The sequence below is a fragment of the Klebsiella pneumoniae complex sp. WS1778 genome (assembly GCF_049472055.1).
GTDB classification, from domain to species: Bacteria; Pseudomonadota; Gammaproteobacteria; order Enterobacterales; family Enterobacteriaceae; genus Klebsiella; species Klebsiella quasipneumoniae.
In genome coordinates, this window is record NZ_JBKGTJ010000001.1 from 1800010 (window position 1) to 1856001 (window position 55992).

Here is a 55992-nt window from a genome sequence, read left to right on the forward strand (position 1 = left end):
TACCGCGTCGCCGGCTTCCGTCAGGGCTGGATGGTGCTGAATGGCCCGAAAAAACACGCGAAAGGCTATATCGAAGGACTGGAAATGCTGGCCTCGATGCGTCTGTGCGCCAACGTGCCGGCCCAGCATGCTATCCAGACCGCGCTGGGCGGCTACCAGAGTATCAGCGAATTCATCATTCCCGGCGGGCGTCTGTATGAACAACGCAACCGCGCCTGGGAGCTGATCAACGATATTCCGGGCGTCTCCTGCATGAAGCCAAAAGGCGCGCTGTACATGTTCCCGAAAATTGACGCCAAACGCTTCAATATTCACGACGACCAGAAAATGGTGCTCGATTTCCTGCTGCAGGAGAAAGTGCTGCTGGTGCAGGGTACTGCCTTTAACTGGCCGTGGCCGGATCACGTGCGTATTGTGACCCTGCCTCGCGAAGACGACCTGGAGATGGCGATCTCCCGCTTTGGCCGCTTTCTCTCCGGCTACCATCAGCTTTAGTCGTGCTGCCGCCGGCGTTTGCATCCGGCGGCGATCCCTGCGCACAATGGAACCCGATGTTGTCACTGATTAAGGGTCCCTATGAGTCAGAGTCATTTCTTTGCCCACCTCTCCCGTCTGAAACTGATTAACCGCTGGCCGCTGATGCGCAACGTGCGCACCGAAAATGTCTCCGAGCACAGCCTGCAGGTGGCGATGGTCGCCCACGCGCTGGCGGCGATTAAAAACCGCAAATTTGGCGGCCAGGTCAACCCAGAGCGTATCGCCCTGCTGGCGATGTACCACGACGCCTCCGAGGTTTTAACCGGTGATCTCCCTACCCCGGTGAAATATTTTAATTCACAGATTGCTCAGGAATATAAGGCGATTGAGAAAATCGCCCAGCAGAAGCTGGTGGATATGGTGCCTGACGAGCTGCGCGATATTTTCGAACCGCTGATTGACGAGCATCATTACAGTGAGGAAGAGCAGTCGATCGTCAAACAGGCTGACGCCCTCTGCGCCTACCTGAAATGCCTCGAAGAGCTGTCGGCGGGCAACAACGAATTTCTGCTGGCCAAAGGCCGTCTGGAAAAAACGCTGGCGTCGCGGCGCAGCGCGGAGATGGATTACTTTATGCAGGTGTTTGTCCCGAGCTTCCAGCTGTCGCTGGATGAAATCAGCCAGGATTCGCCGCTGTAATTTTTCAGGCCGGGCAGCGGTCGCCCCCTACCCGGCCTGCATATCTTAAAACGGGAAGAGCACCGGGATCAGCAGAACGCAGACCACCATCACCAGCACGGTAAAGGGCACGCCGATTTTGACAAAATCGCTAAATGAGTACTTACCCGGGCCAAGCACCAGAGTATTAACCGGCGAAGAGACCGGGGTCATAAACGCCGCCGAAGCCGCCATCGCCACCACCATGGCAAAGGGATAAGGCGACACACCCATCGACTTCGCCGCCGCCAGGGCAATAGGCGCCATCAGCACCGCGGTGGCCGTGTTAGAGATAAACAGGCCTATCGCCGCGCACATCACAAACAGGCAGCCGAGCATCAGATAAGGCCCCTCGCCTCCGGCGACGTCCATTAGTCCCTTAACCACCAGATCCACCCCACCGGTTTTCTGCAACGCCAGGGCGAACGGCATCATCCCGACAATCAGAATGATGCTCGGCCAGTGGATCGCCTTGTAGGCGCTTTCGGCGTTGATACAGCGGAATTTGCCCATCAGCAGACAGGCGATGATCGCGGCGATGGGGTTGGGGATTTCATCCGTCAGCATCAGGGCCACCATCAGCACCAGACAGAAAATCGCGTGCGGAGCCTGGCTGTGGGCCGGCGAAGCGTCATCAACCTCAACCGGCATATTGAGCACCACGAAATCCCGGCCGCGCTTCGCCAGCAGGGCAATTTGCCGCCAGTTGCCGACCACCAGCAGAATATCGCCGAGCTGCAGCGGCTCATCGACCACGGAACCATCCATCGCCTTGCCATCGCGCTTCATGCCGACGATATTGAGACCAAACCGGGTGCGGAAGGCTATCTCACGCACCGTTTTGCCCATCATCTCTGAATCCGGGATCAGCGCCACCTCCGCCATCCCCACATCCAGCGCCTGATCGGCAAAATACTCCCCGCGCAGCACCATCGGCTCGAGCATTTGCTCGCCGCAGAACTGGCGCAAGTCGACATCGGAGGCAGACATATCGATCAGCAGGACGTCGCGGGCGCGAAATTCCGAGACCCCATTGACGTTAACAATCACCCGACGGAACCGCCGCCAGCGCTCAACGCCGATGACGTTGGCACAGTAGCGCTCACGCAGCTTTAAATCATCCAGCCGCTGACCGATCATCGGCGAACCGGGTCGGATCGCCAGCCGGCGAGCGCGGCCGGTGAGGTGATATTCGCGGATCAAATCGCGAAAGGTACTTCTTTTTCGCCCATCGCGCGCGGAATCGCCATTATCCGTCTTCAGCATAAAGCGCACCGCCAGCATATAGACGATGCCCAGGATCAGCACCACCAGGCCAATCGGCGTGACGCTGAAAAAACTGAAGCCGTGCAGTCCTTCGCGCAGCAGTTCACTGTTGACCACCAGATTGGGCGGCGTCGCCACCAGGGTCATCATCCCGCTGATAAGCCCGGCGAAGCTCAGCGGCATCATCAGCCGCGAGGGTGAGGTATTCATCCGCGCCGAGACGCTGAGGACCACCGGAATGAAAATGGCGACCACGCCGGTGGAGCTCATAAACGCGCCCAACCCGGCGACGGTGAGCATCAGGTAGATCAGCATTTTGGTTTCGCTGTTGCCTGCCACGCTCACCAGCCAGGCGCCCATCTTGGTGGCCACCCCGGTACGCACCAGGCCGTCGCCGATAATAAACAGGGCGGCAATCAGGATCACGTTAGGATCGCTGAACCCGGAAAAAGCTTCGGTCAGCGTCAGCGTGCCGCTGAGGACAAAGGCGACAATGACCATCAGGGCGATAGCATCCATGCGCACCTTACCGGTAGCAAACAGCACAACCGCGATGGCCAGGAGGGATAAAACCCAAATCAATTCACCGTTCACAACGTTTCCTTGTCACAAGTGGGAGTCGACATAGTGGCATAAAAAAGCCCCGACGACGCGGGGCGAAATCATGGGTTTACGCTTTAAGACGCACATTTACCACGCCGTCAGTCTGGCGTTCAACCACCAGATCTTCCAGGCTGCTCAGCACGAGGTCAGCTTCATCCCGACGGGGGGCATCGGCGGGCACGTTGACCGCGATAGTGCGACAGCCGGCCGCCAGTCCGGAGAGGAGCCCCGCCGGCGCATCTTCCACCACCGCGCACTCCCCGGCAGGCAGACCCAGCCGCTCGGCGCCCAGCAGATAGGCGTCCGGCGCCGGCTTGCCATGCTTCACCTGCTCAGCGGTGACAAACACCTCCGGCATCGGCAGGCCCGCCGCGCGGTGACGCGCATGGGCAACCGGAATCGAGCCGGAGGTGACAATCGCCCACGGGATCCCGGCCTCATTGAGCGTATTCAGCAGGGCTAACGCCCCCGGTAGAGCGACGATGCCTTCGATATCAGTGGCTTCCATCTGCTCGAGATAACGGAATTCGGCCTGGATATCCTCCTCGCTGCGACCCGGCATAAAATGGCGAATGGAGGTAATGGCCTGCTTGCCGTGAATAAAACTGAGAATTTCATCATGGTCAATGGCGAAACGATCTCCCCACTTGCACCATGAACGCTCCACCACCGGCAAGGAATCTACCAGCGTCCCGTCTAAATCGAACAGGAAACCTTTACACTGCACGGGCACCTCCCTCAGGCATTGATGATTTGGTTAATTTCGTTACTGCTCAGATGATACTGGCGTGGGCAGGCGTGCCAGACGCTCAGCATCCGCTGATATTTCTCCCACATCGGGGTCTGCGAGTTAAAGCCATGGGTGCCGGCGTCAAAGTGGCTGTAACGGCCTTCAACGTTGACCATAAAGCGCACGTAGCCGAGAAAACGCGCTTCGGTGGCGGCATCAAATCCGAGGAAGGTGACCCGACGCTCGTCGATACCCGCCGCATCTTTCAGGTTGGTCCAGGAGACGTGTAGCGCGTGGTACATCTCCATGATGTCGATTACGGTACGGCAGGTTTCTTCCGTCAGCTGGCCGAACTCGCGGTCCAGTTCACGCATCTGCAGCCCATACCCACGCTCAATGATGGTTTGCAGACGACGGTAGCGCTCCGCATTGTCCGGGTCGAGCATCGTCATCATCTTGTACTGATTGGATAAAATCAGACGCTGCGCATTGGTCATTTCCATGTTGTGACTCCTGTAGCACGGTAGGGCGTGAAATAAAGAAGGCGCATAAATCATGCGCCTTCTTTTATATGCGTTTTCCGTAGTGAATTACAAATCATCAAGGAAAGTTTTATCGAGTTGTTTGAAGGCGCGCTTAAGCGTGTCAGCCAACGCCTGATAATCGGGCTTGCCTTCGACAGGCGCCAGCGCCTGCCCCGCCTCCTGCAGTTTGCCGCGTACTTCGTAGAACCAGTTAAGAATGGAAGGCGGCAGCGGCGTCACTGAACGTTTACCCAACCACCATAACCCCTGCATCGGCAGGCTCAGTGCAAACAGCGCGGTGGCCACGGCGGGCCCCAGCTGGCCGCCCAGCGCTATCTGCCAGCAGAGGGTGAAAATGGCGATCGGCGGCATGATGCGGATGGCGTAGCGGGTGGCACGAATGATGCGGTTTTCAATAAATACCGGCGCGAGGCGCTTGTCGAGAGGCCAGGTCTTCGCGTAGTGCTGCCCGCGGTTGAACAAGCTAAAGAAGCTAACGGGGCGTTTCTCAGGGGTCGACATGGCTTTACCTCAACTTTACATATAAAACTTAAAAAATTCGTGCAAAACACCAACTATGCATGACATCGTTCAAAAGATTTTGGCAAAGGATGCCGCAATCAGGTATCCTGTGCCCGCCTGAAAGGGCGGATAGACTCTTTTGCCAGGCTAGTCAAATTATCGCATATTCTGCCATTGGCTGAAAATTATGCAAAATGGCATAAAATCAAATGTACTTATCTCATCGTGCCTGAAAACAGAACAAGGCATGATGTTAATCATAAATGTCGAGGTCATCCTGCGCTACGCTAATGACACACTGACGTTTTTTTAGCCACGTATCATAAAAAGGTACTTCCATGTCGAGTAAGTTAGTACTGGTTCTGAACTGCGGTAGCTCCTCTCTGAAATTTGCTATCCTTGACGCCGTTAACGGCGACGAATACCTGTCCGGTTTAGCGGAATGCTTCCACCTGCCAGAAGCCCGTATCAAATGGAAAATTGACGGCGGCAAACAAGAAGCCGAATTAGGCGCGGGCGCCGCGCACAGCGAAGCACTGAACTTTATCGTTAACACTATTCTGGCACAAAAACCAGAACTGTCTGCTCAGCTGACCGCAATTGGCCACCGTATCGTCCACGGCGGTGAAAAATACACCAGCTCCGTCGTCATCGACGAGTCCGTGATTCAGGGCATTAAAGACGCGGCGTCCTTCGCACCGCTGCACAACCCGGCACATCTGATCGGCATCGCTGAAGCGCTGAAATCCTTCCCGCACCTGAAAGACAAAAACGTGGCAGTATTCGATACGGCGTTCCACCAGACCATGCCGGAAGAATCCTATCTCTACGCCCTGCCGTACAGCCTGTACAAAGAGCACGGCGTTCGTCGTTACGGCGCACACGGCACCAGCCACTTCTACGTGACTCAGGAAGCCGCTAAGATCCTGAACAAGCCGGTTGAAGAGCTGAACATCATCACCTGCCACCTTGGCAACGGTGGTTCGGTTTCCGCTATTCGTAACGGCAAATGCGTTGACACCTCCATGGGTCTGACCCCGCTGGAAGGCCTGGTGATGGGTACCCGCTCCGGCGATATCGATCCGGCAATCATCTTCCATCTGCACGACACCCTGGGCATGAGCGTTGACGCCATCAACAAAATGCTGACCAAAGAGTCCGGCCTGCTGGGCCTGACCGAAGTCACCAGCGACTGCCGCTACGTGGAAGACAACTACCAGGAAAAAGCCGACGCTAAACGCGCGATGGACGTCTACTGCCACCGCCTGGCGAAATACATCGGCTCCTACACCGCGCTGATGGACGGCCGTCTCGACGCCGTGGTCTTCACCGGTGGCATTGGTGAAAACGCCGCGATGGTGCGTGAGCTGTCGCTGGGCAAACTGGGCGTACTGGGCTTCGAAGTTGACCATGAGCGTAACCTGGCTGCCCGCTTCGGCAAGTCTGGCTTCATCAACAAAGAAGGCACCCGTCCTGCCGTGGTTATCCCGACCAACGAAGAGCTGGTCATCGCGCAAGACGCCAGCCGTCTGACCGCATAATTCCACACCGCCAGCCCTGACCCGCAATACTTCGCGCTGCAGGAAGGCGGCGACACAGCAGATCCCCGGCGCATACGCGACCGGGGTGAGCAAGTAGAGCCAACGCACGTGCAACGTGGAGTATGACGGGTCGCTGGTGGTGCTGTTTTGTATCCCGCCTGATACTGGCGGTAACGAAAGAGGATATACCGTGTCCCGTACTATCATGTTAATTCCTACCGGTACCAGCGTAGGTCTGACCAGCGTCAGCCTCGGTGTGATCCGCGCTATGGAACGCAAAGGCGTTCGTCTGAGCGTCTTTAAACCTATCGCCCAGCCGCGCTCCGGCGGCGATGCCCCGGACCAGACCACCACCATCGTTCGCGCCAGCTCCTCCACCACCACCGCTGCTGAACCGCTGAAGATGAACCACGTTGAATCTCTGCTCTCCAGCAATCAGAAAGATGTGCTGATGGAAGAGATCATCGCCAACTATCACGCGAACACCCAGGACGCGGAAGTGGTGCTGGTGGAAGGCCTGGTGCCGACCCGTAAGCATCAGTTCGCCCAGGCGCTGAACTTTGAAATCGCCAAAACCCTGAACGCGGAAATCGTCTTCGTCATGTCGCAAGGTACCGATACGCCAGAACAGCTGAACGAGCGTATTGAACTGACCCGCAACAGCTTTGGCGGCGCGAAAAACACCAGCATCACCGGCGTTATCATCAACAAACTGAACGCGCCGGTCGACGAGCAGGGCCGTACCCGTCCTGATCTGTCGGAAATTTTCGACGACTCATCCAAAGCGAAAGTCGTGAAGATCGACCCGGCTCAGCTGCAAAAAGGCAGCGCGCTGCCGGTGCTGGGCGCCGTACCGTGGAGCTTCGATCTGATCGCCACCCGCGCGATCGACATGGCCCATCACCTGAATGCGACCATCATCAACGAAGGCGATATCAACACCCGCCGCGTGAAATCCGTGACCTTCTGCGCGCGCAGCATCCCGCACATGCTGGAGCACTTCCGCGCAGGTTCGCTGCTGGTTACTTCCGCAGATCGTCCTGACGTGCTGGTTGCCGCCTGCCTGGCAGCGATGAACGGCGTGGAAATCGGCGCCATCCTGCTGACCGGCGGCTATGAAATGGACGCGCGCATCAGCAAGCTGTGCGAACGCGCCTTCGCCACCGGCCTGCCGGTGTTTATGGTCAACACCAACACCTGGCAGACCTCCCTGAGCCTGCAGAGCTTCAACCTCGAAGTACCGGTTGACGATCACGAGCGCATTGAGAAAGTTCAGGAATACGTTGCCAACTACATCAACGCCGACTGGATCGAATCGCTGACCGCGACCTCCGAGCGCAGCCGTCGTCTCTCTCCGCCAGCCTTCCGCTACCAGCTGACCGAGCTGGCGCGCAAAGCCGGCAAACGCGTCGTTCTGCCGGAAGGCGACGAGCCGCGTACCGTGAAAGCCGCAGCCATCTGCGCCGAACGCGGGATCGCCACCTGTGTGCTGCTGGGCAACCCGGATGAGATTAACCGCGTTGCAGCAGCGCAGGGCGTTGAGCTGGGCGCCGGTATCGAAATCGTCGACCCGGAAGTGGTGCGCGAAAGCTACGTGGCTCGCCTGGTCGAACTGCGTAAGAACAAGGGCATGACCGAAGCCGTCGCCCGCGAGCAGCTGGAAGATAACGTGGTTCTCGGCACCCTGATGCTGGAACAGGACGAAGTCGATGGCCTGGTGTCCGGCGCGGTACACACCACCGCCAACACCATTCGTCCGCCGCTGCAGCTGATCAAAACCGCACCGGGCAGCTCGCTGGTCTCTTCCGTGTTCTTCATGCTGCTGCCGGAACAAGTTTATGTTTACGGCGACTGCGCGATCAACCCGGATCCGACCGCAGAGCAGCTGGCGGAAATCGCGATTCAGTCCGCTGACTCCGCGATTGCCTTCGGCATCGAACCGCGCGTGGCGATGCTCTCCTACTCCACCGGTACTTCCGGCGCGGGTAGCGATGTAGAAAAAGTCCGCGAAGCGACCCGTCTGGCGCAGGAAAAACGTCCTGACCTGATGATCGACGGCCCGCTGCAGTATGACGCCGCGGTGATGGCTGACGTCGCGAAATCCAAAGCGCCGAACTCGCCGGTAGCTGGCCGCGCGACCGTGTTCATCTTCCCGGATCTGAACACCGGTAACACCACTTACAAAGCGGTACAGCGCTCTGCCGACCTGATCTCCATCGGGCCGATGCTGCAGGGTATGCGCAAGCCGGTCAACGATCTGTCTCGTGGCGCGCTGGTTGACGATATCGTCTACACTATCGCACTGACCGCGATCCAGTCAGCTCAGCAGCAGAAGTAATCGCCCGCTGAGAGAAAGCAAAAGGCAGCCAGATGGCTGCCTTTTTTTGTCAGGAGGCGAACAGCAGTTGCTGCCACGCGTTAGCGCGTTTATTCGCGCTCGCTCTCTTCCGCGTCATCATACTCGTTGCCGGCGTTACGGGTCATCCACAGCGCCAGCGCTTTCAGCGAGTCGGGCGTGAACTCATCGCAGCGGGCGGTGATCTCTTCCGGCGTTAACCAGCACACCTCGCTCACCTCCTCTTCCTGCAGGGCAAACGGCCCATGGGAGACGCAGCTGAACAGGCTTCCCCAGACGCGGCAGAATTTATCTTCGTAGTAGAACTGGCCGTGATCGGCAAACGGCACCCCGGCGATGCCTAACTCCTCTTCCGCCTCGCGACGGGCCGACTCCAGCAACTGCTCATCAGCCTGCACGACGCCGCCGGCGGTGGCATCCAGCATGCCCGGATGAAAGTCTTTTGTCTCGGTGCGTCGCTGCACCAGAATTTTCCCCATTCCGTCGTGAACGACGATATAGGTCGCCCGGTGGCGCAGGCACTGCGCGCGCATCTGCTCGCGGCTGGACTGTGCTATCACCTCATTGTTTTCATTAACAATATCGACCCATTCTGTGCTTGCCAAATGATTCTGTTCCGCCATCAGGAAACCTTACTTTAAAAGCGCTCTTGCGGCGCGTCTTTATGATTGAGGGCTAAATTACGGGTAAATTGCGACCTCTGCAATAACCTGATTATCATTGAGTGCTAAAACCTGCAGACGCCCCTCATCCAGTAGCCCATAGCTGGCGGAATATCCCCCTTTTGGGATACTCACTGAGCCTGGATTAAACAGAGAGAACGCCCCGCGTTTTTCAGCAACCGGAATATGAGTATGGCCATACGCCAGGACATCGCCAGCGGCAAGTGGTGGCAAATTGTCCGGGCTATAAAGATGACCGTGGGTCAGAAACAGGCGGTAGCCTTCGCCAAGCACCTGCTGCCAGGGCGCGGTCATGGGAAAACGAAGCAGCATTTGATCCACTTCGCTGTCGCAGTTACCGCGAACCGCAATGATGCGCTCCGCCACGCTGTTCAGCCGCTCGGCCACCTCCGCCGGCGCATAGCCTTCCGGCAGCGCGTTGCGTGGCCCGTGATTAAGCACATCGCCGAGGATGATCAGCCACCTGGCGCTACTTTGCGCGAACCGCTCAAGCACGCGTTCCGTCGCAGGTAGCGAACCATGAATATCGGAGGCAAACATCAGCTTCATAGGTTCCATCTCCACTGGTTACGATGCCTCTATGATAGCGGAAGCGCGGCGGGTTATCAGCCTCCGCGTTTGGCGGAAAGCGCCGCGTAACGCTGGATTGAGGCCCGCTGCCACTGGAAAGTCGCATAATCCGCCAGCGCCTCCGGCACCTCATCGCCATTAAGAACCAGACGATTGAGCATCAGCGCCAGGTCGGCATCGGCAATAGACCATTCGCCGAATAAATTTTGCCCGCCGTGGGCCAGCAGCGTGGTAGCGGTGGCAAACAGTTTTTCCGCCGACCGCTTGCCTGCCTCGCTGAGCGCCGGCATTTTCACCCCGCCAAACACCACGGCGGTGGATCGCTCTTCACGAATGGGCACCAGATCGCTGCGTAGCCAGGCCTGGATCTGCCGGGCGCGGGCCCGCTTTTGCAGATCGTGTGGATAAAGGCGCTCCCACTCAGGCGGCGCGAAACGCTCATCGAGATATTCGGTAATCGCCGAAGACTCGCTCAGCACGAAATCGTCAACCTCCAGCAGCGGTACGCGACGGGTGGCGGTATAGCCCGTCCAGCCGGCCTGCAGATGTTCGCCGCTGCCCAGGTCGATGGTTTTAAGGCTAAAAGGCAGGCTCTTTTCCTGCAGCGCGACATAAACAGACATCACGTACGGTGAGAAAAAATCGGCATCGGACCACAGGGTAATCACAGGCTGGCTCATAACTTCCTCAGGGTTGGTAGACAGGGCAATAAACCAACATAGCCTGTCTTACCGGCGATGTCACTGCTCGCCCGCTGCGTGACTGGCGCCCCGCTCGCGGATTTTCTCCCGGGTCGCGCAGCTTCACCTATACTCGATCAGTTTGCGACCCACGACGGCGGGAAATATTATGATCGATCTCTACTATGCACCCACCCCAAACGGCCACAAAATCACCCTGTTTCTCGAAGAGGCGCAGCTGGCCTATCGGCTAATTCGGGTCGATATTGGCAAAGGGGAGCAGTTTCATCCGCAGTTTCTGGCGATTTCGCCGAATAACAAAATTCCAGCTATCGTCGACCACATGCCTGCCGACGGCGGCGCGCCGTTGAGCGTCTTCGAGTCCGGCGCCATCCTGCTCTATCTGGCGGAAAAAAGCGGCAAGCTGCTGAGCGGGGAGCTGCGGGCGCGCTATACCACCCTGCAGTGGTTGTTCTGGCAGGTCGGCGGCCTGGGGCCGATGCTGGGGCAAAATCAGCATTTTTCCCACTCAGCGCCGCAAACCGTACCCTACGCGATTGAGCGTTTTCAGGTGGAAACCCAGCGACTCTATGGGGTACTGAATCACCGCCTGGGATCCAGCCCGTGGCTGGGCGGGGACCACTACAGCATCGCCGACATCGCCGCCTGGCCCTGGGTGAACTGCCATGTCCGCCAGCGGATCGATCTGGCGAACTATCCGGCGGTGCATAACTGGTATGAGCGCATTAAGCAGCGGCCGGCGACGGTGGAAGCGATGCTAAAAATTCAGCCTTATTAACCCCCTGCTCGCCCGTCGCGCTTTGTTGTATGATTGCAGGACTTAAACCACGGAGGAAGCCTGCAATGTCTCAACCAGACGCCATTATTCGTATTAAGAACCTGCGCCTGCGTACTTTTATTGGTATTAAAGAGGAAGAGATCGCCAACCGCCAGGACGTGGTAGTGAATGTGGCCATTCACTACCCTGCCGATAAAGCGCGCGACAGCGAGGACATTAATGATGCGTTGAACTACCGCACCATTACCAAACGCATCATTAGCCATCTTGAGAATGGTCGTTTCTCGCTGCTGGAAAAATTAACTCAGGATGTGCTGAATATCGCATGCGAACATCACTGGGTCACATATGCTGAAGTGGAGATCGATAAACTTCACGCGCTGCGCTATGCCGACTCGGTATCCATGACCATGAGCTGGCGGCGCTAACCATGTCAGGGAGGTGGTATGAAGATCCTGCTTACTGGTGGTACCGGCCTGATTGGCCGACATCTGATACCCAGACTGCTGGAGCTTGGGCATAGCGTCACGGTCTCCACCCGACATCCGGATACCGCCCGCGCCCGTCTCGATCCGCGCGTCACGCTGTGGCGCGATTTCGAGGGCCATCACCACCTCAATGACATCGATGCCGTCATCAATCTGGCGGGCGAGCCCATCGCCGATAAACGCTGGACCGCCGAGCAGAAACAGCGCTTATGCCATAGTCGCTGGGATCTCACTCAGCGGCTGGTGGGCTTGATCCACGCCAGCGACACCCCTCCCTCCGTGCTGATCAGCGGGTCAGCCACCGGCTATTACGGCGACCTCGGCGAAGTGGTGGTGACTGAAGAAGAGCCGCCGCACAATGAGTTTACCCATAAGCTCTGCGCCCGCTGGGAGCAAATTGCCTGCGAAGCGCAAAGCGAGCGCACCCGCGTCTGTCTGCTGCGCACCGGCGTGGTACTGGCGCCGCGGGGCGGTATTCTTGGCAAAATGACCCCGGCCTTTAAGCTCGGCCTCGGTGGGCCTATCGGCAGCGGCAGACAGTACCTGGCCTGGATCCATATCGACGATATGGTTAACGGCATTCTGTGGCTGCTGGATAACGATCTGCGCGGCCCATTCAATATGGTTTCGCCCTATCCCGTGCATAACGAGCAGTTCGCCCACGCGCTGGGTCATGCGCTCAATCGACCGGCGATTTTCCGCGTTCCCGCCGCCGCCATCCGCCTGCTGATGGGCGAATCAGCTGTGCTGGTGCTCGGCGGCCAGCGCGCGCTGCCTAAGCGACTGGAAGCCGCCGGCTTCGCCTTCCGCTGGTACGATCTCGACGAAGCGCTAAAGGATGTGCTGAGTTAATGGCTGACACAGGGGAGCATTGGCTCCCCTGATTCCATTCTGCTGGCTCATGCTCCACGCCTGGATGGCCTCAGCCTGGCGCTGCAGCATCGCCATATCCCGGACAGCCAGCGCCCTGAAGCGCCTGAGTTCATCGCCAGCCGGCCGGTTCGCCGGTGTTACCTGGCGAAGCAAAGTGCTAAGGTAGGCCTTTTCTTCTTCGAATTGACTGCCTTATGACGACCATCACCACGCCTCGCCTTTCGCTTACCCGCTTTGTTACCGATGACTGGCCCTTTTTTCTGCGCCTGCGCCAGGATCCGCAGGTGATGCGTTTTATGGGCGAAGTGTTAAGCGAGGAGGCGTTGCGCAGCGTGTTCGCCAGTCGCTGCGCCGATCCCGGCGTGTATGTTCTACGTAATAAGCGCGGCGATGCGCTGGGCGATATTGGGCTTCGCATCAGCCCTAAAAATCCGCACGAGGCCGACGTCGGCTATGCGCTGCTGCCCGAGGCTCAGGGAAAAGGCTATGCCAGCGAAGCGCTGCGGGCGATCTGCGATTATGGTTTCAGCACGCTGGGGGTACAGGCCATCAATGCCTGGGTGTTGGGAGAGAATCGTGGATCATCGCGCCTGCTGGAGAAGCAAGGCTTTGTGCGCACGCAGGTGCTGGAGAAAGCCTATCATCTGAACGGCGTCGATTACGATGACTGGATTTACCGGCTGGAGCGTGAATCCCACCCGGCGCCCGCAGACGCCGGGTAAGCCGTTTATTTCAACGAACCTTTCAGAAACTGCTGCAGGCGCGGGCTTTTCGGCGCGCCGAACAGCGCGTCCGGATGCCCTTCCTCTTCGATTTTTCCCTGATGCAGGAAAATGACATGCGAAGAGACGTGGCGGGCAAAGCCCATTTCGTGGGTCACCACCACCATGGTTTTCCCCTCTTCCGCCAACTGCTGCATGATGCGTAACACTTCGCCCACCAGCTCCGGATCCAGCGCGGAGGTCGGCTCATCGAACAGCAGCACTTCCGGCTCCATCGCCAGCGCGCGGGCAATAGAGACACGCTGCTGCTGGCCGCCGGAAAGATGCACCGGGTATTTCGCCTGCTGACGTTCGTCTATCCCGACCTTGGCCAGGTATTTTACCGCCCGTTCGCGCGCTTCCTGTTTGCTTAAGCCCAGCACCTGAATCGGCGCCTCCATGACGTTCTCCAGCACCGTCATATGGCTCCACAGATTGAAATGCTGAAACACCATGGTCAACCGGGTGCGCAGCAGGCGCAGCTGGTTCTTGTCGGCCACCTTCAGCTGACCGTCTTTATCCCGTACCAGGCCAATATTCTGGCCGCTGACGACGATCGTGCCTTCGCTCGGTTTTTCAAGGAAGTTAATACAGCGTAGAAAGGTACTTTTCCCGGAACCCGATGAACCGATGATACTGATAACGTCCCCGGCTTTCGCCTGCAGCGAGACGCCCTTCAGCACCTCGTGTTCCCCATAGCGTTTATGCAGATCGATAACGTTTAATTTATTGTCGGACATGGCGTTCTCAATGCGTCGAAGAAGGTTTGATATGCTGCAACCAACGCTTTTCCGCTTTGCGGAACAAGCTAATCAGCACATACGAGATAATTAAATAGAGCACCGCGGCGATGCCAAAGGCGGTGAACGGCTGATAGGTGGCCGAGTTGATATCGCGGGCGATTTTCAGCAGATCCGGCACCGTAGCGGTAAACGCCAGCGCCGTCGAGTGCAGCATCAGGATCACTTCGTTACTGTAGGCCGGCAGCGCAATCCGCAGCGCGGAAGGCAGGATGATGCAGCGGTACAGTTTGACCGAAGAGAAGCCGTAGGCCCGCGCCGCTTCAATTTCGCCCGCCGGTACCGAGCGGATCGCGCCGGCGAAAATTTCGGTGGTATAAGCGCAGGTGTTCAGGGTCAGCGCCAGCACCGTACAGTTTAGCCCGCTGCGGAAAAAGGCGTTCAGCAGTTCAGTGCCTTTGACGATTTCCAGGGTGTACATACCGGAGTAAAAGACCAACAGCTGCACATACAGCGGCGTGCCGCGAAATATGTAAGTAAACAGCCAAATGGGAAACTGGATGAACTTATTGCTCGAAACGCGGCCGATTGCCAGAAAGACCGCCAGGATGCCCCCCATGACCACCGAAGAGATCAGCAACCATAAGGTAATCGCCACGCCGGTAAAGCGATAGCCGTCGGTCCACAGCAGGGATTTCCAGTATTCCTGAATAATTTCAATCACAGGTCAGCCCTCTTGACGCCAACGGTATAGCGGCGTTCGAGCAGCAGCAGTACGCCATTAGAAAGGGTGGTAAATACCAGATAAATCAGGCCGCAGACGATGGCGAAGTAGAACGGCTGCCAGGTGCTTTTGCCCGCCAGCTGCGTGGCTTTGACCACATCCTCCAGCCCCAGCAGCGAGACCAGCGCCGTCGCCTTGAGGATAACCTGCCAGTTGTTGCCGATCCCCGGCAGCGCGTAGCGCATCATCGCCGGGAACAGGATGCGCCGGAACGTCTGCCCGCCGCTGAAGCCAAAGGCGGTGGCCGCTTCGATATGCCCCTTCGGCACCGCCAGGTAGGCGCCGCGGAAGGTTTCCGTAAAATAGGCGCCATAGATAAAGCCAAGGGTAATAATCCCGGCGATCATCGGGTCAATATCAAACTGCGCCATGCCCAGCGCGTCGGTAACGCTGTTAAGCGCAATCTGCAGGCCGTAGAAAATCAACAGCATCAGCACCAGGTCGGGGACGCCGCGGATCAGTGTGGTATAGCCTTCAAATACCAGCGCCAGAGGACGATTGCTCGATAGCTTTGCGCCAGCGCCCGCCAGCCCAATCAGGACGGCGAGAACGACCGAGCTGAGCGCAAGCTCCAGGGTGACAAGCGCACCCTGCAAAATAACCTGTGAAAACCCATACAGCATGCTGCCTACCCTGTCTGTCATCCACCATTGCGCGTGAATCGGACGCGCAATGGTGAGGCGTGAGAATTATTCGCCGTATACGTTAAAATCGAAATATTTTTTCGCCAGCTTGTCGTAGGTGCCGTCCTTACGCATCTCTGCAAACGCTTTATTCAGCGCTTCGCGCAGTTCGTTGTCTTCCTTACGCAGCCCCATACCGGTGCCGACGCCGAACAGCTTTTCGTCCTTAATCGACGGACCGCCAAACTGATAATCTTTACCGATAGGCTGTTTCAGGAACCCTTCGCTGGCCGCGACCTCATCCTGGAAAGCGGCGTCAATACGGCCGGCGGTCAGGTCGGAATAGATATTGTCCTGCCCCTGATAGGAGACAATTTCGATACCTTTCGGCGCCCAGTGCTCATTACCATAAGTTTCCTGCGTCGTACCCTGCAGCACGCCCACGCGCTTACCCTTCAGGGTGGCAAGATCCGGCGTTACCGGGCTGCCCTTTTTCACCACCAGACGCGAATCAGCCGCATACAGTTTGTCGGTGAAAGCGATTTCCTGCTGACGCTTTTCGGTAATCGACAGCGAAGACATAATCGCGTCGATTTTCTTCGCTTTTAAAGAGGGGATCAGCGCATCCAGCGGGTTTTCCACAAAGGTACATTGGGTATTAATACGCTTACACAGCTCTTTTGCCAGATCGATATCAAAACCCACCAATTCCCCCTGCGCATTCTTCGATTCGAAGGGAGCATAAGTCGGATCGGTACCGATACGAATTTTTTGCGGAATAGCGGCAAAGACCGTGGAAACGCTGGAAAGGGCCAGCGCTAAAGAGAGAGACAACGCCAGTTTTTTCATAACTATCCTCGACAGACTGTCATTCTAACGGGTTTATTAGAACTATTAACACCAGTTATCGTGCCATTATTCGCCCCTTGAGGGCAAAGATTTATGCACCAGAAAGGCCATTTTTTTGCATCACAAACGCTTAACTATGCATTTTTTAGCCGCAAAAGCGCCTGCCTTTGCACTAAAATGATCCACAGCGTCTGGCGATGCACCTTTTCAGGGCTTTTACACGAGCATGGCGGCAGGCCCACCCGATAGCGCGGGCCTGCGGCAGTCTTAGTCGCCGTAGACGTTAAAATCGAAGTATTTCTTCGCCATTTTGTCGTAGGTGCCGTCTTTGCGCATCTCGCCCAGCGCTTTATCAAACGCGGCTTTCAGCTCGGCGTCGTCCTTACGCAGGCCGATACCGGTGCCGTCGCCAAAGTACTTTTTGTCTTTAACGGACGGGCCGGCAAAGGCGAAATCTTTCCCGGCAGGCTGCTTCAGGAAGCCTTCGCTGGCGGCGACTTCATCCTGCAGCGCCGCATCCAGACGACCAGCGGAGAGGTCGGAATAGATCAGGTCCTGGTTCTGATATGCCACCACGTCAACGCCCTGGCTGCGCCAGCGATCGTTAGCATAGGCTTCCTGCGTGGAGCCCTGCAGCACGCCGACGTGCTTACCTTTCAGCGCCTCCAGCGTCGGCTGGATCGGCGAGCCTTTGGCCGCGATCAGCCGGGAGTCGGCGGCATAAAGCTTGTCAGAGAAGGCGATCTCTTGCTGGCGCTTCTCGGTGATGGAGAGCGAGGAGATGATGGCGTCAATTTTCTTCGCCTTGAGGGAGGGGATCAGGGAGTCAAAATCACTGCCGACCCAGGTACATTTCACCTTAATACGGGAGCACAGTTCATTGCCTAAATCGATATCAAAGCCAACAAAGTCCCCTTTCGCGTCTTTCGACGAAAAGGGCGCATAGGTCGCGTCAGTGCCAATGCGAATGCTCTGCGGCAGAGCAGCAAACACACTGGCCGTGCTGCTCATTCCCACGAGTAAAGAGAGAGCCAGAATCGTCTTCTTCATACAGTACCCTTAAGTGTCGTGATGTGGTGCGTTGCTTGTTATGGTGATTGCCGATCAATCCTGCAGTTTTTGTGCCATCTTCCCGGTGCGTGCCGGGAACAGGGTTAAATTTGTTAAAATAAAGTTGCAGGATTGTCTTAAAAGGGAAGATACCAGCATTACTGGCGAAACCGCAGCGCCTGAGCGCAAAAAGACGAAATAAATGTCGAGGATTTGATCGGGACGACAAATTTGCACCAGCGCAGCGCAAGCGTACATTTCACGCACCTATTTGGTGCAATCCTGTGCCCCTTGCCAGCGCGTAAATAAGTCTTGTTCCAGGCTAATGTCGAACTGATCGAGTACCCGGTTGACGGTCTGGTTGATAACATCATCCAGGCTTTGCGGCCGATGGTAGAAGGCCGGCACCGGCGGCATAATCACCGCCCCCAGCTCCGCAGCCTGCACCAGCAGTCGCAGATGGCCAAGATGGAACGGAGTCTCCCGCACGCAGAGCACCAGCGGACGACGCTCCTTCAGCACCACATCCGCCGCCCGCGTCAGCAGACCATCCGTGTAGCTATGGACAATACCCGAGAGCGTTTTCATTGAGCAGGGTAAAATCACCATCCCGGCGGTTTTAAACGAGCCGGAGGAGATACTGGCGGCGATGTCGCGGGCATCATGCACCACATCCGCCAGCGCCTGCACTTCACGCACGGTAAAGTCGGTCTCCATCGCCAGCGTCTGGCGCGCCGCCTGACTGAGGATCAGATGGGTTTCAATATCCGGCACATCCCGCAGCACCTGCAGCATCCGCACGCCATAGATGGCGCCGCTGGCGCCGGAAATGCCAATAATCAGTCGTTTCACGTTCTGTTACCCCTTGCGCGTCGTGCCGCAGACTTTGCCGGATTATAGCCGTTGGCGCAACCATTGACGCACCGTTGCCGGGCGAAAAAAAGGCCCGCCGTCCATCAGGAACGGCGGGCCCGCGACGCGTGAACGGCTTAACCCTCGTTGTGCATCTCGAGGTTTTCGACTTCGTTCTGCAGCTGAACCGCTTTGGCATCATCGTTACGCAGGGAATCGAGGTAGTCGAGGTACTGCTGGTCGACATCCCGGGTGACGTACACGCCGTTGAACACAGAACATTCAAACTGCTGAATATCCGGATTTTCCGCGCGCACCGCCTCGATCAGATCGTTGAGATCCTGGAAAATCAGGCCATCGGCGCCGATGATCTGGCGGATCTCATCCACTTCGCGGCCATGAGCGATAAGTTCGTTGGCGGTCGGCATATCGATACCGTACACGTTCGGGAAACGAATTTCCGGCGCGGCTGAGGCCAGATACACTTTTTTCGCCCCTGCTTCGCGCGCCATCTCGATGATCTGCTCCGAGGTGGTGCCGCGAACGATGGAATCGTCCACCAGCAGCACGTTCTTATCGCGGAACTCCGCACGGTTGGCGTTGAGCTTGCGGCGCACAGACTTACGACGCAGCTGCTGGCCCGGCATGATAAATGTGCGGCCGACGTAGCGGTTCTTCACGAAGCCCTGTCGATAAGGCTTGTCGAGGATGCGGGCGATCTCCAGCGCGATATCGCAGGAGGTCTCCGGGATCGGGATAACGACGTCAATATCCAGATCTTCCCACTCGCGGGCAATCTTCTCGCCCAGCTTGGTTCCCATATTAACGCGGGCGCTGTAGACGGAAATTTTGTCGATAAACGAGTCCGGACGGGCAAAATAGACGTACTCGAACAGGCACGGGTTGCTGACCGGGTTATCGGCGCACTGACGGGTAAACAGCTGGCCCTTCTCGGTAATATAAACCGCTTCGCCCGGCGCCACATCGCGCAGGAATTCAAAGCCAAGGGTGTCAAGCGCCACGCTTTCCGAGGCCACCATATACTCGGTGCGACCATCGCCTACGTCACGTTTGCCCAGCACCAGCGGACGAATGCCGTTCGGGTCGCGGAAGGCCACCATGCCATGACCGATGATCATCGCCACGCAAGCATACGCGCCGCGGATCAAGCGGTTGGTCGCCGCAATCGCGGCAAAGATGTTATCCGCTTCCAGTGGGTAGTGACGGAAGTTATCCAGCTCACTGGCGAAAATATTGAGGAGGATTTCGGAATCTGAGGTGGTATTGATGTGGCGGCGTTTTTCTTCAAACAGCTTTTTACGCAGCTCATGGGCGTTGGTCAGGTTGCCGTTATGCGCCAACGTGATGCCATACGGCGAGTTGACGTAAAACGGCTGCGCTTCGGAGGCGCTGGAGCTGCCCGCCGTGGGGTAACGCACGTGGCCAATCCCCATATTGCCCTGCATACGCTGCATATGGCGGGCTTCGAATACGTCGCTTACCAGCCCGTTAGCCTTACGCAACCGGAAGCAGTTGTTGGCATCAATGGTGATGATGCCAGCGGCATCCTGTCCACGGTGCTGGAGCACCGTTAGCGCATCATAAATCGACTGGTTAACCGGCATAACACCGGCGATACCGACAATACCGCACATACGTCTTTTCCTCGTTCAGCAACGACCTAAAGTCTATACTTTAGGCAAGAAACTTGACGAGCTTTGCAGGTATTCAAAAAACCATCTGATGACGGGGGTAAAATAGGGAATAAACTGCGACTGATGCCAGTCATCGCTCTTCGCCATCCCGGTAAAGGTGTCAAGGAAGAACAGAATAGCGGCGATGATCAGCACCCCACGTAGCGCGCCGAAGCAGATCCCCAATACCCTGTCGGTACCTGACAAACCGGTCTTCTCCACCAGCTGGCCTATCACATAGTTCACGATAGCGCCAACGATGAGCGTCACGATAAACAGCGCCGCAATAGCAATCCCATTTCGAACCCGTTCATCCTCAAAGCCCGTAAACCAGACAGACAGATCAGCGTAGTAGTGGCTGGCGACATAAAACGCGCAACCCCACGTGACTAACGATAAAGCTTCGCGAACGAAGCCGCGGATCAGGCTGACCAGGCAAGAAAGACCCAGCACCGCCATAATGGCGTAATCAATCCAGACCATATACGTCCCACGATTTTACGCCCTGTCGTCCAGTTCGGGGCGCATTCTAACAGAAAAAGAAAACGTTTGCGTAGGGATTTCCTTGCCCTACAGAAATAAAAATGGCGCTGAAAAAACATTCAACGCCAGACTGTCTTTCGCCTCTTCAGGGCGGCTGAGACAGGGTTCACGGGGCGTTTAGCCCCGCCGCGTTCTTTCCGCATCGCGGAAAAAACAATCAGTTCGGGGTGAAGCCCATCACTACCCCGCTGAGCCCGGAGATCTGTTGCAGATCGCCCAGCTGGCCCTTAAGCTTGTCTTTTGACGCATCCGGCCCGACGAGGATACGGGTAATTTTACCCTGTACCGGCGTCGAAGGCGACGTATAGACTTTGAAGCCCGAGGCCCGCAGTTTACCAACGATCTCGTTCACCTTATCGGCGTTCTTCAACGCGCCCAGCTGAACCACATAGGCTTTGCCGGTCGGCGCCGGCAGGGCCGCCTGCTGCTGCGGTTGTTGCTGCTGTGGCTTAGCAGGCGGCGGCGTTGGCGTCGCGGCCTGCTGTTGCAGCTGCGGCTTCGGCTGAGGTTTAGGCTGGGGTTTCGCGGCCACTACCGGCTCCTGAACGTCATCGAAGCTGTTGCTGTTCACCGGGATACGCGAGGGATCTAACGATGGCGCGGCGGCATCGCCCGCCCGCACCTCTTCCGCCGCCCCTTCCGGCGGCTGCGAAGGCAGCGCCTGAGTCGCCGCCGGCAGCATATCCGGTTCATCACGATCGCCCGGTTTCGGCACCAGCGGGATCGCGGCAAACTCATCCTGGTAATGCTTTTTCTGCCCGTCCAGCAGCCCTGGCAGAATAATCACCCCCAGCGCCACCAGCACGATTGTCCCGACTAAACGGTTCTGAAACTTACTCGCCACCGATTCTCCCCGCGTCTATCTCTTCCATAACCTGTGCGACCGTGTGAAACGAACCACACACCAGCACGGTATCTTCCACTTTAGCGTCAGCCATGGCCACATGCCACGCCTGCGCCACGCTGCTATAGACTGTGCCGCCACGCAAATGTTCCACCAACTGCTCCGCCGTCGCCCCGCGCGGCCCTTCCAGCGGCGCGCAGTACCAGGCGTCGACTTCCGGGGCCAGATTGGCCAACGTGCCGGCAATGTCCTTATCATGCAGCATACCAATAACCGCCAGCACGCGTCCCGTTTTCGCTAACGTTTTGAGACGCCCGGCGAGATAAGCCGCCGCGTGCGGGTTATGCGCCACATCGAGGATCACCCGCGGGGCGTCGCTGATTATCTGAAAGCGTCCCGGCAGCATCGCGTCGCGGATCCCCGCGCGCAGGATAGCGTCATCCACGGCAAGTCCGCTGGCGCGCAGCGCCGCCACGGCAGTGGCGGCGTTCGGCAACGGCACCTGAGGCAGAGGCAGGTGGCTTAACGCCCCGCCCGCGTCGCGGAAAGACCATGTCTCGCCTTCCACCTCATAGCGCCAGTCGACGCCGCGGCGCTGGAGCAGGGCGCCCTTCTCGCTCGCCACTTCAGCAATGGTGTGCGGCATATCCGGCTCCCCTACTACCGCCGGTTTTCCGGCACGGAAGATACCGGCTTTCTCCCGGCCGATACTTTCGCGATCCGGTCCCAGCCAGTCGGTATGATCGAGAGCGATGCTGGTAACCACTGCGACATCGGCATCCACGATATTAGTGGCGTCGAGACGGCCGCCGAGCCCCACCTCCAGGATCACCACGTCCAGCTGCGCCTGCTTAAACAACCATAGCGCAGAGAGCGTGCCGTACTCAAAGTAGGTCAGCGAGATGTCGCCCCGCGCCGCTTCAATCTCCGCAAACGAGGCCGTATGCGCCGCCTCCGGCAGTTCCGCTCCCTGAATGCGCACGCGTTCGGTGTAACGCACCAGATGCGGAGAGCTGTAGACCCCCACTTTATAGCCGGCCGCCATCAGGACGGTTTCCAGCGTGCGGCAGGTGGTGCCTTTGCCATTGGTGCCCGCGACCGTAAAGACGAACGGCGCCGGTTTGACGATATCCATCTGCCGCGCGACCTCGCTGACGCGCGCCAGCCCCAGGTCGATGGTTTTACTGTGCAGATGTTCCAGATAAGAAAGCCACGTAGCCAGGGGCGACGTGGCCTGAGGAATAGGATCTTTTTCCATGATGCCCGCAAGAATTGACGGTTAACGCGTATGAATAAAAAAGGGCAGCGCCGCCAGGCCCTGCCCTCTGCTTTATCAGGCCTCGGGTTCCTGATCCGGTGCCGGCGGCACCACCACGCCTTCATGAGGCGTTTCCGAAGCGGCAACCGGCGCCGGCAGGTTCATCAGCTTCGCCAGAATGCTGGCCAGCTTGAGACGCATTTCCGGACGGCGAACGATCATATCGATCGCCCCTTTTTCAATCAGGAACTCACTGCGCTGGAATCCCGGCGGCAGCTTCTCACGTACGGTCTGCTCAATGACGCGAGGACCGGCAAAGCCGATCAGCGCTTTCGGCTCGGCAATGTTCAGGTCACCCAGCATCGCAAAGCTCGCCGATACGCCGCCCATGGTCGGGTCGGTCAGCACAGAGATGTACGGTAATCCGCGCTCCTGCATTTTCGCCAGCGCCGCGGAGGTTTTCGCCATCTGCATCAGCGACATCAGCGCTTCCTGCATACGGGCGCCACCGGAGGCGGAGAAGCAGATCAGCGGGCAGTTATCTTCCAGCGCCTGCTCCACCGCGCGCACAAAGCGTGCGCCAACGACGGAACCCATCGACCCCCCCATAAAGGAGAATTCAAAAGCGGCGGCCACAACCGGCATCGCGTAGAGCGTACCTTTCATTACCACCAGCGCGTCTTTCTCGCCCGTCTCTTTTTGAGCGGACGCCAGGCGGTCTTTGTATTTTTTTGAATCGCGGAACTTCAGCACATCTTTTGGCTCAAGTTCGCTTCCCAGTTCCACCAGAGAACCTTCATCCAACAGGCTATGCAGGCGATTACGCGCCGACATGCGCATATGGTGATCGCACTTAGGACAAACCTCCAGGTTGCGCTCCAGCTCGGCGCGGTAGAGTACCTGACCGCAGCTGTCGCACTTGGTCCATACACCCTCAGGAATGCTCGCCTTGCGGGTGGGAGTGATGTTGCTTTTAATTCGTTCAATCCAGCTCATTGATAACCTTTCTGCCTGAACCTGGTCGATGCCAGTTTTGTCGTAAGGGGCGCATAATGCCATTTTTGCCTCTTACAGACCATGAATGTTGCACATTAAATCATATCATCCCGGAACATGGGATAAAAAAGTGGTCAAACCGCTGCGCGTGACGCTCTGCACCGTCACGCGCAACACAGGCTAAACTACTTCGCCTGCTTCGTCGCCGCCCGCTTATGGCGAATAATCTCAATCACGCCCGGCAGGACGGAAAGCACGATGATCGCCACGATCAGCAGCTTAAGGTTCTCCTGCACCACCGGCAGATCGCCAAACAGATAGCCGGCGTAGGTGAACAGCAGCACCCACAGCAGCGCCCCGACGACGTTATAGGCCGCAAAATGACGATAGGACATATGCCCCATTCCCGCCACAAACGGCGCGAAGGTTCGGACTATCGGCACAAAGCGCGCGAGGATAATGGTTTTTCCGCCGTGACGTTCGTAGAAGCTATGGGTTTTATCCAGATAGCTGCGACGGAAAATCTTCGAGTTCGGATTGCTGAACAGCTTTTCGCCGAACAGCCGGCCAATGGTGTAGTTGACCGCATCGCCGACGATCGCCGCGATGACCATCAGCAATACCATCAGATGGACATTAAGATCGTTGGTGGGCAGGGCCGAGAGCGCGCCCGCGACGAACAGCAGGGAATCTCCCGGCAGAAACGGCGTCACCACCAGCCCGGTTTCGCAGAACAGAATCAAAAACAGAATGGCATAAACCCAGACGCCGTACTGGGCGACCAGCTCGGCCAGGTGCACATCAATATGCAGGATGAAATCAATTAAAAAGTGAATCAAGTCCATGTTTGTCTTTACCCTTAATGACCCTATTAGTCCGCCAGAAACAGCGGGCCCATTGGCAGCACCGGTAAATCATAATGGGCCGGGTAATCCACCGACACCAGATACAACCCTTCCGCTTTTGCCGTTGCCGCAGCGAGCGTCCTGTCTTTTGCTGCCAGCAGTTCTGCCATCCAGCTCTCCGGCTGGTTACCGGCCCCGATTTCCATCAGGCTGCCCACAATATTCCTGACCATATGATGTACAAAGGCATTCGCTTTGATATCCACCACCACATAAGCGCCGTAGCGGTTAACGTTAATGTGCATCACGTTGCGCCACGGGGTTCGCGACTGGCACTGCACTGCGCGAAACGAGGTGAAGTCATTCTCCCCCAGCAGACACTGCGCGGCGCGCTGCATGCGCGCGGCGTCGAGCGGCTGGTGAAAATGCGTGACGCCATGACTCAATACCGCCGGACGCAGGCGATGATTATAGATGACGTAACGATAGCGGCGCGCCGTGGCGCTGAACCGGGCATGAAAATCCGCCGGTACATGTTTGACCCAACGCACCGCGATGTCACCAGGTAAATTCGCATTTACCCCCAGCGACCAGGCGGCATCTTTACGCTGCGCCCGGGTTTCGAAATGCACCACCTGGCCGGTGCCATGGACACCGGCGTCGGTGCGGCCGGCGCAAAAGACGGTAATCGGTTCGTTCGCCACCTGCGAGAGCGCCTTTTCCAGCTTCTCCTGCACGCTGCGCACTTCGTTTTGCCGCTGCCAGCCGTAATATTTGCTACCGTCGTACTCGATGCCCAGCGCGATTTTACAGACCGGCTGTTGCTCCATCTCAGACATCAGTACAGGTACTCCTCAATCAGCTTCTCGGCGATCTTCACCGCCATCAGCGCGCCGCCGAAGCGGACGTTATCCGCCACCGACCAGAACTGGACCTGCTCCGGCATGCCGTAGTCATTATGCACGCAGCCGATGGAGAGACGGGCGTTACCGGAGGCGTCGCCAACCTGAGTGGGGAATTCGCCCTCTTCAGCCAGTTCGATCTCCTCGCCGCGGGTAAAGGCGTCACGCGCCTCTTCCGCCGCCAGCGGACGCATCGCTTCAAAGTTCACCATCTGCGCATGGCCGTAGAAGACCGGCGACTGGACGACGCTGGCGGAGATCATCAGCCCGTCATCCTGCAGAATTTTGCGCGCTTCATCGACGATACGGCGCTCTTCGCGCACGCTACCTTCACGATCCGGCAGCAGCGGCAGCATGTTGAACGCCAGCTGGCGGCCAAAGAAATCGTCTTCATCGATGGGGATGCCGTTCAACAGCTTGGCGCTCTGCCCTGCCAGCGCATCCACCGCTTTTTTCCCCTGCCCTGAGGCGGAGAGGAGGTTAGTGACGCTAATGCGCGACAGTCCACCCTGATCGATAAGCGGCTTGAGCGCCGTCAGCAGCTGGCTGGTCAGACTGTTGGGCACCGCAATCAGATTGCGGTTGCGATAATCGCCTAACACAAACGGGTTCACGTCCGGCACCACCAGCGGTACGTCCGGCTCCAGCGCAAACAGGCCGCTGAGATCGATAACCAGACACCCGGCGTTTGTCGCATCTTCGACATACGCCGCACTGGCTTCTGCGCCTGCGGCAAAGAAAGCCAGCTGGGCCTGGGTCCAGTCAAACTCGGCGGCGTCCTTGACGATCACCGACTTGCCACCAAAACGCAGATGTTCGCCCGCGCTTTCATTGCGCGCCAGAGCAAAAATCTCCCCCACCGGGAACTGGCGTTCAGCAAGAGTTTCGAGCAGGGCTTCGCCTACGGCGCCCGTTGCGCCCAGTACGGCAATATTCCAGCCTTCAGACATGGTGGTTTACTCCAGAAATAAAGCGGCCCTGCCGGAGTATCCGGCAGGGGCATTAAGAAGACATTAACGAACAGGATGATGCACGGCGTTAAAACCGAGCTGGCGCAACAGGGCCGCGGCCTGCTCATCGCTGCACTGCACGTACAGCGAAGACCATTCGCGACGTTCCTGATAATTTTTACGCAGCTTGTCGAATTCACCGGCGACGCCCGCCACCTTCCGCAGCGGCGCATCATCGCGGCGCACATCATACACCAAATGAACCAGTCTTTTCAGCGTCGGCTGATCGAGCGGGCCATGCAGGGTGATGCGGCCAAACTCCGGGGCCGGCAACAGGGTATCCAGCGCCACCTGCTGCGGATGGCCGATAAAGGCGCTATAGGCTTCGAACACCTGCGTCGTCCCGCGCGCCTTCCCTTCAAGGGTATAGCCGGCGATATGCGCCGTGCCGATATCCACTCGCTTAAGAAGCTCTACGTTGAGATCCGGCTCCGGCTCCCAAACGTCCAGCACCACGCTTAGGGACTGACCGGCTTCCAGTCGTTTCAGCAACGCAGCGTTATCCACCACCGGCCCGCGGCAGGCGTTGATCAAAATCGTTCCGGGCTTCAGGCGGCTAATCAGCGCCTCATCCGCCAGATGCAGGGTTTTATATTGCCCTTCTTTATACAGCGGGGTATGGAAGGTGATGACATCAGCTTGCTGGACCAGATCGTCGAGGGAGCGGAAGTCGCCTTCGTCGCCGCGGTCGGCACGCGGGGGATCGCAAAGCAGGGTTTTGATACCCAACGCCTCCAGGCGCTTTTGCAGCCGCCCGCCGACGTTACCGACGCCGACGATCCCGACGGTGCGATCGCGCAGCGCGAAGCCGTCACGTTCGGCCAGCATCAGCAGCGCTGAAAAGACATACTCCACCACCGCGATGGCGTTGCAGCCGGGCGCCGCGGAGAAACCAATCCCCGCCTGCTGCAGCCACGCCTGATCGACATGATCGGTGCCTGCGGTCGCGGTGCCGACGAACCTGATGGCCTTGCCGGCAAGCAATGCTTCATTGACCCGGGTGACCGAGCGCACCATTAAGGCATCCGCATCGGTCAGGGCATCGGCCGGAACCGGGCGGCCCGGGATCGCCTGCACGTCGCCTAAACGGCTAAAAAGCTCACGGGCATAGGGCATATTTTCATCAACGAGGATTTTCACAGTTCAGTACCTGTCTGAGAACGAGAGTTAACCGGGGAAGTGTGCCATAATCTGGCCGCCAGGCATACTCATCACCTGGTTCCAGTACCGCGATATCGAAAGGATGAATCATGACGCACCCCCTTGCAGATATGCCAGACCGTCCTCCTGGGCGAGGCCCGTCAGGCACTGCCGCCACCGGCGAACCTTCGCTTTCCATGCAGCAACGCACCGTCCTGGAGCGATTGATCACGCGCCTGGTGGCGCTGACCTCGCAGCAGAATGCGGAAGTGTGGGCCTGCGTCAAACATGATCTCGGACTAAAAGGCGACACGCCCCTGCTGGCCCGCCATTTCAGCGCCGCAGAGGCCAGTCTCAACCAGCGCTTAGCCGCCGCGCAGGACAATCATCATCATCGCCAGACCCTGGCGCAGCTCAGCGATCTGCTCGGCCAGGGCAATAACCGCCAGGCGGTGAGCGATTATATTCGTCAGCATTATGGGCAAACGGCGCTGCATGCCCTCAGCCAGACGCAACTGGAGCACATTCTGCATCTGCTGCAGCGTGGTCAGCTGTCTATCCCGCAGCCGCAGCAGCGCCCGCCGACCCTCCGCCCGCTGTTGCCAGCCGAGCACAACACGCTCAATCAGCTGGTGACGAAGCTGGCGGCCGCCACTGGCGAACCAAGCAAGCTGATTTGGCAGTCCATGCTGGAACTTTGCGGCGTCAAGTCCGGGGAGCTGATCCCGGCGACGCACTTCACGCCGCTTTCCTACTGGCTACAGGCGCGGCAGACCCTCAGCGCGCAAACCGCGCCGACGCTGACCTCGCTGCAGGGAGCGCTCAAGCAGCCGCTGGAGGCCGCAGAGTGGCAGAAGATTGTCGACTTTGCCCGTCGCAACTGGCAGGTTACGCCGCAGACCACGCTGAGCCCGGCGCAGATCCTGGCGCTGTTGAACAAGGTGTTTGTGCTGCGGGTAGCCCGCGCCCAGGAGACGCTGGCGATCCCGCAGGAGGAGCCCGTGACCAGGCGGACATGGGCCGCTAAGCCCTGGCAGCTGGCGCTGGGCGCGGTTGTCCTGCTCCTGGTGCTGTGGCTCCTGCTGTAGCCCAGCAGGCACAGGTGGCGTTCACGGCTCCCTTTCATGCCGAACGCCACGGTGTTGACTACAGCGGTTTCAGGCCGGACAACAACCTAGCGGCGAAATGAGATGAGGGTGACGAGGATCCCCAGCGCCGCGCAGAGGGCGCCGGCAAGAAATACCGACGAGTAGCCCAGCGAAGTGGCCAGTAGACCGGTCAGCGGCCCGGTCAGGCCATAAGAGATATCCTGAAAGGCCGCATAGCCGCCGAGCGCAGTGCCGCGCACCTGCGCCGGGACGCGCTTCACCACCTCCACGCCAAGCGACGGGAAAATAAGCGAACAGCCGCATCCGGTCAGCGCCGCGCCGGCCAGCGCTACCCAGACGCCCGACGCCAGCCCCAGCAGCGTCAGACCGACCGCCTCTATCAGCAGCGAGACCATCGCCACTTTAACGCCGCCAAACCGATCCGGCATCCAGCCGAACAGCACCCGCATCAGCACAAAAGCGCCGCCAAACGCCGTCAGGGTAAAGCCGGCCATCGGCCAGTGATGGCTGGCAAAATAGAGGGAGACGAAGGTGCCGATCACCGCAAAGCCGACGCCCTGCAGGCCCAGACCAATCCCCGGCCGCCAGATCATGCCGATAACGCTCCACAGTGAAGGCCGCTCGCCTCCGTGCGCCGCCACTTTGCGCACCGTCCCGTTGATGAGCCAGGCGACGAGCGGCAGTGCCATGGTGACGCAGGCGAGGACCACCACGCCAAAATGGCTATATATTAACAATCCCAGCGGGGCGCCCACCGCCAGCGAACCGTACATCGCCATACCGTTCCATGACATCACTTTGCCGGAGCGGGCCGGACCCACCAGTCCCATCCCCCAGCTCAGGTTGCCGGTCAGCAGCTGGCTTTCGCCAAACCCGAGAATCAGGCGGCCCAGCAGCAACAGGCCCAGCTTCGCGAATACCGGCAGCGGCAGCAGCGCAGCGGCCAGCCAGGCCGCACCGGCCAGGGCGCAGGCCAGCATCCCCTGCAGGACGGAACGTTTGGCGCCGTACTGGTCTGCCAGACGCCCGGCGTAGCCGCGGGTAAGAACGGTGGCGAGGAACTGGATCCCCACCGCCACGCCGACCACAGTGTTACCAAATCCCAGCTCCTGATGGACAAATAGCGGGATCACCGGCAGCGGCAAACCGACGGTCATATAGGTCAAAAAGACGGCGAATGTAATGCGAAAAAGCGAAAAATTCGCGGAAGAATGAGATGTTGTTTCAGTGACTGCGGACATGCATTACTCCAGATTCGCAGAGTAAGGCGAGCAAAGCGACACGCCCCCTCCACCTGACTATCAGGGTTAAGGCGCGTTGGTTGACGTTAAACGCTTACGCATTAGTGGAGAGACTAATGGATTCGCCAGCAGTGTGCCTGCGGGACCTTACCCTGTCAAGATGACAAAAAAGGGGAGCCGGTGGCTCCCCTCAGTGCATCGCGTGCTGATTAGGCGTTGTATTTACGCATCACCAGCGTGGCGTTGGTGCCGCCGAAGCCGAAGCTGTTGGACATCACGGTGGTCAGCTTAGCGTCAGTCGGTTTGGTGACGATGTTCAGGCCGGCTGCCTGCTCGTCCAGCTCTTCGACGTTGATGCTCGGCGCGATAAAGCCGTGCTCCAGCATCAGCAGGGAGTAGATAGCTTCCTGTACGCCCGCCGCGCCCAGCGAGTGGCCGGTCATCGCTTTGGTCGCCGAGATAGCCGGGCTGTTATCGCCGAACACTTCGCGGATCGCGCCCAGCTCTTTCACGTCGCCGACCGGCGTGGAGGTGCCGTGAGAGTTCAGGTAGTCGATCGGGGTATCCACGCCGTGCATCGCCATCTGCATACAGCGCACTGCGCCTTCACCCGATGGAGCTACCATGTCTGCGCCATCGGAGGTTGCGCCATAGCCGACGATTTCGGCATAGATGTGCGCGCCGCGCGCCAGAGCATGTTCCAGCTCTTCCACCACGACCATACCGCCGCCGCCGGCGATAACGAAGCCGTCACGGTTGGCGTCATAGGTGCGGGAGGCTTTTTCTGGAGTGTCGTTGTATTTGGTGGACAGCGCGCCCATGGCGTCAAACTCGCAGGCCATTTCCCAGCACAGCTCTTCGCCGCCGCCGGCAAAGACGATATCCTGTTTGCCCAGCTGAATCTGCTCTACCGCATTACCGATGCAGTGTGCGGAAGTGGCGCAGGCGGAGCTGATGGAGTAGTTAACGCCGTGGATTTTAAACGGCGTGGCGAGGCAGGCGGAAACGCCGGAAGCCATCGCTTTGGTGACCACATACGGACCCACGGCTTTCAGACCACGCGGGCTACGCATGGCATCAGCGCCGAAGACCTGGAATTTCGGGGAGCCGCCGCCGGAGCCTGCGATCAGGCCGACACGCGGGTTATTCTGGTATGCTTCCGGCGCCAGACCTGCGTCGGCAACGGCCTGTTCCATGGACAGGTAAGCATAGATGGAGGCGTCGCTCATGAAGCGCACTACTTTGCGGTCAATGAGGCCAGTGGTATCCAGTTTGACGTTGCCCCATACGTGGCTGCGCATCCCTGAATCTTTAAGCTCCTGAGAGAAAGTGATCCCTGAACGTCCTTCACGCAGAGATGCCAGGACTTCCTGCTGGTTATTACCGATGCTGGAAACGATGCCCAAGCCAGTAATCACTGCACGTTTCATTAAATACCTCTGTAAGTCTCACTATTTTAAGTTTCGTGTCGCACAATAGCGTACACTTGTACGCCGAACAAGTCCGATCAGACATTTTGTGTATAAATTTGCGCCCTCAGGCACACATCGCTAAGATCGCGCTACGCCTTGTGATTCGAGTAACTTACGTGAAACAAAACGCTATACAACCCGCCAACCTGGAATTCAATGCTGAGGGTACACCTGTTTCCCGAGATTTCGACGATGTTTACTTTTCCAATGACAACGGTCTGGAAGAGACGCGCTACGTCTTTCTCGGCGGAAATCGCCTGCCGGAGCGCTTCTCCAGCCACCCTCGCCCGCTGTTGATCGTCGCGGAGAGCGGCTTCGGCACCGGGCTCAATTTCCTCACTCTCTGGCAGGCGTTTGACGTTTTTGTTCGCGATAACCCGGACGTTACCCTGCAAAGGTTACATTTCATCAGTTTTGAGAAATATCCGCTGAAGGCGGAAGATCTCCGCCTGGCGCACCAGCGCTGGCCAGAGCTGGCCCCATGGGCAGAACAGCTGCAGGCGCAATGGCCTTCGGCCTTCGCCGGGTGCCATCGTCTGCTGCTCGACGGCGGACGGGTGACGCTCGATCTGTGGTTTGGCGATATCAACGAGCTGACCAGAGAGCTGGATGATTCGCTGAATCAGCAGGTGGACGCCTGGTTTCTCGACGGCTTTGCCCCGGCGAAAAATCCCGACATGTGGACCCAGGATCTGTTCAATGCCATGGCGCGCCTGGCGCGTCCCGGCGGAACGCTGGCCACTTTTACCTCCGCCGGTTTTGTCCGCCGCGGCCTGCAGGAAGCCGGATTTACCCTGCGTAAAACCAAGGGCTTCGGCCGCAAACGGGAGATGCTGACCGGCGAGATGGCGCAAACGCTGGCCTTTCCGGCGCGCGCGCCCTGGTTCGCCCGCCGCGGCAGCGAGGCCCGCGAAGCGGCCATCGTCGGCGGCGGTATCGCCAGCGCCCTGCTCTCCCTGGCGCTGCTGCGTCGCGGCTGGCAGGTGACCCTCTACTGCGCGGACGACGCCCCGGCGCAGGGCGCCTCCGGTAATCGCCAGGGCGCGCTCTACCCGCTGTTAAGCCAGCACGATCCGGCGCTGGCGCGCTTTTTCCCCGCCGCCTTTACCTTCGCCCGCCGCACCTACGACGCGCTGCCGGTGCTGTTCGATCATCAATGGTGCGGGGTCACCCAGCTTGGCTGGGATGAAAAAAGCGCGCACAAAATCGCCCAGATGCTGGCCCTGGAGTTGCCCCCTGATATCGCCTGCGCGGTGACGGCGGATCAGGCCGCGGAGCTGACCGGCGTCGAGACCGGCTGCGGCGGCATAACCTATCCGGCCGGCGGTTGGCTATGTCCACAGCAGCTCACCGCCGAACTGCTGGCGCTGGCGGCAACTCGCGGTCTGCACGTGCATTATGGTTATCAGGTCGAGACGCTGAGCGCGGAAGGCGATGGCTGGCTGCTCAACCACCAGCGCTATCATCAGGCGGTCGTGCTGGCCAACGGCCACCGCATCGCGGATTTTGCGCAAACCGCGCCGTTGCCCGTCTACCCCGTAGGTGGCCAGGTCAGCCATATACCCACCACCCCGCGGCTTTCCGCCTTGCGCCAGGTGCTGTGCTACGACGGCTACCTGACGCCGCAGAATCCGCAAAACCAGCAGCATTGTATTGGCGCCAGCTACCATCGCGGCAAAACCGACACCACCTTCAGCGAAGAAGATCAGCAGCACAACCGGCAACGGCTGATCGACTGCTTCCCGGGCGCGGAGTGGCCGCAGGACGTGGATATCAGCGCCAGTGACGCCCGCTGCGGCGTGCGCTGCGCCACCCGCGATCATCTGCCGATGGTCGGCAACGTCCCGGACTATGCGGCGACATTGACGCAATACGCCAACCTCCACGAACGGCAGGATAGCGCCGGTAGCGCGCCGGTCTTTCATAACCTGTTTATGCTTGGCGCCCTCGGATCGCGAGGCATTTGCACCGCGCCGTTAAGCGCTGAGATACTGGCGGCGCAGATGAGCGCTGAACCACTGCCGCTGGATAGCGACACCCTGGCGGCGCTGAATCCGAATCGGCTATGGGTGAGAAAACTGCTGAAGGGAAAAGCGGTGAAATAAAACCATGAGGGCAGGCAATTTCCCGGGTACGGCTGACGCCTGACCCGGGCTACAACATGGCTCAGGCCTGATTTTTTGCCTGCAGATACAGGTTTTCCCACATGCCCTGAACCAGAATTTGGTCCGGCGGCGACAGCTCGCCAGCGCCGATGGCTTTCTCCAGGCTATGGCTGACTTTGCTGTGTACCGCTTCAGCTGAATGCTCGCCCTCACCTTCCAGCTCTGCCACCGCCAGCGTCAGGTGGCCGCGCAGATAACCGCCGGCAAACAGTTCATCATCACTGGCGTGGTCTACCATGTTGTCAATCAGCGCCAGAATGCGTGATTCAAACTCCGCGATCATCGTCTTACCTCTTGTCATGTAATGTGTGGCCTTAGTGCAGGTCTTCCGGCCACGGAAAGTGTTCTGCCGTCAATGGCGGCGTTTGATAATAGTGTTGTAGTGCGCGAATAAGACGCGCCGGACGTTCGGGGATCCCTTGTTCAAGCAGAGTCATCACCTGGGCATGTACCCGGCGCTGAAAGGCGATGCGATCGGGTTCGACGTCACCTTCCAGATTGTCACAGCTGACGTTAAACGGAAATCCCGCCGCTACGCAGAACAGCCACTCCAGGGCCTGCGGTTTCACCTCGACGTCCTCAAACTGGCTTTGGGTCATTGCATCGCGACCGTCCGGGCAGTACCAGTAGCCGAAATCCACCAGCTCGCGGCGGGCTTTGCCGGCGATACACCAGTGGGAGATCTCGTGCAGGGCGCTGGCAAAAAAACCGTGCGCGAAGACGATACGGTGATATGGCGTGCCATCGTCTGCCGGAAGGTAGATCGGCTCATCGTCGCCTTTCACCAGGCGAGTATTAAAATCTGCGGCAAAGCAGCTATCGAAGAGATCGATCAGCTGCTGATAATGGTGTTGCTGTTGCATTAATGAATTCCCAACCACTGCAAAATCTCCGCCCCGTGGCTGTCGTAGAGAAGCTTCGCGCTCATCACCGCCGAGACGATAACGATCATCGGTCGGATCAGCGATTGCCCTTTACTCAGAACCAGCCGGGAGCCGGCGCGGGCGCCAATAAATTGTCCGGCCATCATCACAAAGCCGGTGGCCCAGATAACCTTCCCGCCGATAATAAACAGCAGCAGGCCGCCGACGTTCGAGGTGGCGTTGAGCAGTTTGGCGTGGGCCGTCGACTTCGCCAGGTTAAACCCGGCGAGGGTGACAAACGCCAGCGCATAAAACGAACCGGCGCCGGGGCCGAAAAAACCGTCGTAAAACCCGACGCTGCCGCCAGCGACCAGCGCAAACGGCAGACCGTAGAGCCGACGCTGCCGGTCCGCTTCGCCCAGTTTCGGCATCAGCAGAAAATAGAGACCGATGCCGATCACCAGCAACGGCAGGATCTGCTTAAGAATATCGGACTGCACGTGCTGGACCAGCAGCGCGCCGGCGGTTGAACCGATAAAGGTCATCAGAATATTCAGCTTCTGATCGGCGAGATTGACCACCTTGCGCCGGACAAAGTAGAGGGTCGCCGACAGCGATCCGCCGCAGGCCTGCAGCTTATTGGTCGCCAGCGCCTGGGCCGGCGGCATGCCTGCCGCCATAAGCGCCGGCACGGTCAGTAAGCCCCCGCCCCCGGCCAGTGAATCAATAAAACCGGCCAGGATGGCGACAAAAAAAAGCACCACCAGCACCAGCGGCGATACGGAAAACAACTCGATAAAACTATCCATTACAGCACATGCTCATCCAGTAGCGCCTGGCAGGAAGGCGGCAACGGCGGCGGCGTCTTCTTCACAGGTGGGGTAGACCCGGGTTTAGGTGGCTCGAACCAGCTCTGCAGCTCCGCTCCGCAGCCATCGCCGGCCGGCGGTGGCGCCTGATCTTCGCACTCCAGGCTGCCTGCCGGGCAGCGCAGACGGACGTGCATATGGGCGCGATGCTGGAACCAGGGACGAACTTTGCGCAGCCACTGGCGGTCGCTTCCCGCGTCCAGGCACAGCTGCTGTTTAATCGCCGGGTTGACGAAGATGCGGGTAACTTCGCTATCTTCCGCCGCCAGCTTGATCAGCTGGCTGATTTGCGGACTCCACAGCGACGGTACCACGCGTTTGCCATCGCTGGCGACCAGATCCAGGGCCTGCGGCTTCAGCAGCTGGGACGATGTCCAGCGCGTCTGCGGCAGCTGGAGGAAGATATCGACATCGAGGCCCGTCTGATGGCTGGCGTGGCCGCCGTTAAAACGGCCGCCTGCCGGCATCCCCATGTCGCCAATCAGCACGGTCCCCATGCCTTTATTGTGCACCTGATTGCTCAGGCGCTGAATAAACTGAATCAGATCCGGATGACCGAAGTAGCGCCGCTGATCGGTACGCATCACCTGATAGCCGACAGCGTTCAGCGGCAGCGCCTCGGCGCCAACGATACAGCCATTGGAGAACGCGCCAATCGACTGCGCGCTGCCGCCGATTGGCTGGGATATCTTCTGCCATGGCGTGGCGGCCAGGCTGCCGGCGCTGGCCAGCAGCGCCAACAGGGCGATAACGGTGTTTTTCATGGTTACCAGCGTGGAATTGTCGTCGTCACGTCGCCATTCTGCGCGCGCTGACGCATAAAATGATCCATTAAAACGATCGCCAGCATGGCCTCAGCGATCGGTACGGCGCGAATGCCGACGCACGGATCGTGACGCCCTTTGGTGATCATCTCCACCTCTTCGCCAAAGCGGTTAATGGTATGACCGGGAACGGTAATACTGGAGGTCGGCTTCAGCGCGATGTTGGCAACGATCTGCTGACCGCTGCTGATGCCGCCAAGAATGCCGCCGGCGTGGTTGCTCTGGAATCCGGCTTTGGTGATCTCATCGCGGTTTTCGCTGCCGCGCAGCTTCACCACCTCGAAACCGTCGCCAATCTCCACGCCTTTCACGGCGTTGATGCTCATCAGCGCATGGGCGATATCGGCGTCAAGGCGGTCAAAGACCGGCTCGCCAAGGCCCGGCGGTACGCCGTCGGCGACGACGGTAACTTTGGCGCCAATGGAGTCGCCCTCTTTTTTCAGACCGCGCATCAGTTCATCGAGAGCGTCGATTTTCTCCGGATCCGGGCAGAAGAAGGGATTCTGTTCAACCTGTTCCCAGTCCTTAATGGCCAGCGGAATGTCGCCCATCTGCGTCAGGCAACCGCGAATGACGATGCCGAACTTCGCGGCGAGGAATTTTTTGGCAATCGCCCCGGCCGCCACGCGCATCGCGGTTTCGCGGGCGGAGGAGCGACCGCCGCCACGATAGTCGCGTAGACCATACTTTTGTTCGTAGGTGTAATCCGCATGGCCAGGACGGAACAGATCTTTGATCGCGCCGTAATCCTGCGAACGCTGATCGGTGTTCTCAATCAGCAGCCCGATACTGGTCCCGGTGGTGACGCCTCCGAAGACGCCGGAGAGGATTTTGACCTGATCCGGCTCGCGACGCTGCGTGGTGTAACGCGAGGTGCCCGGGCGACGACGATCGAGGTCGTGCTGCAGATCGGCTTCGGTCAGCGGAATGCCCGGCGGCACACCATCAACGATGCAGCCAAGCGCCAGGCCGTGCGACTCGCCGAAGGTGGTGACGCGAAAGAGTTGTCCAATTGTATTTCCTGCCATCACGGCTCCATTATTTGTCGTTATGTTGGCGTGTTGTTTTTTTTAGTCTTTATAAATACCGAAGTGCGCGCGAGCGTCAATCAGCTGCTGTTTGGTCAGCATAAAGACGCCGTCGCCGCCGTTATCAAACTCAAGCCAGGTAAACGGCACGTCCGGATACTGCTCCATCAGATGTACCATGCTGTTACCGACTTCACAAATCAGAATGCCGTCGTCGCTGAGATAATCCGGCGCATTGCCGAGGATGCGGCGCGTCAGCTTCAGGCCATCGCTTCCGGAGGCCAGACCCAGAACCGGCTCATGCTCATACTCTTCCGGCAGGTCGGCCATGTCCTCTTCATCGACATACGGCGGATTAGTGACGATCAGATCGTACTGTAGCTTCGGCAGATCGCGAAACAGGTCGGAACGGATCGGGGTCACGTGATGGATCAGGCCATGGGATTCCACGTTGTGCTCGGCGACGGCCAGCGCGTCCGGGGAGATATCCACGGCGTCGACTTCGGCTTCCGGGAAGGCATAGGCGCAGGCGATGGCGATGCAGCCGCTGCCGGTGCACATATCAAGGATATGCTGCGGCTTATGGTTAATTAGACCGGCAAACTGGTTATTGATCAGTTCGCCGATCGGGGAGCGCGGCACCAGCACCCGCTCATCAACGTAAAACTCATGGCCGCAGAACCACGCTTTGTTGGTCAGATAGGCGACGGGAATACGCTCGTTCACGCGGCGAATCACCCGCTCTACAATGCGGTGTTTCTCGCTGGAGGTCAGGCGCGCAGTGCGCATATCTTCCGGGATATCCAGCGGCAGATACAGCGAAGGCAGCACCAGCTGTACCGCCTCGTCCCACGGGTTGTCAGTCCCGTGACCGTACCAGATATTAGCAGCGCTGAAACGGCTTACCGCCCAGCGCAGCATGTCCTGAATGGTATGCAGCTCATTGACTGCCTCATCAACAAAAATTTTATCCACGACATCCTCCAGGGCACACTCTGCTATAAATTCGGCGGCTAGTGTGCCATGAAGACGGCGATAAATCAGCATTCTTGCGTGGGGTGGCGGGGGAAAAAACAGGTTTTCCTTGCCCGAAGGGATATTGAGTCGGGTAAACTAGCGCAAAGTATTAATGAGAGCGGACAATGAAAAAGAAGACATCGCTTAGCGAGGAGGATCAGGCGCTGTTCCGTCAGCTGATGACCGGCACGCGGCAGATCAAACAGGACACCATCGTGCACCGCCCGCAGCGCAAGAAAATCACCGAGGTTGCCCCTAAGCGTCTGTTGCAGGAACAGGCCGACAACAGCCACTATTTTTCCGATGAGTTTCAGCCGCTACTGAATACCGAAGGCTCGACGAAATATGTCCGCGCCGACGTCAGCCATTTTGAGCTGAAAAAGCTGCGCCGTGGGGATTATTCGCCGGAACTGTTTCTCGATTTGCATGGGCTCACCCAGCAGCAGGCCAAACAGGAACTGGGCGCGCTGATTGCCGCCTGCCGCCGCGAGCATGTGTTTTGCGCCTGCGTGATGCACGGGCACGGCAAGCACATTCTCAAACAGCAAACCCCGCTGTGGCTGGCGCAGCATCCACACATCATGGCTTTTCATCAGGCGCCAAAAGAGTACGGCGGTGACGCCGCACTGCTGATTCTGATAGAGGTCGAGGAGTGGCAACCACCGGAACTGCCTTGACGGCGAGCTCCGGGGGCCGTCAGATGGCGTTGGCCATTTTGAGGTTGCAGGGGCTTTTCTGCCAGAGGTATTCACCCTTGCCGTCGGCGTCCAGATTGACGCAGGCGATAGCCGAGGTGGTGAACATCGGGGGCGTTTCCCCCGGGCACAGCTCTGAGACGAGGTACCCCACCAGCGGCAGGTGGGAGACGACCAGCGCCGTCGCCACGCCTTCATTTGCCAGCGCCTGCAGATAGGCGCTCACCATACCTACATCGCCGCACGGCGTGAGTTCCGGCATCACGTCGACATGTTTCGGCAGGTTCATGCACTCCCCAACAATATCCAGCGTCTGTTCCGCACGCAGATAGGGACTGACAAGAACGCGCTCAATATCCACTTTTTGACCTTTCAGCCAGGTTGCCATCTGACGAGACTCATCACAACCGCATACGGTTAATGGACGAACCGAGTCGCTGGCTGCATCGAGGGCAGCGTCGCCGTGACGCATAATAAAAACTTGCATATTGCACCGCTTTTGTTAACCAGAAGCACCGAAGTTTAGCCTGCGAAGACAATACGCAGGCAACCCGGTGGCCGGGCATTGTGCCTGATCCATTCAACGAATGAAACGCTGTTTTTTACCTCAATGGCGTAAGTATAGTCAATGATTGTTTACAAAACAGCCAATCAACAGCGTCATCCGCAGCCGGATTTACCTTCTTTGACCACAACTTAGGTCAGCCGTTCATCCGCTGGCCAAAAGGTGGTCCCCTGTTCGGCCATGCGTAACAAAGTGTCACAGGGTGTAAAACGTGGGCCGTACTGGGCGGCCAGGCGCTGCAGGATCGCGGCAACTTCACCCGCGCCGATAGTATCCATATACCAGAACGGGCCGCCAAGAAATGGCGGAAACCCTATACCAAATACGGCGCCGATATCACCATCGCGCGCGCTACGGATGATCTGCTCATCAAAGCAGCGCGCCGCCTCGTTAAGCATCAGCATCACACAGCGCTCGGCCACCTGCTGCGCGGACAACCGCGACTGCGGGCGGTCGATGCCCAGCAGCGGATAGACTGCCGGGTCGGGCCGTTTTTTGCTTTTACGCCCTTTTATCTCATAAAGATAGAAACCACGATTATTTTTTCTACCTTTGCGATCGTCCTTCAAAATCGCGTCAATGATGTTTGCAGGCGGGCTAAAACGTTCTCCAAAGGCATTCTCCAGTACGGGAATAATTTTGGTGCCGGTATCGATACCCACCTCATCCAGCAGTTGAACCGGTCCCACCGGAAAACCGAATTTCACCAGGGCCTTATCAATCACCTCAACCGGTTCTCCCTCCACCAGCAGACGCATCGCTTCATTTATATACGGCGCGAGAATGCGGTTCACATAGAAGCCCGCTTTGTCCGCCACGACGATCGGCGTTTTCCCCTGACGTTTAGCCAGTTGCACCACCGTGGCAATGGTCTGCGGATCGGTTCCCTTATGCGGGATCACCTCAACCAGCGACATTTTCTCCACCGGACTGAAAAAGTGCAGGCCGACCACCCGCTCAGGGTGGCTGGCATGGGCGGCTATATCGCCTATCGGTAACGACGACGTATTCGAGGCAAAGATAGTCTGCGGCCCGCCGTTTTGCTCCACTTCACTGACCATCCGCTGTTTCAGCGCCAGGTCTTCGAATACCGCCTCAATCACCACGTCGCGATGGGCAAAGCCCTGATAGTCGGTAGTGCCGGTGATCAGCGCCAGCTGACGATCGCGCTCGCTGGGGCGCAGTCGGCGCTGGCGAACCTGTTTGTTCAGCAGATCCCAGCTGTACTTTAAGGCGTGGTTGATCCCGCTCGGCTGAATATCTTTAATTCGCACCGGCAGTCCGCCTTTACAGGCGGTCACATAGGCGATCCCCCCGCCCATCAGGCCGCCGCCCAGTACTGCAACGCTTCTCAGCGGAGCGGGTTCCGCCTCGGCGCCACGGTCTTTTTTCAGATCGGTACTGGCAAAGAAGATCGATCGCAGCGCCTGCGACTGCGGGGTCATCGCCAGTTCGCCAAACGCGCGGGCCTCTTCGGCGTAACCGCTGCTGCAGCCGTGGGCCAGACCATTCTCGACGACCTGCAAAATTCGCTTCACCGCCGGGTAGTTGCCCTGGGTCTTGCGCTGCGTTTGCTTGCCGACGTACTGAAATAACAGATGGCGACCGAGGGGGCCCGCCAGCACGCGTTCGCGAACCGGCACCTCGCGGCTGGTCGGACGTCCCTTCAGCGCCAGCTCCACCGCCGCCTGCAGTAAAATTGTCTGCGGCACCACCTCGTCCACCAGACCGGCCTTCAGCGCCTGGCGCGGCCGTAATTGCCTGCCGGTGAGCATCATATCCAGCGCCGTGCTGACGCCGATTAGCCGCGGTAAACGCTGCGTCCCACCGGAACCCGGCAGCAGACCAAGCTGTACCTCCGGCAACCCGAGTCGGGTTTTTTCGTCATCGCTACAGATGCGGCCATGGCAGGCCAGCGCCAGCTCCAGTCCGCCGCCCAGACAGGCGCCATGGATGGCGGCAATGACCGGAATCGACAAGCCATGGATTTCGGCCATAATCTGCTGCCCCTGGCGCGCCAGCGCTTCCGCCTCCTGCGCGCTGCGGCAGCGGGCAATCATGTTGATGTCTGCGCCGGCGATAAAGTTATCGGCTTTGGCGGAGATAAATACCACGCCGCGCACCGACTTATCGTCGCGTATCTGGCGTATCAGTCCCCGCACCTGATTGCCGAACTCGGCCTTCAGGGTATTCATTTTTTCACCCGGAGCATCAATGGTGATCACCGCGATTTTGTCCGCACGGACCTCAAGCTTAAAAGCGGAAACAGTATCCATTATTCAGCCTCCACAATCATCGCCGCGCCCAGACCGCCTGCCGCGCAGGCCGTCACCAGACCAAATCCCCCTCCCCGTCGCCGCAGCTCATGCAGCGTCTGGGTGATCATCCGCGCGCCGGTGGCGGCAAAGGGGTGACCGTAGGCGATAGAGCCGCCGAGGACGTTAAATTTACTCTCATCCACCTCACCGGTGGCCTGCGCGCGGCCCAGCACCTCGCGGGAAAAGCGGTCGCTTGCCAGACACTGGAGATTGGCCAGCGTCTGCGCGGCGAAAGCTTCGTGCATATCGATAAGCGTGAGATCCGCCAGCGTCAGGCCAGCGCGCTCCAGCGCCAGCGGCGTGGACCATGCGGGCCCCAGCAGCATATCCTGCCAGACATCGATGGCGGTAAAGGCATAGCTGCGCAGATAACCCAACGGCGTCAGACCCAGCTCTTTGGCCCGCGACTCGGTCATCAGGATCACCGCCGCCGCGCCATCCGTCAGCGGCGTACTGTTGGCGGCGGTAACGGTGCCATGTTTACGGTCGAAGGCCGGACGTAACTTTTGGTAATCCGCGAGGGTTGAATTTTTACGGATATTGTTATCCTGCTCCAGCGGTTCGCGGAAGGGAGAAGCATAGGCGGTCATCACCTCTGCGGACAGCTTGCCCTCCTCCCAGGCTTTCGCTGCCAGCTGGTGTGAACGATGTGCCAGAGCATCCTGTTGTTCCCGGGTGATCCCCCAGCTTTTCGCCATCTGCTCGGCGGTATCGCCCATCCGTAAGCCGGTTGAATATTCAGCAACCGCCGGGGGAACCGGCAGCAGGTCGCGCGGCCGCAGGCGGGAAAACAGCTTCAGTTTCTGGCTCAGCGTGCGGGCTTTGTTCGCATCTACCAGCGTGCGGGCCAGCGTTTTGCTGACGCCGATAGGCAACACAGAGGAGGAGTCGGCACCGCCGGCGATACCGGCGCGGATGGTGCCGGCCATCAGGCTTTCGGCGACATTCGCCACGGCCTGGAAGCTGGTGGCGCAGGCGCGACTGACGCTGTAAGCGTCGGTGTGCACGCTCATTCCGGTACCGAGCACAATTTCCCGGGCGATATTCGGCGCCTCCGGCATCTGCACGACCTGACCGAAGACCAGTTGCTCAATGGCTTGCGCAGGAATGTCGCTGCGCGCCAGCATTTCGCCAACCACCATTTTTCCTAAATCAACGGCGGGAATGCCATGAAATGCCGTCGCCTGACGCGCAAACGGCGTGCGTAACCCTGTAACAATGGCAATGCGATCGCCCTGCCGGGTGATAAGCGGTAATGCCTGACTCATAACTCTCCCCTGTTAACCAAGACAAACAAGTGGTCTGACCTGATAGCATTGTTAACTAATTTTTTACATTAAGCCAATCGGGGAAGCGAAAAATTGCGAGCCAAAACACATTGAACGGAAAAGATAACGCCCCTTTCACGGGGCGTTAAGCGGAGGGATTAACGCAGACCCAACTGGAAGATCAGGGATTCGGCCTCACAGCTAAACACAAAATCGATATCCAGCTGTACGCCGCCGTCAACGTCGGCGAAGACGGGATTAATCTTGCACGGTTCAGATTCCACACTGCGGGCTTTTTCGCTCAGCGCGGCGAGCATTTGCTCTGCTTCCGCACGGTTGGCGAATACGCGGCTGTATGAGGCGGTGCAGTCGGTGTTGTCGACAATGGTCCCAACATCCATACAGCAGCAAACCGGGGTTTCATCAGCGCTACATTTACTCATCGTAGATTTCCTCTGGATATGCACCTGCGGTGCCAGACAATTTATGTGCCTATTTTACGCCCGCTCTCTGGTCTGCCTCCAGCCGATAATCGCCATCGCGGCGTTAAGTGACAGAAATCACACTTAAAAATGATCTAAAACAAAAATCACCTTTTCTCTCTCTCCTTCCCCCCGACAATTTTGCCAGCTGGATCGCGTTTCTGTTATCACAATTGAAAAACTTCATAAACAAACTTGCAACAACTCATCTGGTCAGACCTATACTCAGCGCACTGGTCTGATTTCTCTGTTGTACCGCAGACCCTACACTTCCGCGCTTCTGTTACGGCATGTAACATAGTTTAAAAAAAAATAACTCAATGAGGTTATGGGCATGAGCCAGAAAACCCGCTTTACCCAATCTGCCCTTGCAGTGGCTGTCGCACTTGTTTCCACCCAGGCCTGGTCAGCAGGCTTCCAGCTCAACGAATTCTCTTCATCAGGGCTGGGTCGGGCCTATTCCGGTGAAGGGGCTATCGCAGACGATGCAGGCAATGCCAGTCGTAACCCGGCATTAATTATGATGTTTGACCGTCCGACCATGTCGGCGGGCGCCGTTTTTGTCGACCCGGGCGTCAATGTCTCCGGGACTTCACCCACCGGCAAAAGCCTGAATGCGGACAATATCGCCCCGACGGCGTGGGTACCTAACTTCCACTTTGTCGCGCCGATTAACGATCAGTTTGGTTGGGGGGCGTCCATCACCTCCAACTACGGCCTGGCAACCGAATACAACGATGACTATGCCGCCGGCAGCATGGGCGGGAAAACCGACCTGACCACTGCGAACTTTAACCTGAGCGGCGCCTACCGTCTCGACAGCAACTGGAGCTTCGGCTTAGGCTTTGACGCGGTCTACGCTAAGGCGAAGATCGAGCGCTATGCTGGCGATCTGGGGCAGATTGTCGCTGGCTCGGGCGCGCTGCCGCCGGCGCTGGCGGGCCAGGTAGCGAAGATCCCGGCCGACACGCAGATCGCCCATCTTAACGGCAACGCCTGGGGCTTTGGCTGGAACGCCGGTATCCTCTACGAGCTGGATAAAAATAACCGCTACGGTTTCACCTACCGTTCCGAGGTCAAGATCGACTTCGACGGTAACTACCGCAGCAGCCTGCCGGCAGCCTATAACCAGATCCTCGGCAACTTCGGTCTGCCAGCAGGTACTAATGGCCAAACCACCGACGGTTCACTGACCCTTAACCTGCCGGAAATGTGGGAGCTGTCGGGTTATAACCGCGTAGCACCGCAGTGGGCGGTCCACTACAGTCTGACCTACACCAGCTGGAGTCAGTTCCAGGAGCTGAAAGCCACCGGCAGCAACGGCCAGACGCTGTTCTATAAAGAGGAAGGCTTTAAGGACGCCTACCGACTTGCGTTGGGGACCACCTATTATTATGACGATAACTGGACCTTCCGCACCGGTATCGCCTTCGATGACAGCCCGGTACCAGCCAACAATCGCTCCATTTCCATTCCGGATCAGGATCGCCTGTGGCTGAGCGCGGGTACCACCTACGCGTTCAACAAGGATGCGTCGGTTGACGTCGGGATTTCCTATATGCACGGGCAGCATGTTGAAATTAAGGAAGGCCCGTATACCTTCCGCTCCGAAGGGACCGCCTGGCTGTACGGCGCCAACTTCAACTACCGCTTCTGATAAGCGGCACACAACAAAAAAGGGTGAACATCATGTTCACCCTTTTTTTTCTTTGCCGATTACTGTGAATCGATATCTTTCAGTTCATCCTGAATGGCCTGGGCGTTCGGATTGTCCGCCGGGGTCAGCTTACCGCCGTTGGCGATAAAGTCATGACGCTGGAAGTAAGCTTCACGCACCATAATGTAAGGATCGGAAGACTGGCGCAGCAGGCCGTCGGAATCCAGCAGCTGAGCGCGTGTTTCAATGCCTTCCACCGCCCATTTGCCGATCGACATCGGCCAGGTCAGCCAGGAGAGCACCGGATAGAGGCCATCGGCCATATCGCCGCCTTCGTCGCGCAGGGTAAAGCTGCCGTAGAATGGCAGTTGCACATACGGACCATAGCCGACGCCATAGTGGCCAAGCGTGCTGCCGAAACGATGCGGTTCAACGCGCTGCAGCTGCGGATTAGCCATCCCGGCGACATCGATCAGCCCCCCCATCCCGAGGATGGTGTTCAGGAAGAAGCGGGTAAAGTGGACCATCCCTTTATAGGGGTCGCCCTGCAGGAAGGAGTTCACCATCACCGCCGGCTCTTCCAGGTTGCTGGTGAAGTTACTTAAGCCATTGCGCGCCGGCTGCGGAACATAGTCACGCCATGCCACCGCGACGGGACGAAGCACGTAAGGATCAACCACGTTAAAGTTGAAATTGAACATCGTGCGGTTAAACCCTTCTAACGGGTCTGAGCGCCCCTGCGGCTGATCGCCAGAGCTGGAACTGGCACATCCCACCAGCAATGTGGCGCCAAGCGCAAGCGCCGACAGGCGATAATTCATAGATGTCTCCCTGGTTTTTATGGCTATCGCGAGTTGCCATCCATGACGGAAAGACAACGTTTCCGCCCGTAAAGATGTGAGCGATTGTAACAGCACGTTGAACGATGTCTATATCACCCAAGTTGTTGATTTGATCATAGCCTGGGAATAACGAGATCGCGGGGCTCCTATTCTAGCGGAGCGATAAAAATCTGGCGTAACCATTTTTGCGATTTAAGAGTATCCCCAGCCAGTCGCCAGGGAAAGCCGCTACGCTTTAACTAGATAACTTGTCAGCGAGGGCCGTGAAATGGATGAACCAGACGATAACAAATTAAAGCCTGCGGATGACGAACGCGAGGTCGAAAGTGAAGAAAAACAGCGCGGTGAAGAGATAGAAGTTGACGAAGATCGCCTTCCCTCTCGGGCGATGGCGATCCATGAACATATTCGCCAGGAAGGGGAAAAAGAGATGGAGCGCGATGCGCTGGCCCTGCTGTGGTCGGCGATTGCAGCCGGTCTGTCGATGGGCGCCTCCCTGCTGGCGAAAGGGATTTTTCACGTCAAGCTGGAGGGGATCCCTGGCGGATTTTTACTCGAGAACCTCGGGTATACCTTCGGCTTTATTATCGTGATTATGGCCCGCCAGCAGCTGTTCACGGAAAACACGGTCACCGCCGTACTGCCGGTGATGCACAATCCCACCCCCGGAAACGTCGGTTTGCTGATGCGGCTATGGTCGGTGGTACTGGCGGGCAATCTCATCGGCACCGCGGTGGCCGCATGGGCCTTCAATTATATGCCTGTTTTTGATGAGCCGACCCGCCAGGCCTTCGTCAGCATCGCCGAAGATGTGATGAAAAACAGCCCGACGGAGATGTTCGCCAATGCGATTATTTCCGGCTGGCTGGTCGCCACCATGGTCTGGATGTTTCCCCTTGCCGGCGCCGCCAAGATCGTGGTGATCATTCTGATGACCTGGCTTATCGCCCTGGCGGATACCACCCATATCGTGGTGGGCTCGGTAGAGATCCTCTATCTGGTATTTAACGGAAGCCTTCCCTGGAGCGACTTCATCTGGCCGTTCGCCCTGCCGACGCTGGCGGGAAATATCTGCGGCGGAACCTTCATCTTCGCGCTGTTGAGCCATGCGCAGATCCGTAACGACATGAGCAACAAGCGAAAAGCAGAAGCCCGCGCGCAGGCCGCCGGAAAAGCCAAAAACGCCGACCGGGCATAAAAAAAGCGCTCAGAATGGCGAGGGTTTAAGCAGTCAGACGGTATGGCACTTACTCAGGCGGGCGAAAAACGCTATACTCGTGCCGCCTTGTCCCCTTAGTTAAATGGATATAACGAGCCCCTCCTAAGGGCTAGTTGCAGGTTCGATTCCTGCAGGGGACACCATGCCCCTCCTGTTTTATGACGGATCCACGGCGATTTTTGATGATTTTTCTGCAGCTCCGGTAGATGGTAGTACCGACCTGATCATCAATGCCCCTCCCTGTTAACGCACAAAGTGATTTATTTATAGATATAAAACCCGTTGCGCCATTCCTCTTTTTAAAAAGAGGAAAACACCAGTGATCATTTTACAAATAAAATGAAAGACTCACAGGAAAAGATGAGTTGTAAAACGTAATGATATCGTCAGCAGCAACCGCACGAAAAGCATACTGCTCACTCCTCACCGTCATTCACAATATTGATATTCACGATCATAACAACATAGTTTTCTTACCCTGACAGGTATGACCTAATGAACAGGCCTTCAGCCTCATCAACGCTCCGGACACCGTTGTTTTTTATAGTATCTATACTGGCGCTATTTTGCTTAATTAATTTTACCACAACCTACATTAACACGATAACGACCCCGGCGCCGTTGTTGTTTTACGGCATGACCCTTATTATTCTGATATTTTACTTTTTAATATCAATAACTATCGCTTTAAAATACTTAAGTGATAAACGCTGTCTGTTTCTCATACCAGTAGCCTGTGCCTTTATTGGCTCTGCCATAATGATGATTCTTGCGTTACATAATTACAGCAAACTGTTTTATTGCAATCTCAACGACTCAATCTCATACAAGGAATTTCTGCGGTATTACTTTTACCGCAACGCCTTAACACTCACCCAAATCATCACCGCGGCATTAGTATACAGATTTCGTTCTCATCGCCTGCTGGCCTCCCATAATCACATTATTATTACCTTTGCCTGCATAAGCCTTACTTTAGCTATCGTCCTGATTGTTGGATTTTCCTCAACGCACTTGTATGAACCAACGATTCGCTTAGCCAGTAATATAATGGTTTACATGTGGACGCTCCTCTTTTTCACCACGATTGCATTAACCCGCTTCAGAAATATATTCTGGACAGGAATCTATTTTTACTGCTTCGTTTATATCTTAACCTTCTCTTTCTTAACAACCGCAGATGTCGCTAGCGAAAACACATGGTATAAAGCGAGGCTTTTCGAAACGCTGGGCACCCTGATCTTTATTATTATTATTTTCCTTAATGCGTTTAAGCTTTATCAATTATCCAACAATAAATATGAGAATGCCTATCAGAACTCGATTCGTGATTATCTGACGCAGCTGTACAACCGTCGCTATTTTTACCTTGCGCTGACAAAAAAAATGCAACGGGTCTCTGTGCAAAAACCATTGTCTATCTTGTTATGCGACATCGATCATTTCAAACGCATAAATGACAAATATGGCCACTTTCAGGGAGATCTTGTTATTCAGTATGTAGCCTGGGTTCTTCAGGATCAGGTTCGAAGAGATGATATTGTGGCCAGAACAGGCGGCGAGGAATTTGCACTATTACTGCCTGACGTCGGCCAACAGCAGGCGCAACTCATCGCTGAGAGGATTCGCCAGGCTATTATCTCCCCAGGCGACGTCAGCAGCAGGGTTAAACTCCCCGAGAGCGTCACGATCAGTATCGGCCTTGCCACTACGGAGGATCCTAAAACGGTAGAGACTGAATTACTTAACCGCGCCGACGACGCCCTGTACCAGGCAAAAAAAGCAGGAAGGAATTGTGTGGTTGCCTGGCAGAAGTCCTCCTGTACTCGATAGCCTCGACAATTAACCGACAGCAACACGCTTTCTGCGTACAATATCGCGTGGCCTGGGCGTCAACCTGCCGCCCTGCCGATTCAACACTCTCTGGACAACAAAGGAGCCAGGCGTTGGTATGAAACAGATCACCCTTAGCGATATGCAGCAGCAGAGCGAAGCGGCAACCACTTCCCCGCGCTTACGTGCCCATCGCAATTTTCACCCTGAGCTGAGCGATCCGGTGCAGCGCCTGGCTATCGCTATGGAACCCGGCACCTATATCCGCCCGCACCGGCACCGACATACTTTTGAACTTTTGCTGCCGCTGAAAGGCCGCTTTGTGGTGCTAAATTTTGATGACCATGGCGTGATTACTAACCGGGTGGTGCTGGGTGAAACCTGCACGGCCCTGGAAATGGAGCCCGGCACCTGGCATACGGTGCTCTCACTTGACGCAGGAGGAATGGTATTTGAAGTCAAACAAGGCGCTTATCAGCCGCTTGCTGAAATCGACACCATGGACTGGGCGCCAGCCGAAGGGCAGCCGGGAACCGCGGAGATGATGGCCTGGTATGCCATCGCGCAGCCGGGGGATCGCTATCCCTCTGTCAGCCGATAAGCATGGCCGCCGCAAACGGATGCCGAGAGCGTCCGTTTGCGTTATCCCTGTCGTCATGGCATTTATCTCAAGAGCCGCGTTTTCCTCATGCTGTGTTCTCCCTCGTCGGAGTCATTAATAAAAAATAACAAAAAAGTGTTGTATTCAGGCGCTAAGCAAACTATTTTTCTCGAGCGAAATAAATGATAGGATAACGCAGTCAAGTTAATATCTGACGTAACAATAAGAATAATCAACTTATCGATATAATATTCTCAACGTGAATACTTTTCATTAATCAGGTCAGGGAGTCCAGGCAATAAAACGTGGCTGTTAGATGATTACGCCCAATACTAACCGCTATTTTTTAGCAACAAAAAAACTTATGAATATAACAGAACGGAATATCTGGAAATTAAATAATTTACCGCCAATGGAGTATTGCTCTCTCCCCCGGGCGCAAAAATTATTAAACTGCGAAATTGAAGACATTCTTCACTGGCATGATATCGGCGCGATCAATCTATGCCTGAAGCTTAACCCGACGCGGGGAACATTAAAACTCGCCGTCCTTTCTCATCAGGAAAAAGAAGTAACCAGCACATTTAATCCACTCAATTCATCGGAGACGGTGGAGACCTTCTTGTCGCCACACTCTCATATCTATAGCATTCTGCGGCTTGATGGCGATATTCCCGTCATGGAAACCCTGCGCGGGAATACCGTCACGCAGTTCAACGTCAAGGTCACTGCGTCAGGACTCTGGCATCCGCACAGCCGGAATTTAATGGCGTTACTGGAGGCGCCTGACGATATTCATCATGAAAACAGGCTCAGCATGATGCTGCCTGAGAAACCGTTTGTATATTGTCACTTCATTCCGCAGGAGGCAGAAAACCCCACCCTGTCATTGAACCGGCTCTATATTACCAGTCAGGCAATTGAGAAAATATTTGCCCATAGCATTAGCGCCCGACCGATGGATGTCACAAAAAATCCGCTACGGCAACAAACCGGTTATATCCATCAGGAATTAACCTCCCTTCCGCAAAGTGAGGTACTGCTGGAATTTATCCACGATCTAATTCAGTCCCATACTTTATTTAATGTGAAATTGCAGAAGATGGCTGAGCCAGACAAGACCCAGCTCTTTCATCACGTGCTGGAAAGGCTTAAGGAGGAAGTCATGCTGAGAGAGGATGTCCTGCCCAATGAGGCCGACTTCAGCAGCGCAACCCACCGTTAGTCCAGGCTCGCCGCCGAGCGACGCAGGCCGTCAGGCAGGAGGCAGGCGGTTTTCCTGCTCAAGCGTTAGCGCAATCTCCCGCGCCAGGGCGATAAATTCGCGTGCCGCGGCGCTCTGCCATGCATCCCTGCGCTGTAGCAAACAGGCCGTTCGCTGCAGCAGCGCAGGTTCGAGCTCAATAGCCACTACATCATCAAACTGCCCGGCGATCGCCGCCGGCAGCAGTGTCGCAAGGGGCGTGCGCCGAATGACCGACAGAACGGCGCCGATAGAGTTGGCCTCCATCCGCACGTCAGGTTCGAGCCGATGACGACGGCAATAACGATCGATCTGCTCCCGGGTGGCAAACTCGCTGCTCAGTAAAATCAGCGGCTGCGCGTCGAGCGCCTGCAGCCGGAGGGCGTTCTCTCTGGCCAGAGGATGACTGCGGCTCACCACCAACGCGAGGGTTTCCGTCAGCAGCGGATGAACGACAATATCCCGGGAGCGGCTTTCGTCAAAGGCAATGCCGACATCCAGTTCATCCTGCAGCAACATCGTTTCCATGCGCTCCTGGTTCATCTCCTGAATCAGCAATTTCACTCCGGGGTAGCGTCGATAGTAGTTTTCCACCAGCGGTCCCAGCATATAGGTGGTGAAGGTCGGCGTCATGGCAATGCGGAGTTTGCCACGCTGCAGATCCTCAGCGTCATGCAGAGCGCGCCGCCCTTCCTCAAGATCGCGTAACGCCCGGCGGGCATACTCCAGCCAGATCTCTCCGGCATCGGTTAACCGGGTATAACGGCCAGAACGATCGAAAAGCTGAACCTCCAGCATGGCTTCAAGCTGGCGGATCTGCTGTGACAGCGCAGGCTGGGAGACGTGCAGCGCCGCGGCGGCGCGAGTAAAGCCACGGTGTTCTGCCACGGCGATAAAGTAGGAAAGATGGCGCAGGAGCATCCGCTTACCTATAAGTAATTCAACTAGGGTTAATCATAAATAAGTCTTTTAACTTATGAAACAAGTTACGTACCCTCTACGCACGACCCGTTGCCTTTTTTTCCCTGAACAGCATCTTATGCAGGAGTGACTATGTCCGCTCACGATCGCTATCTCCAGCGCGCCCTAACGCTGGCAAACCACAACATCAGCCACGGCGGTCGTCCCTTTGGCGCCGTGCTGGTGCGCCATGACGAGGTTGTCGCCGAAGCCGTCAATACCTTTCATCTAAGCGGCGACCCAACGGCGCATGCCGAACTGAATGCCGTCCGCGATATTGCCGCCAGGCTGGGGAGCGAGGTTCTGCGCGAATGCGTTATCTACGCCAGCGGACAACCTTGCCCGATGTGTCTTAGCGCCCTCTATTTAACCGGCGTGCGGGAAGTGTTTTTCGCCAACAGCAATCAGGACGGAGAACCTTTCCAGCTATCTACCGCCGCGATTTATCAGCAGTTGCAGCAGCCGCTGGCGCAGCAGACGTTGCCGATCCATCATCGCCCGCAGCCGGAGGGGCTGGCAGTTTATCAGCGGTGGGCGGAACAGCAGCCATGAAAGCCGTATTGCGACAGAATCTGACGCTGGGGATCCTGGTGCTGATCGGCATAAATATGCGACCGCTGCTCACCTCCATCGGCCCTTTGCTTCCGGAGATCCGCGCCGCCAGCGGGATGAGCTATACCCTGGCCGCGCTACTGACCGCCCTGCCGGTGATAGCGATGGGCGTGCTGGCGCTGGCCGCCGGTTCGGTCGATCGTTATGTCGGTCAAAACCGTAGCATTGCGCTAAGTCTGCTGATTATCGCGGCGGGCGCCCTGCTGCGGGAAATCGCTCCGAATAGCGGCCTACTGCTCACCAGCGCCCTGGCCGGAGGCGTTGGCATCGGCATAATCCAGGCTGCCATCCCGGCGGTAATTAAGCGCTTGTTCGCCCGCCGGACGCCGCTGGTGATGGGGCTATGGTCAGCGGCGCTAATGGGCGGTGGCGGGTTAGGCGCCGCGTTTACGCCATGGCTGGCGTCGCATAGCACAGCATGGCGGGATGCGCTGGCCTGGTGGGCGCTCCCCGCCCTCCTCGCCCTGTTCAGCTGGCTGGCGATTTGTCGGCACCTGCCCCGCGCCCCGCATCAGACCAGCGCCGCGCCCCGGGTGGCGATTATTGGCCAGCGCCGCGCCTGGACGCTGGGACTCTATTTCGGACTGATCAACGCCGGCTACGCCAGTCTAATCGCCTGGCTGCCGCCCTACTATATGCAGCTTGGCGACAGCGCCCAGTACAGCGGCTCGCTGCTGGCGCTGCTGACGGTTGGGCAAACCGCAGGCGCGCTGCTGCTGCCGGCGCTGGCTCGCCAGGATGACCGGCGCCAGCTTCTGCTGCTTGCTCTGGCGCTACAGCTGATTGGGTTCTGCGGCTTCATCTGGCTGCCGCAGCACTTCCCAGCGCTTTGGGCCCTCGCCTGCGGCGTGGGTCTGGGCGGCGCGTTTCCCCTGTGCCTGGTGCTGGCCCTCGATCACGCCGGGCAACCGACGGTGGCCGGCCGGCTGGTAGCCTTTATGCAAGGTATCGGATTTATCATCGCCGGCCTGTCGCCCTGGCTTTCCGGCCTGCTGCGTAGCCTGAGCGGGAACTACACCCTTGACTGGTCCTGGCATGCGCTTTGTGTCCTGTTACTCATGGCGCTCACGCTGCGCTTTATCCCAGCGCACTACCCGGCCGAGTGGCGACAGCGCGCCTCTGATCTGCATTAAACCGGCGGCGCGTGGCAACCTGAATGCCGCGCGCCAAGCCTGACTAGCCCCGCTAATCTCACTAACGAGAAACCCGTTTTGGTAGCGTCGCTGGCGCTAAATTTATTACCGGGCGAAATTAATGTGTCGCCGAATCACGACACTCGTAAGTAACTAAAAATTAATAAAAAAATGCCCCTTGTTTCCCTGATTTTTTAGGCGTACATTAGCGCCATCTGGAGCACTAAACGCACAGAATTGCGAGCTGCCGCAGGGTGAGATTTCACCGGCGACAGCCCTTGAAAAACAGAACAATTAATTCATTTGAACGTCGCATAAGCGCGTGGAGTGATGAGTCGTGAAATACTTCTTTATGGGTCTCTCTTTTATGGTCATCGTTTGGGCCGGTACTTTTGCCCTGATGATCTAGACTGCAGCGGTGTCAAAAAAACGGGAGCCCACAGGCTCCCGTTTTTGTTATAGCGTATTCGCCGAAGCGCTAGCTCGCAGCGGGCAGTAAGCCATCAGCGCGGAACATCGCCTTGATGCCGCGGATCGCCTGACGCGTCCGGTCCCGGTTCTCGATCAGCGCGAAGCGGACATGGGTATCGCCATAATCGCCAAAGCCAATCCCCGGAGAGACGCAAACCTTCGCTTCGTTAAGCAACTTTTTCGCAAACTCCAGCGAGCCCATGTCGGCATAAGGTTCCGGAATTTTCGCCCAGACGTACATGGACGCCTTCGGACACTCAACCATCCAGCCGGCCTCGTGGAGCCCTTTCACCAGCACATCGCGGCGGCGCTTATACTGTTCCGCGATATCCCGCACGCATTGCTGATCGCCCTCCAGGGCCGCTATCGCCGCCACCTGCAGCGGCGTAAACGTGCCGTAGTCATGGTAGCTTTTGATGCGGGCGAGCGCGTTCACCAGGGTCTTATTGCCGACCATAAAGCCAATTCGCCAGCCGGCCATGTTATAGCTTTTCGACAGGGTAAAGAACTCGACGGCGACATCGCGCGCGCCGGGCACCTGCATAATGGAGGGCGCTTTCCAGCCGTCATACACGATATCGGCATAGGCCAGATCGTGGACGACCAGGATGTCATACTGCTTCGCCAGGGCGACAACCTTTTCAAAGAAATCCAGCTCGACGCACTGCGCGGTCGGATTCGAGGGAAAGCCAAGGATCATCATCTTCGGCTTCGGATAGCTCTCGCGGATGGCGCGTTCCAGTTCGTTAAAGAAATCCACCCCTTCCACCAGCGGCACCGAGCGCACCTGCGCCCCGGCAATCACCGCGCCGTAGATATGGATCGGATAGCTGGGGTTCGGCACCAGCACGGTGTCGCCATGATCCAGCGTCGCCAGCATCAGGTGCGCCAGCCCCTCTTTCGAACCAATGGTGACAATCGCTTCCGATTCCGGATCGATATCGACGTTATAGCGTTCTTCATACCAGCGCGAAATAGCGCGACGCAGGCGTGGGATCCCCCGCGAGGTAGAGTAACCATGGGTGTCAGGCCGCTGCGCGACGGTGCAGAGTTTTTCCACGATATGCGGCGGCGTCGCGCCATCGGGATTGCCCATACTGAAATCGATAATATCTTCGCCGCGCCGGCGCGCAGCCATTTTCAGTTCGGCAGTAATATTAAAAACGTACGGGGGGAGACGATCGATACGCGTAAAACGGCGTTCAGGACTGGATTCAGCCATAGGTTCCTCTGATTAACGTTAGCGCCCGGACCGTCCGAGCGACGCTGCCGCTGTTGCGGCTCGTTTAGAAAATAACCTGAAAAAAAACACGTTGTCGAGTGCCCTGACGAAAAATAATCACTGGCGTTAAAAACGGGTATCGTCTGCGCTAAATACGGCAGTACGCCGCGGGATGAATACCGTTTTGTATGCAAGTGGTAACATATTGATATCTTTTCTATCACGGGTATTTATCGTTTCCTCTGGCGTCTAGCGGTTTGTCGCCTTGCCATGATTCAATCCCCTTTTAAAAGTGAGCCTTTTCCTCATTATTTTTCTGCGGCTGGTCTTCTGTCGTCAGGTTTTTTATCATGTCCTTTTCTGGCCACTGACGCGGCGCACCCATGCACGAAATCTTTACTATGATGCTGGCGGTCTATGATCGTGCGGCCCTGATGCTTATTTGCCTGTTTTTCCTTATTCGCCTCCGCCTGTTCCGCGAACTGCTGCATAAATCAGCGCATACGCCGAAAGAGCTGCTGGCTGTCACCGCCATCTTCTCGCTGTTCGCGCTCTTCAGTACC

At 57.6% G+C, this 55992-nt stretch carries 60 protein-coding genes and 1 tRNA gene (2 of these 61 cut by a window edge); 22 read left to right on the top strand and 39 right to left on the bottom strand.

What is annotated here, in order from left to right:
- Together alaA and yfbR are read left to right on the top strand one after the other, a co-directional pair.
- A protein-coding gene (gene alaA, locus ACLEXF_RS08955; protein ID WP_004201748.1) for an alanine transaminase AlaA crosses the window boundary here: on the top strand, positions 1 to 495 show its final stretch. 723 nt of this gene lie to the left of the window's left edge; only the last 495 of its 1218 coding nucleotides appear in the window; the start codon falls outside the window, past its left edge; its stop codon occupies positions 493 to 495.
- 81 nt (positions 496 to 576) lie between these two features.
- Complete coding sequence (gene yfbR, locus ACLEXF_RS08960) at positions 577 to 1176, top strand: 5'-deoxynucleotidase (RefSeq protein WP_004201749.1); 600 nt, start codon at positions 577 to 579, stop codon at positions 1174 to 1176.
- Between the two features lie 45 nt (positions 1177 to 1221).
- Here yfbR and ACLEXF_RS08965 read toward each other — a convergent pair whose 3' ends face one another.
- The 4 genes from ACLEXF_RS08965 to yfbV all read right to left on the bottom strand — a co-directional run bounded on the left by ACLEXF_RS08965 (position 1222) and on the right by yfbV (position 4839).
- Positions 1222 to 3054, bottom strand: coding sequence for an SLC13 family permease (locus tag ACLEXF_RS08965; RefSeq protein ID WP_023318785.1), 1833 nt, complete (start codon positions 3052 to 3054; stop codon positions 1222 to 1224).
- Positions 3055 to 3130: 76 nt separating this feature from the next.
- Positions 3131 to 3790: a sugar phosphatase gene (locus ACLEXF_RS08970; protein ID WP_004201751.1), complete on the bottom strand. Its 660-nt coding sequence runs from the start codon at positions 3788 to 3790 to the stop codon at positions 3131 to 3133.
- A gap of 11 nt (positions 3791 to 3801) precedes the next feature.
- Positions 3802 to 4296 carry a YfbU family protein gene (locus tag ACLEXF_RS08975; RefSeq protein ID WP_004201754.1) on the bottom strand — a complete coding sequence of 165 codons (495 nt, stop codon included), beginning with the start codon at positions 4294 to 4296 and terminating at the stop codon, positions 3802 to 3804.
- Positions 4297 to 4383: 87 nt separating this feature from the next.
- Positions 4384 to 4839: a terminus macrodomain insulation protein YfbV gene (gene yfbV, locus ACLEXF_RS08980; protein ID WP_002913194.1), complete on the bottom strand. Its 456-nt coding sequence runs from the start codon at positions 4837 to 4839 to the stop codon at positions 4384 to 4386.
- A 338-nt stretch (positions 4840 to 5177) separates the two neighbouring features.
- Here yfbV and ackA point away from each other — a divergent pair, with 338 nt between their 5' ends.
- On the top strand, positions 5178 to 6380 hold the full coding sequence (gene ackA, locus ACLEXF_RS08985) for an acetate kinase (RefSeq protein ID WP_004201756.1): 1203 nt from the start codon (positions 5178 to 5180) through the stop codon (positions 6378 to 6380).
- Positions 6381 to 6570: 190 nt separating this feature from the next.
- Positions 6571 to 8718: a phosphate acetyltransferase gene (gene pta, locus ACLEXF_RS08990; protein WP_004201759.1), complete on the top strand. Its 2148-nt coding sequence runs from the start codon at positions 6571 to 6573 to the stop codon at positions 8716 to 8718.
- An 89-nt stretch (positions 8719 to 8807) separates the two neighbouring features.
- On the opposite strand, the gene yfcD is transcribed toward pta, so the two are convergent.
- The 3 genes from yfcD to yfcF are packed head-to-tail and all read right to left on the bottom strand — an operon-like array spanning position 8808 to position 10669.
- Positions 8808 to 9359: an NUDIX hydrolase YfcD gene (gene yfcD, locus ACLEXF_RS08995; RefSeq protein WP_002913197.1), complete on the bottom strand. Its 552-nt coding sequence runs from the start codon at positions 9357 to 9359 to the stop codon at positions 8808 to 8810.
- A 57-nt stretch (positions 9360 to 9416) separates the two neighbouring features.
- On the bottom strand, positions 9417 to 9968 hold the full coding sequence (yfcE, locus tag ACLEXF_RS09000; RefSeq protein ID WP_048325233.1) for a phosphodiesterase: 552 nt from the start codon (positions 9966 to 9968) through the stop codon (positions 9417 to 9419).
- Positions 9969 to 10024: 56 nt separating this feature from the next.
- Positions 10025 to 10669, bottom strand: a complete 645-nt coding sequence (gene yfcF / locus ACLEXF_RS09005) for a glutathione transferase (RefSeq protein ID WP_124989397.1) — start codon at positions 10667 to 10669, stop codon at positions 10025 to 10027.
- A 169-nt stretch (positions 10670 to 10838) separates the two neighbouring features.
- Between yfcF and yfcG the strand changes: the two genes are divergently transcribed.
- From yfcG to ACLEXF_RS09020, 3 genes are all read left to right on the top strand, one after another.
- Positions 10839 to 11468, top strand: a complete 630-nt coding sequence (yfcG, locus tag ACLEXF_RS09010; RefSeq protein WP_004201763.1) for a GSH-dependent disulfide bond oxidoreductase — start codon at positions 10839 to 10841, stop codon at positions 11466 to 11468.
- Positions 11469 to 11533: 65 nt separating this feature from the next.
- Positions 11534 to 11896: a dihydroneopterin triphosphate 2'-epimerase gene (folX, locus tag ACLEXF_RS09015; RefSeq protein WP_002913200.1), complete on the top strand. Its 363-nt coding sequence runs from the start codon at positions 11534 to 11536 to the stop codon at positions 11894 to 11896.
- Between the two features lie 18 nt (positions 11897 to 11914).
- Positions 11915 to 12808, top strand: a complete 894-nt coding sequence (locus ACLEXF_RS09020) for a TIGR01777 family oxidoreductase (RefSeq protein ID WP_017899519.1) — start codon at positions 11915 to 11917, stop codon at positions 12806 to 12808.
- Here ACLEXF_RS09020 and ACLEXF_RS09025 read toward each other — a convergent pair.
- On the bottom strand, positions 12788 to 12904 hold the full coding sequence (locus ACLEXF_RS09025; protein ID WP_032425776.1) for a hypothetical protein: 117 nt from the start codon (positions 12902 to 12904) through the stop codon (positions 12788 to 12790). The two genes, ACLEXF_RS09020 and ACLEXF_RS09025, sit on opposite strands and share 21 nt — an antisense overlap.
- Before the next feature lie 119 nt (positions 12905 to 13023).
- Here ACLEXF_RS09025 and ACLEXF_RS09030 point away from each other — a divergent pair, with 119 nt between their 5' ends.
- Entirely contained in the window at positions 13024 to 13551 is a 528-nt protein-coding gene (locus ACLEXF_RS09030) for a GNAT family N-acetyltransferase (protein WP_017899517.1), read from the top strand.
- A gap of 5 nt (positions 13552 to 13556) precedes the next feature.
- Here the strand turns inward: ACLEXF_RS09030 and hisP are convergent, their stop codons facing one another.
- From hisP to argT, 5 genes are all read right to left on the bottom strand, one after another.
- A complete protein-coding gene (gene hisP / locus ACLEXF_RS09035; RefSeq protein WP_002913206.1) occupies positions 13557 to 14330 on the bottom strand; it encodes a histidine ABC transporter ATP-binding protein HisP in 774 nt (257 codons plus the stop codon).
- 7 nt (positions 14331 to 14337) lie between these two features.
- Positions 14338 to 15054, bottom strand: a complete 717-nt coding sequence (gene hisM / locus ACLEXF_RS09040) for a histidine ABC transporter permease HisM (RefSeq protein WP_002913207.1) — start codon at positions 15052 to 15054, stop codon at positions 14338 to 14340.
- Complete coding sequence (locus ACLEXF_RS09045; protein ID WP_004201769.1) at positions 15051 to 15737, bottom strand: histidine ABC transporter permease HisQ; 687 nt, start codon at positions 15735 to 15737, stop codon at positions 15051 to 15053. The genes hisM and ACLEXF_RS09045 overlap by 4 nt, the downstream gene beginning before the upstream one ends.
- Positions 15738 to 15803: 66 nt before the next feature.
- A complete protein-coding gene (gene hisJ / locus ACLEXF_RS09050; RefSeq protein WP_002913209.1) occupies positions 15804 to 16586 on the bottom strand; it encodes a histidine ABC transporter substrate-binding protein HisJ in 783 nt (260 codons plus the stop codon).
- A gap of 267 nt (positions 16587 to 16853) precedes the next feature.
- Positions 16854 to 17636, bottom strand: a complete 783-nt coding sequence (gene argT / locus ACLEXF_RS09055; protein ID WP_004180753.1) for a lysine/arginine/ornithine ABC transporter substrate-binding protein ArgT — start codon at positions 17634 to 17636, stop codon at positions 16854 to 16856.
- A 40-nt stretch (positions 17637 to 17676) separates the two neighbouring features.
- On the opposite strand from argT, the gene ACLEXF_RS09060 reads away from it, so the two are divergent.
- Complete coding sequence (locus ACLEXF_RS09060; protein WP_004140952.1) at positions 17677 to 17838, top strand: hypothetical protein; 162 nt, start codon at positions 17677 to 17679, stop codon at positions 17836 to 17838.
- Positions 17839 to 17903: 65 nt separating this feature from the next.
- On the opposite strand, the gene ACLEXF_RS09065 is transcribed toward ACLEXF_RS09060, so the two are convergent.
- The 10 genes from ACLEXF_RS09065 to pdxB form a co-directional block, all read right to left on the bottom strand.
- Positions 17904 to 18488, bottom strand: a complete 585-nt coding sequence (locus tag ACLEXF_RS09065; protein WP_023290522.1) for a UbiX family flavin prenyltransferase — start codon at positions 18486 to 18488, stop codon at positions 17904 to 17906.
- A gap of 137 nt (positions 18489 to 18625) precedes the next feature.
- On the bottom strand, positions 18626 to 20143 hold the full coding sequence (gene purF, locus ACLEXF_RS09070) for an amidophosphoribosyltransferase (protein ID WP_004180758.1): 1518 nt from the start codon (positions 20141 to 20143) through the stop codon (positions 18626 to 18628).
- Between the two features lie 33 nt (positions 20144 to 20176).
- The gene (gene cvpA / locus ACLEXF_RS09075; RefSeq protein ID WP_002913214.1) at positions 20177 to 20665 is read right to left on the bottom strand and encodes a colicin V production protein; all 489 of its coding nucleotides are present in this window, start codon (positions 20663 to 20665) and stop codon (positions 20177 to 20179) included.
- A gap of 217 nt (positions 20666 to 20882) precedes the next feature.
- Complete coding sequence (gene dedD / locus ACLEXF_RS09080; protein ID WP_053810112.1) at positions 20883 to 21569, bottom strand: cell division protein DedD; 687 nt, start codon at positions 21567 to 21569, stop codon at positions 20883 to 20885.
- The gene (folC, locus tag ACLEXF_RS09085; protein ID WP_053810111.1) at positions 21559 to 22827 is read right to left on the bottom strand and encodes a bifunctional tetrahydrofolate synthase/dihydrofolate synthase; all 1269 of its coding nucleotides are present in this window, start codon (positions 22825 to 22827) and stop codon (positions 21559 to 21561) included. Before folC ends, dedD begins: the two co-directional genes overlap by 11 nt.
- Before the next feature lie 75 nt (positions 22828 to 22902).
- Positions 22903 to 23823, bottom strand: a complete 921-nt coding sequence (gene accD, locus ACLEXF_RS09090; protein WP_004201773.1) for an acetyl-CoA carboxylase, carboxyltransferase subunit beta — start codon at positions 23821 to 23823, stop codon at positions 22903 to 22905.
- Positions 23824 to 24008: 185 nt separating this feature from the next.
- Entirely contained in the window at positions 24009 to 24668 is a 660-nt protein-coding gene (locus tag ACLEXF_RS09095; RefSeq protein WP_048295251.1) for a DedA family protein, read from the bottom strand.
- A gap of 26 nt (positions 24669 to 24694) precedes the next feature.
- Entirely contained in the window at positions 24695 to 25507 is an 813-nt protein-coding gene (gene truA, locus ACLEXF_RS09100) for a tRNA pseudouridine(38-40) synthase TruA (RefSeq protein ID WP_407259681.1), read from the bottom strand.
- Positions 25507 to 26520 carry an aspartate-semialdehyde dehydrogenase gene (locus ACLEXF_RS09105; RefSeq protein WP_049092823.1) on the bottom strand — a complete coding sequence of 338 codons (1014 nt, stop codon included), beginning with the start codon at positions 26518 to 26520 and terminating at the stop codon, positions 25507 to 25509. Before ACLEXF_RS09105 ends, truA begins: the two co-directional genes overlap by 1 nt.
- Positions 26521 to 26583: 63 nt before the next feature.
- A complete protein-coding gene (gene pdxB, locus ACLEXF_RS09110; RefSeq protein WP_004201779.1) occupies positions 26584 to 27720 on the bottom strand; it encodes a 4-phosphoerythronate dehydrogenase PdxB in 1137 nt (378 codons plus the stop codon).
- Between the two features lie 110 nt (positions 27721 to 27830).
- Here pdxB and flk point away from each other — a divergent pair, with 110 nt between their 5' ends.
- Positions 27831 to 28808: a flagella biosynthesis regulator Flk gene (gene flk, locus ACLEXF_RS09115; RefSeq protein ID WP_017899511.1), complete on the top strand. Its 978-nt coding sequence runs from the start codon at positions 27831 to 27833 to the stop codon at positions 28806 to 28808.
- An 86-nt stretch (positions 28809 to 28894) separates the two neighbouring features.
- Here the strand turns inward: flk and ACLEXF_RS09120 are convergent, their stop codons facing one another.
- Entirely contained in the window at positions 28895 to 30070 is a 1176-nt protein-coding gene (locus tag ACLEXF_RS09120) for an MFS transporter (RefSeq protein ID WP_004201783.1), read from the bottom strand.
- Positions 30071 to 30279: 209 nt separating this feature from the next.
- Positions 30280 to 31500 (bottom strand): beta-ketoacyl-ACP synthase I, encoded by a 1221-nt coding sequence (gene fabB, locus ACLEXF_RS09125; protein WP_002913291.1) that lies wholly within the window; start codon positions 31498 to 31500, stop codon positions 30280 to 30282.
- Positions 31501 to 31658: 158 nt separating this feature from the next.
- Between fabB and mnmC the strand changes: the two genes are divergently transcribed.
- Entirely contained in the window at positions 31659 to 33647 is a 1989-nt protein-coding gene (gene mnmC / locus ACLEXF_RS09130) for a bifunctional tRNA (5-methylaminomethyl-2-thiouridine)(34)-methyltransferase MnmD/FAD-dependent 5-carboxymethylaminomethyl-2-thiouridine(34) oxidoreductase MnmC (protein ID WP_057216867.1), read from the top strand.
- Between the two features lie 61 nt (positions 33648 to 33708).
- Here the strand turns inward: mnmC and ACLEXF_RS09135 are convergent, their stop codons facing one another.
- Genes ACLEXF_RS09135 through prmB form a run of 6 tightly spaced genes read right to left on the bottom strand, consistent with a single transcriptional unit; the run spans position 33709 to position 38266 of the window.
- A complete protein-coding gene (locus tag ACLEXF_RS09135; RefSeq protein ID WP_004201785.1) occupies positions 33709 to 33990 on the bottom strand; it encodes a YfcL family protein in 282 nt (93 codons plus the stop codon).
- 31 nt (positions 33991 to 34021) lie between these two features.
- Positions 34022 to 34570, bottom strand: a complete 549-nt coding sequence (locus ACLEXF_RS09140; protein WP_017899508.1) for an elongation factor P hydroxylase — start codon at positions 34568 to 34570, stop codon at positions 34022 to 34024.
- On the bottom strand, positions 34570 to 35379 hold the full coding sequence (locus tag ACLEXF_RS09145; protein WP_004201787.1) for a sulfite exporter TauE/SafE family protein: 810 nt from the start codon (positions 35377 to 35379) through the stop codon (positions 34570 to 34572). The genes ACLEXF_RS09140 and ACLEXF_RS09145 overlap by 1 nt, the downstream gene beginning before the upstream one ends.
- Positions 35379 to 36203: a penicillin-insensitive murein endopeptidase gene (gene mepA / locus ACLEXF_RS09150; RefSeq protein ID WP_004201788.1), complete on the bottom strand. Its 825-nt coding sequence runs from the start codon at positions 36201 to 36203 to the stop codon at positions 35379 to 35381. The genes ACLEXF_RS09145 and mepA overlap by 1 nt, the downstream gene beginning before the upstream one ends.
- Positions 36204 to 36205: 2 nt before the next feature.
- The gene (gene aroC / locus ACLEXF_RS09155) at positions 36206 to 37291 is read right to left on the bottom strand and encodes a chorismate synthase (protein WP_407259680.1); all 1086 of its coding nucleotides are present in this window, start codon (positions 37289 to 37291) and stop codon (positions 36206 to 36208) included.
- A gap of 42 nt (positions 37292 to 37333) precedes the next feature.
- A complete protein-coding gene (gene prmB / locus ACLEXF_RS09160) occupies positions 37334 to 38266 on the bottom strand; it encodes a 50S ribosomal protein L3 N(5)-glutamine methyltransferase (protein ID WP_002913346.1) in 933 nt (310 codons plus the stop codon).
- Positions 38267 to 38433: 167 nt separating this feature from the next.
- Here prmB and smrB point away from each other — a divergent pair, with 167 nt between their 5' ends.
- Complete coding sequence (gene smrB, locus ACLEXF_RS09165) at positions 38434 to 38985, top strand: endonuclease SmrB (protein WP_017899504.1); 552 nt, start codon at positions 38434 to 38436, stop codon at positions 38983 to 38985.
- Positions 38986 to 39004: 19 nt separating this feature from the next.
- Here the strand turns inward: smrB and sixA are convergent, their stop codons facing one another.
- The 4 genes from sixA to ACLEXF_RS09185 all read right to left on the bottom strand — a co-directional run bounded on the left by sixA (position 39005) and on the right by ACLEXF_RS09185 (position 43597).
- On the bottom strand, positions 39005 to 39490 hold the full coding sequence (gene sixA, locus ACLEXF_RS09170; RefSeq protein ID WP_004201794.1) for a phosphohistidine phosphatase SixA: 486 nt from the start codon (positions 39488 to 39490) through the stop codon (positions 39005 to 39007).
- A gap of 209 nt (positions 39491 to 39699) precedes the next feature.
- Positions 39700 to 41844: a fatty acid oxidation complex subunit alpha FadJ gene (gene fadJ / locus ACLEXF_RS09175; protein ID WP_407259679.1), complete on the bottom strand. Its 2145-nt coding sequence runs from the start codon at positions 41842 to 41844 to the stop codon at positions 39700 to 39702.
- Entirely contained in the window at positions 41844 to 43154 is a 1311-nt protein-coding gene (gene fadI, locus ACLEXF_RS09180; RefSeq protein WP_057216383.1) for an acetyl-CoA C-acyltransferase FadI, read from the bottom strand. The genes fadJ and fadI overlap by 1 nt, the downstream gene beginning before the upstream one ends.
- Before the next feature lie 158 nt (positions 43155 to 43312).
- Positions 43313 to 43597: a YfcZ/YiiS family protein gene (locus ACLEXF_RS09185; RefSeq protein ID WP_004201797.1), complete on the bottom strand. Its 285-nt coding sequence runs from the start codon at positions 43595 to 43597 to the stop codon at positions 43313 to 43315.
- Positions 43598 to 43970: 373 nt separating this feature from the next.
- On the opposite strand from ACLEXF_RS09185, the gene fadL reads away from it, so the two are divergent.
- Entirely contained in the window at positions 43971 to 45293 is a 1323-nt protein-coding gene (gene fadL / locus ACLEXF_RS09190) for a long-chain fatty acid transporter FadL (RefSeq protein WP_023318794.1), read from the top strand.
- A gap of 59 nt (positions 45294 to 45352) precedes the next feature.
- Here the strand turns inward: fadL and mlaA are convergent, their stop codons facing one another.
- Complete coding sequence (mlaA, locus tag ACLEXF_RS09195) at positions 45353 to 46114, bottom strand: phospholipid-binding lipoprotein MlaA (protein WP_004201799.1); 762 nt, start codon at positions 46112 to 46114, stop codon at positions 45353 to 45355.
- A gap of 289 nt (positions 46115 to 46403) precedes the next feature.
- On the opposite strand from mlaA, the gene ACLEXF_RS09200 reads away from it, so the two are divergent.
- The 5 genes from ACLEXF_RS09200 (at position 46404) to ACLEXF_RS09220 (ending at position 51013) form a co-directional block, all read left to right on the top strand.
- Positions 46404 to 47333, top strand: a complete 930-nt coding sequence (locus ACLEXF_RS09200) for a formate/nitrite transporter family protein (protein WP_004201800.1) — start codon at positions 46404 to 46406, stop codon at positions 47331 to 47333.
- A gap of 89 nt (positions 47334 to 47422) precedes the next feature.
- Positions 47423 to 47497 (top strand) — tRNA-Arg (locus tag ACLEXF_RS09205).
- Between the two features lie 352 nt (positions 47498 to 47849).
- Positions 47850 to 49187 carry a sensor domain-containing diguanylate cyclase gene (locus tag ACLEXF_RS09210; RefSeq protein WP_117129834.1) on the top strand — a complete coding sequence of 446 codons (1338 nt, stop codon included), beginning with the start codon at positions 47850 to 47852 and terminating at the stop codon, positions 49185 to 49187.
- Between the two features lie 118 nt (positions 49188 to 49305).
- Positions 49306 to 49788, top strand: a complete 483-nt coding sequence (locus tag ACLEXF_RS09215; protein ID WP_023318837.1) for a WbuC family cupin fold metalloprotein — start codon at positions 49306 to 49308, stop codon at positions 49786 to 49788.
- Between the two features lie 364 nt (positions 49789 to 50152).
- The gene (locus ACLEXF_RS09220) at positions 50153 to 51013 is read left to right on the top strand and encodes a hypothetical protein (protein WP_049004016.1); all 861 of its coding nucleotides are present in this window, start codon (positions 50153 to 50155) and stop codon (positions 51011 to 51013) included.
- A 30-nt stretch (positions 51014 to 51043) separates the two neighbouring features.
- Here ACLEXF_RS09220 and cynR read toward each other — a convergent pair whose 3' ends face one another.
- The gene (gene cynR, locus ACLEXF_RS09225) at positions 51044 to 51952 is read right to left on the bottom strand and encodes a transcriptional regulator CynR (RefSeq protein WP_049004003.1); all 909 of its coding nucleotides are present in this window, start codon (positions 51950 to 51952) and stop codon (positions 51044 to 51046) included.
- A 132-nt stretch (positions 51953 to 52084) separates the two neighbouring features.
- On the opposite strand from cynR, the gene ACLEXF_RS09230 reads away from it, so the two are divergent.
- The 3 genes from ACLEXF_RS09230 to ypdK all read left to right on the top strand — a co-directional run bounded on the left by ACLEXF_RS09230 (position 52085) and on the right by ypdK (position 54145).
- Positions 52085 to 52543: a nucleoside deaminase gene (locus ACLEXF_RS09230; RefSeq protein ID WP_004202034.1), complete on the top strand. Its 459-nt coding sequence runs from the start codon at positions 52085 to 52087 to the stop codon at positions 52541 to 52543.
- Positions 52540 to 53736: a CynX/NimT family MFS transporter gene (locus ACLEXF_RS09235; protein WP_004202032.1), complete on the top strand. Its 1197-nt coding sequence runs from the start codon at positions 52540 to 52542 to the stop codon at positions 53734 to 53736. Before ACLEXF_RS09230 ends, ACLEXF_RS09235 begins: the two co-directional genes overlap by 4 nt.
- 337 nt (positions 53737 to 54073) lie before the next feature.
- The gene (gene ypdK, locus ACLEXF_RS09240; RefSeq protein WP_099119320.1) at positions 54074 to 54145 is read left to right on the top strand and encodes a membrane protein YpdK; all 72 of its coding nucleotides are present in this window, start codon (positions 54074 to 54076) and stop codon (positions 54143 to 54145) included.
- A gap of 69 nt (positions 54146 to 54214) precedes the next feature.
- Here ypdK and alaC read toward each other — a convergent pair whose 3' ends face one another.
- Together alaC and ACLEXF_RS09250 are read right to left on the bottom strand one after the other, a co-directional pair.
- Positions 54215 to 55429, bottom strand: coding sequence for an alanine transaminase (alaC, locus tag ACLEXF_RS09245; protein WP_004202031.1), 1215 nt, complete (start codon positions 55427 to 55429; stop codon positions 54215 to 54217).
- Between the two features lie 286 nt (positions 55430 to 55715).
- Entirely contained in the window at positions 55716 to 55814 is a 99-nt protein-coding gene (locus tag ACLEXF_RS09250; protein ID WP_032428955.1) for a hypothetical protein, read from the bottom strand.
- Between ACLEXF_RS09250 and ACLEXF_RS09255 the strand changes: the two genes are divergently transcribed.
- Positions 55813 to 55992, top strand: partial view of a sensor histidine kinase gene (locus ACLEXF_RS09255; RefSeq protein ID WP_017899496.1) — the start only. Its footprint extends 1518 nt past the window's final position; the window shows 180 of its 1698 coding nt (coding positions 1-180); its start codon is at positions 55813 to 55815; its stop codon lies beyond the right edge, outside the window. The two genes, ACLEXF_RS09250 and ACLEXF_RS09255, sit on opposite strands and share 2 nt — an antisense overlap.

Bases quoted from the DNA above. Each gene is read 5' to 3' on its own strand.
- yfbR (WP_004201749.1), top strand. From the start codon at position 577: ATGAGTCAGAGTCATTTCTTTGCCCACCTCTCCCGTCTGAAACTGATT.
- ACLEXF_RS08975 (WP_004201754.1), bottom strand. From the start codon at position 4,296: ATGGAAATGACCAATGCGCAGCGTCTGATTTTATCCAATCAGTACAAG.
- yfbV (WP_002913194.1), bottom strand. From the start codon at position 4,839: ATGTCGACCCCTGAGAAACGCCCCGTTAGCTTCTTTAGCTTGTTCAAC.
- ackA (WP_004201756.1), top strand. From the start codon at position 5,178: ATGTCGAGTAAGTTAGTACTGGTTCTGAACTGCGGTAGCTCCTCTCTG.
- yfcD (WP_002913197.1), bottom strand. From the start codon at position 9,359: ATGGCGGAACAGAATCATTTGGCAAGCACAGAATGGGTCGATATTGTT.
- yfcE (WP_048325233.1), bottom strand. From the start codon at position 9,968: ATGAAGCTGATGTTTGCCTCCGATATTCATGGTTCGCTACCTGCGACG.
- yfcF (WP_124989397.1), bottom strand. From the start codon at position 10,669: ATGAGCCAGCCTGTGATTACCCTGTGGTCCGATGCCGATTTTTTCTCA.
- yfcG (WP_004201763.1), top strand. From the start codon at position 10,839: ATGATCGATCTCTACTATGCACCCACCCCAAACGGCCACAAAATCACC.
- folX (WP_002913200.1), top strand. From the start codon at position 11,534: ATGTCTCAACCAGACGCCATTATTCGTATTAAGAACCTGCGCCTGCGT.
- ACLEXF_RS09020 (WP_017899519.1), top strand. From the start codon at position 11,915: ATGAAGATCCTGCTTACTGGTGGTACCGGCCTGATTGGCCGACATCTG.
- ACLEXF_RS09025 (WP_032425776.1), bottom strand. From the start codon at position 12,904: ATGGCGATGCTGCAGCGCCAGGCTGAGGCCATCCAGGCGTGGAGCATG.
- ACLEXF_RS09030 (WP_017899517.1), top strand. From the start codon at position 13,024: ATGACGACCATCACCACGCCTCGCCTTTCGCTTACCCGCTTTGTTACC.
- hisP (WP_002913206.1), bottom strand. From the start codon at position 14,330: ATGTCCGACAATAAATTAAACGTTATCGATCTGCATAAACGCTATGGG.
- ACLEXF_RS09045 (WP_004201769.1), bottom strand. From the start codon at position 15,737: ATGCTGTATGGGTTTTCACAGGTTATTTTGCAGGGTGCGCTTGTCACC.
- hisJ (WP_002913209.1), bottom strand. From the start codon at position 16,586: ATGAAAAAACTGGCGTTGTCTCTCTCTTTAGCGCTGGCCCTTTCCAGC.
- argT (WP_004180753.1), bottom strand. From the start codon at position 17,636: ATGAAGAAGACGATTCTGGCTCTCTCTTTACTCGTGGGAATGAGCAGC.
- ACLEXF_RS09060 (WP_004140952.1), top strand. From the start codon at position 17,677: ATGGTGATTGCCGATCAATCCTGCAGTTTTTGTGCCATCTTCCCGGTG.
- purF (WP_004180758.1), bottom strand. From the start codon at position 20,143: ATGTGCGGTATTGTCGGTATCGCCGGTGTTATGCCGGTTAACCAGTCG.
- cvpA (WP_002913214.1), bottom strand. From the start codon at position 20,665: ATGGTCTGGATTGATTACGCCATTATGGCGGTGCTGGGTCTTTCTTGC.
- folC (WP_053810111.1), bottom strand. From the start codon at position 22,827: ATGGAAAAAGATCCTATTCCTCAGGCCACGTCGCCCCTGGCTACGTGG.
- accD (WP_004201773.1), bottom strand. From the start codon at position 23,823: ATGAGCTGGATTGAACGAATTAAAAGCAACATCACTCCCACCCGCAAG.
- ACLEXF_RS09095 (WP_048295251.1), bottom strand. From the start codon at position 24,668: ATGGACTTGATTCACTTTTTAATTGATTTCATCCTGCATATTGATGTG.
- truA (WP_407259681.1), bottom strand. From the start codon at position 25,507: ATGTCTGAGATGGAGCAACAGCCGGTCTGTAAAATCGCGCTGGGCATC.
- ACLEXF_RS09105 (WP_049092823.1), bottom strand. From the start codon at position 26,520: ATGTCTGAAGGCTGGAATATTGCCGTACTGGGCGCAACGGGCGCCGTA.
- flk (WP_017899511.1), top strand. From the start codon at position 27,831: ATGACGCACCCCCTTGCAGATATGCCAGACCGTCCTCCTGGGCGAGGC.
- ACLEXF_RS09120 (WP_004201783.1), bottom strand. From the start codon at position 30,070: ATGTCCGCAGTCACTGAAACAACATCTCATTCTTCCGCGAATTTTTCG.
- fabB (WP_002913291.1), bottom strand. From the start codon at position 31,500: ATGAAACGTGCAGTGATTACTGGCTTGGGCATCGTTTCCAGCATCGGT.
- ACLEXF_RS09135 (WP_004201785.1), bottom strand. From the start codon at position 33,990: ATGATCGCGGAGTTTGAATCACGCATTCTGGCGCTGATTGACAACATG.
- ACLEXF_RS09140 (WP_017899508.1), bottom strand. From the start codon at position 34,570: ATGCAACAGCAACACCATTATCAGCAGCTGATCGATCTCTTCGATAGC.
- ACLEXF_RS09145 (WP_004201787.1), bottom strand. From the start codon at position 35,379: ATGGATAGTTTTATCGAGTTGTTTTCCGTATCGCCGCTGGTGCTGGTG.
- mepA (WP_004201788.1), bottom strand. From the start codon at position 36,203: ATGAAAAACACCGTTATCGCCCTGTTGGCGCTGCTGGCCAGCGCCGGC.
- aroC (WP_407259680.1), bottom strand. From the start codon at position 37,291: ATGGCAGGAAATACAATTGGACAACTCTTTCGCGTCACCACCTTCGGC.
- smrB (WP_017899504.1), top strand. From the start codon at position 38,434: ATGAAAAAGAAGACATCGCTTAGCGAGGAGGATCAGGCGCTGTTCCGT.
- sixA (WP_004201794.1), bottom strand. From the start codon at position 39,490: ATGCAAGTTTTTATTATGCGTCACGGCGACGCTGCCCTCGATGCAGCC.
- fadJ (WP_407259679.1), bottom strand. From the start codon at position 41,844: ATGGATACTGTTTCCGCTTTTAAGCTTGAGGTCCGTGCGGACAAAATC.
- fadI (WP_057216383.1), bottom strand. From the start codon at position 43,154: ATGAGTCAGGCATTACCGCTTATCACCCGGCAGGGCGATCGCATTGCC.
- ACLEXF_RS09185 (WP_004201797.1), bottom strand. From the start codon at position 43,597: ATGAGTAAATGTAGCGCTGATGAAACCCCGGTTTGCTGCTGTATGGAT.
- fadL (WP_023318794.1), top strand. From the start codon at position 43,971: ATGAGCCAGAAAACCCGCTTTACCCAATCTGCCCTTGCAGTGGCTGTC.
- mlaA (WP_004201799.1), bottom strand. From the start codon at position 46,114: ATGAATTATCGCCTGTCGGCGCTTGCGCTTGGCGCCACATTGCTGGTG.
- ACLEXF_RS09200 (WP_004201800.1), top strand. From the start codon at position 46,404: ATGGATGAACCAGACGATAACAAATTAAAGCCTGCGGATGACGAACGC.
- ACLEXF_RS09210 (WP_117129834.1), top strand. From the start codon at position 47,850: ATGAACAGGCCTTCAGCCTCATCAACGCTCCGGACACCGTTGTTTTTT.
- ACLEXF_RS09215 (WP_023318837.1), top strand. From the start codon at position 49,306: ATGAAACAGATCACCCTTAGCGATATGCAGCAGCAGAGCGAAGCGGCA.
- ACLEXF_RS09220 (WP_049004016.1), top strand. From the start codon at position 50,153: ATGAATATAACAGAACGGAATATCTGGAAATTAAATAATTTACCGCCA.
- cynR (WP_049004003.1), bottom strand. From the start codon at position 51,952: ATGCTCCTGCGCCATCTTTCCTACTTTATCGCCGTGGCAGAACACCGT.
- ACLEXF_RS09230 (WP_004202034.1), top strand. From the start codon at position 52,085: ATGTCCGCTCACGATCGCTATCTCCAGCGCGCCCTAACGCTGGCAAAC.
- ACLEXF_RS09235 (WP_004202032.1), top strand. From the start codon at position 52,540: ATGAAAGCCGTATTGCGACAGAATCTGACGCTGGGGATCCTGGTGCTG.
- alaC (WP_004202031.1), bottom strand. From the start codon at position 55,429: ATGGCTGAATCCAGTCCTGAACGCCGTTTTACGCGTATCGATCGTCTC.
- ACLEXF_RS09250 (WP_032428955.1), bottom strand. From the start codon at position 55,814: ATGGGTGCGCCGCGTCAGTGGCCAGAAAAGGACATGATAAAAAACCTG.